This window comes from Microbacterium sp. NPDC058342 (genome assembly GCF_042723935.1).
Lineage (GTDB): Bacteria > Actinomycetota > Actinomycetes > Actinomycetales > Microbacteriaceae > Microbacterium.
This window is the reverse complement of sequence record NZ_JBHXID010000001.1, coordinates 397,158-454,828: the sequence shown is the minus strand read 5'-3', so window position 1 is coordinate 454,828 and position 57,671 is coordinate 397,158. Positions and strand designations below refer to the sequence as shown.

Sequence of the window (57,671 nt, the reverse complement as noted above, 5' to 3'; positions counted from 1 at the left end):
ACTCCCCCGCATATTCGACCGTGATGTCCATCAGCCAACGCACCCCCGCACCGGTTGAGGAGAGGACCTGCCGTCGTCGCGCTTGAGAAGCACCTCGATGCAGGTGCGCTCCGATCGCTCGCCGTCGAGCGTGACGGCCGTCTCCTCCGTGATCTGAGACTGCCCGGGGCCGTCGAGGGTCACCTCGTACCAGAGGTACGAATCGCCTTCCTCGGCCTGCGGGTTCTTCCAGCTGAAGCTGACCCGTCCCCCGTCGTCGGTGCCCTTCAGATCGGTGACCGAGGGCACGATGCCGGAGATCGGATCCTGAGGTGCGACCGTCTCCTCGGCCTTCGGAGTCGCCTTCGGGAGCACGGCGTCGGCGAGCGTGCCGCCGAAGATCACGACGAGCACCACCACGGCCACCCCCGCTGCCGCGACGACCCAGCCCCACCAGGGCATGCCCCGACGGCGCGCATGCTCCGCGGGAGCGGCGGGCACGGTCTGCGGGGCGGGGGCGGATGGCGAGGCGACCGCGACCGTAGGGCGGCCGTCGGGTGCGACCACCTGGGGCCCGCGCAGCAGAGTCGGCTCGTCATCGTCGTCGTCCGGGGCGGCCGACGACGCGGGTGCGCGACGCTGGGTCTCGTCGAGCTCGGACGCTGCCGGCGCAGGCTCGAACCGCGGCGGGTGGGCGAGCGGGGCATCCGGATGCTTGCGCACGGTCGTCGCCGACGGACGCGTCGGCGACTGCGTGTCGGGGTTGATCGAGCGGACCTCGCGGACTCGGGTGAGACCGTCGTCGTCGTCGACCTCGTCGTCGTGCTGCGGGTGCTCGTCGACGATGTCGATCGGCGTCACGGAGTGCGCGAGCTCGATCTGCACCTTCTGCAGGGCCCGTGCGAACGCGACGGCGCTGGGGTAGCGGTCCTCGGGGCGCTTGGCCATCGCACGGGCGAGGGCGTTCTGCAGACTGCCCGGAACGTCGGGACGGTCCAGCGACGGCACGGCCATCCGCTCGATGCGCTCGATCAGATCGGCACTGCTGTTGCGCTCGCCCTTGCGCTCGAACGGCGAGCGGCCCGAGAGCAGCGTGAACACCGTCGCACCCAGGGCGTACACGTCGGTGCGCACGCCGGTGGTGGGGTTCTCGGCGAACGACTCCGGCGGCGACCACGGGATGGACATCCCCGCCGCCTCCCCCTCGGCCCCCGTCGTGGATGCGATGCCGAAGTCGGTGAGCGCCGGCCTGTTGTACGCCGTGACGAGGATGTTCGCGGGCTTGATGTCGCGGTGCAGGACGCCCGCGCGGTGCGCGGTCTCGACCGCGCCACTCACCTGCACGCCGACGCGGAGCGCTTCGGCCACCGAGAACGGCTCCTTGCGCGTGCGCACCTGCAGGTTGGGCCTGGGGCAGTATTCCATGACCAGGTAGGGGCGGCCGTCTTCGGCCACACCCGCCTGGTAGATCGTCACGATGGCGGGGTGCGTGGACAGCAGCGCCATCACGTTCGCCTCGTTGGTGAACTCCTCGGCCGCGCCGGCGCTCAGCCGGTCGGCGAGCAGCACCTTGACGGCGACCTCGCGCTTGGGCAGCTGCTGTTCGTAGAGGAAGACGTCGGCGAACCCGCCCGTGCCCAGCGAGCGGACATAGGTGAAGCCCGGGAGCTCGGGCGGCGGCGACGGGGCGCGCGTCATCCGAACTCCTCGACGGTGACCGTCACCCCATCGCCCACATCGATGACATCGCCGCCGAGCACGAGGGTCTGCTCGCCCGGGTGCAGGCGCACCGGGTCGGCGCCGGGACGCAGCAGAGTGGAGCCGTTGGTGGTGTGCAGGTCGATGACGACGACGGAGTCGCCCTCCGGCCGCACCTCGAGGTGATTGCGGGAGATGTCCGACTCCGGGCTGTCGACGGCGATCAGGTGCGGCATCGTGCTGCCGCTGGCGCGCGTGGCCCGGGGCTTACGGCCGATGATCACCGGTCGGTCCAGCTCGACCAGCTGACCGGTGGAGAGGCGGATGCGGGCCGAGACCCCGCCGGCCTCGCCTGCGAGCACGGGGAGCACCTCGGTGGGGCTCTCCGGGCCGGACGTCGCGGCGCGCAGCCGCCGTGCCTCGGCGAGCGAGATGGTCGCGCCGTCGTGGTCGCCGATGTCCAGGCCCGGGTCGGCCTGCGGCGCGAACGCGTCCGGCGCGGGTGGCGGCGGGACGACGGGTGCGGTCGGCGCGCTGGACGCCGGCGGTACGGGGGCCGCCGGGGGATAGGCGGCGGCCGGCGCGATGGTGGCCGCCAGGTCGGCGGGCGCGAGCGTCTCGGTCGGCGCCTCGGTGCTCTCGCCGGCGCCGCGGATCAGCACGACGTCGTCCGGGGTGATCGTCTCGGACGGCACGTCGTCGCGGGCATCCGGATCCTCGGGCTCCGGCTCGGGCTGCGGCTCGGGCTCCGGCTCGGGTTCGGGTTCGGGTTCGGGTTCGGGTTCGGGTTCGGGTTCGGGCTCCGGCTCCGGCTCGGGCTCGGCGTCCAGCTCGAGCGTCTCGCCCGGCTCCGGATCCTCGACCGAGTCCTCCGCGGCGGTGAGGGCGACTTCCTCCGTCGGCGCCGACCCGTCGGCGTCGAGCGTGGTCGCGGATGCGGTGCCGTCGGCGGCATCCGCTTCCTCCGCCGGCGGCGCGCTGAACTCCTCGCCCACGCGGATGCCCCCTGCGAGCACCACGCCGGAGCGGATCGGGTAGGCGACGGCATCCGCGCGGTCGCCGAAGCCGATCTCGAAGCGCGCCGGGCCGGTGAGGAATCGCTCGCTCCAGGTGGTGATGTCCTCGCCCGAGAAGCTCTCGTCGTACCCGGTCGTCACGGTCACGGCGCCGCGCACGGCGAATCGGGTGCCGCTCGGACCGACCAGCGCGACCGCGAATGAGCCCAGGCCGGTGATGGCCCCGCCCGAGAGCACGTCGATGACCTCGGTCAGCTCGGGCACGCCGCGGCTGAGCATCTGCGACAGCGCGACGACCTTGTCGGCGCCGGCATCCGCGGGAAGGGCGGCGACTCCCGACTCCTCGACGACGACCTGCCACTCACCGGGCCGGTAGACCACGTCACTCATCGCATTCCTCCATCCGCCGCGGCACGCGGTCGCGTGTCGGCAAGGTCATCTGCTTCGTCCGCCTGCACGTGGACGCCGCGCACGGACGCCACGGTCAGCGCGTCGACGATCACCACGGTCACGTTGTCGCGCCCCCCGGCCCGCACTGCCTCTGCAGTCAGGATATCCGCGGCCCGCTGCGGGTCGGGCTCGCCCGCGAGGATCTCGGCGATGCGCTGGTCGGTCAGCTCGGTGGTCAGACCGTCGGAGCAGACCAGCATGCGATCGCCGCGCTCCGCGGGGAACAGCCAGTAGTCGGCGTCGCCGACGCTGCCCGCTCCGATCGCCCGGGTGATGATGTTTCGACGTGAATCGATCATCGCCTGCTGCGGGGTGAGCTCGCCCTCGTCGATCAGCTCCTGCACGTACGAGTGGTCGACCGTGATCTGCTCGAGCTCGCCGTTCGAGAACTGGTACGTGCGCGAGTCGCCGATGTTGAGCACGAGCCAGTAGCCGAGCCCGTCGACCGTGGCGACCGCGACGCCGCTCAGCGTCGTTCCCGCGCCGGTGGCGCCGTGCCCGAGCGCGCCCACGGCCGCCCGCGCGGATGCCAGTGCGTCGCGCACCTGACCGATCGACAGGGCGTCCTGGCCGACCAGGCTCGAGAAGTGCTCGATGACCGTGGCGCTGGCGACCTCGCCCGCGTCGTGCCCGCCCATGCCGTCGGCCACGATGAACAGCGGCGCCGCTGCGAGGTAGGAGTCCTCGTTGAGCCTGCGCCGTGCGCCGACGTCGGTGGATCCGCCGCCGGAGGTCAGGATCGGAGCCGTCACACGTACCCTCCGATCGTCACGATGCGGTCGCCGATCTCGAGGACGTCCCCCAGGCGCACCGGAACCCGCTGGCCGGGCGGGCACGCGATGCGCACGCCGTCGCGCACCAGCGTCGTGCCGTTGGTCGACTGGCGGTCCATGACCCAGCCGCCGTTCACGTCGGAGCCTGCCTCGAAGTGGGTCTTCGACAGGGAACGCGTCTCGTCACGCACGGCGACGTTGCCGGCACCGTCGACCTCTTCGGGATTGCGTCCGAAGACGGTGCGCCCGGAGACCGTCGCGCGCTGGCCGTCGTCCCAGGTGAAGACGAGACGATGACCGGGCACGCTGATGCGGGTGGACTCGATGTCGTCGGCGTCGTACGGATCGGCCTCGGCGACCGGGGCGGTGAACGCCGCCGTCGGCACCGCCGGTTCCGCGGCGGGGGCCTCGAACTCGGCGGTTGCCGGCGAAGAAGCGGGGACCTCTTCCGGGGCGGCCGGCTCAGGCATCGCCGGTTCGGCGACGGCCGGTTCGGCGACGGCCGGTTCGGCGACGGCCGGCTCCACCAGCCGCTCGGCCGGCCTGACCGGCTCCTGCGTCACGCCGGGAACGAACGAGATGAGCGGGTCGTCGGGCAGATCACGTTTGATCCGGGGCGACATGACCGTGTGCTCCGCGAACTCGTCGTCGGCGGGCGCCTGCGCGGCGACGGGCGCCGACGGGGCGACGGGCGCCGGCGGGGCGGCATCCGTCGTCGGCGGCTGCGGCGCCGGCGCTGCGGCCTGCGGCGCCGGCGGGGCGAACGATGCGGGCGGGGCACCGAAACCCGGCATCGACGTCTGGGCGGGCGGGGCACCGAAACCGGGCATCGCGGTCTGCGGCGCCGCCGGTGCCGCGTGACCGGGTGCTGAGGGGGCACCGACGGCTTCGTGCTGACGCGCACGCGCCGCGGGCGCAGGCGACGTGCGCGCGTCGAGCATGATCGCTCCCGCCACCTTGTCGTGCCAGCCCTGGAATCGACCGGAGCCGTCGAACAGCACCGTGAAATAGCCGACGACGATCGCCGCCGCCAGACCCCAGACGATGTTGCGGAGCAGTGCGCGCCCGAAGCCGATCGGTGCGCCGTCGGCGACTCCGGCCAGCCGCAGCCCCTGGGTGCGCATGCCGATCGACCCCTTGCCCGCCTGCATGAGGGTGTAGACGACCAGCCAGGCGAGGCCGAGGATGCTGAACAGCGGGCCGGCGATCACGAGGGCGGTGAGCACGTCACCGCTCGCGGCGGCGACGACCGACATCACGACGACCGGGACGACGACGCTGATCCCGGCGCCGATGGCGGCGTCGATGATGTACGCGACGGCTCGCCTGTTGATCGGCGCGACGTCGCCGGCGGGAAGCATCGTCATGGGGTCTCGCTCTCGGATCGCGTGCTGTTCTTGTCGATGTTGCCAGGTGCGCGGCGTACGCGCGCTGTCGCGGCGTCCTTGAGCTCCTGCATCCGTGCGGCGATGCGCCCGCTTCCGGTGAGCGATCGGATGCTGAGCCGCGCCTTCATGCGCTTCCAGAATCCGGCCTGCTCACCGAGCCCGCCCACGACGGCATCCACCTCTGACCAGAACGCGTCGACTTCTTCCGGCGTCGGATCGTGCGGACCGAACACCTGGCCGTCCGCGCGATCGGCGAGCGCCGTCACCGTCGGAACCGACAGGACGGATGCGACGGTGGCGGCCTCCTCGATCCGGGTGCCGCCCGGTGCGAGACGGGCCCCGTAGTCGATCGCCCGGTCGGTCAGCTCGTCCCACCCTCCGCTGATCCGGTCCGAGGAGCTCTCCGCGCTGCGGCGAGCCCGCCGCTTCGCGGCCTTCCACGCGCCGATGACGATGAACGGAGAGCTGAGGATCAGCAGCACCAGCAGCGAGACGCCGCCGATGGCGAGGATCACACCGATGATTCCGAGGATGTTCGGCGAATCGTCCTCGGGCTCGCGGTCGTCGGGAACCGTCGGCGGCAGGTCGACCGGCTCCTGCGGCGGGGGCGGCGGCTGCAGCACCTGCGGCTTGGGGTCGACCTTCGGCTTGGTGTTCTGGTCGTTGGGAACCTTGTCCTCGGGCGGCGTGGGGTCGAACGGCACCCAGCCGAAGCCTTCGAACGCCACCTCGACCCAGGCGTGCACGTCGTCGCCGGTGGCGGCGAAGACGGGGCCGCCCTGCTGGTCCTTCTTGGGGTAGTAGCCCATCACGACCCGGGCCGGGATGCCGATCTCGTGCGCGGCGAGAGCCATGACGACCGCGTACTGCTCGTCGTCGCCGATCATCTGATCACCGCCCAGCAGTGTGCTGATGCGCTCGGTGGTGTGCCCGGCGCGCGAGAGCACCTCGCCCTCGAGACCGTGACTGAAGAACCCGCCCTCGGCGAAGAACGTCTCCAGCGCCCGCACCTTCTCGATGGGGGTCTCGGCGTCGGTGGTCTCGTCGGCAGCGATGTTGCCGAGGTCTTCGGGGACGTTGGTCACGTCGTAGGGCTTGAGATTGGCGAACTCGACGTCCTTGAGCTGCTCGTCCTCGACCTCGGCGGGGATGATCGCGTCGATCGTGTAGGCATCGCCCTTCTTCAGCCCCGGGGTGACGACCGTCGTGCCGGTCCCCGTGTTGTGGAAGGCGCCACGGCGCAGGTCGTCCGCACGCGGGCCGTCGAAGGCGATGTCGTCCGCCGTGACGACGCCGGGAAGCCAGACGCCCGAGTACTCGTCGATCTCCACGCGGAGCGAGGTGGGGACACCCTCCTCCTCGGGCGCCATGCCGGAGCGCAACGGTGTGAAGGCGCTGGAGGTCTCCGGTCCGCCCTCGGTGACGTTGTACACCACGCCGTCCCAGTCGTCCATCGCCGCGAGGCGGATGCGCGCACCCTCGGGCAGACCCGTGACCGTGAAGAGGGTCTTCTCCTTCTGGTCGCGCACGTTCTTGCGATACGACTGCAGCGGGCTCGGATAGTCCCGGATGTTGAACGGCGGGATGATCGCGTCGCGGAAGATGTGCCGCGGCTCGGTGGGCGCGGCCACGGCGCCGGCGGCGACGCCCACGCCGGTCGCGATCGCCACGACGGCCACACCACCGACCAGTCGTCGCATTCGCATGTGCGCCGCCCGGGACGGATCCGCCTCCGACACGTCGACGGCACTGTGCTGCGGCACCCACCAGGCGCGCAGCGACATCCAGATCACTGCACCGACCGCCAGGACGATGCCCTGCACGAGCGGGAACGCGGGGTCGGGAACACCGAGGGCGATGACGAGGATCAGCGCGGCGAGCACCGGCGCCAGCGCCCACGCCACCCGGCTCAGGCGCAGCGCGAGCGACGTCGCCGTCACACCGGTCACCAGTGCCACGATGAACGGCACCAGCAGGTGCCCGTCGGCGGCCGACACCGGTGCGACGGTCGTGAGCATCTGCTTCCACGACGTGACGGCGCCGATCGCGAGACCCGCGAGCGTGTCGAGGGAGGGGAGGAAGCCGGCGATGGCGGTGTGCGGCAGGGCGAGCGCGCCGCCGAAGACGAAGTAGACGACGATCGTCATGCCGGCGACGATGAGGATGCCCCAGCGCCGCCAGGCGCAGACCGCGGCGATCGCGAGGCCGAGCACCAGACCGCCGAGGGCCGCGAGCAGGAAGCTCGGACCGCCGAACGTCGGCCAGAAGCCGATCAGCGCGACCACCGTCAGCACGGCGACGGCCACGAGATCGAGCACCCAGCGGCGCATCGGGTGCGCGGCGGGGACGGACGCGGAGGCGGTCATGCGAGAACCTTCTGCAGAGCGAGCGGGAGCTGTTCGAGGGCGCCGATGGTCACGACGTCCGCGTCGCCGATCTTGCGCAGCGCGGGCTGCTCGAGTCCGGTCTGCGTCACGACCGCGAGCGCGCGGGCCCCGAACGGAAGGCGCGAGCAGGCGAGCCGCAGGTCCTCGGTCGCCACGGCGGATCCGCACACGAGCACCACGACGCTGGCCAGCGGCATGTGCGCGGCGAGCACGCCTGCGAGCTCGGAGATGCCGCCCTCGCGCGGCTTGGACTGCTCGACCGTCGAGAGCGAGTCGAGCAGCTGCTTGCCGGTGCCGGATGCCAGTTCGCGCCCCTGCACGCGGATGTCGACGCGCTGCGAGTCGCGCAGGGCGCGCAGGCCGATGGACCCGGCCACCGAGACGCCGAGCTCGAAGTCGTCCTCGGAACGGTAGTCGCCGCTGGAGCGCGACAGCCCGATGACGAAGTGCGAACGGCGGGTCTCCTCGAACTGGCGCACCATCATGACGCCCGTGCGAGCGGTCGACTTCCAGTGCACGTGCCGCAGGTCATCACCCGGCTGGTATTCCAGCAGCGCGTGGAACGACACGTCGTCGCGGGACAGGTCGGTGGCGGGCATCCCCTCGAGGTCGCGCAGGAAGCCGAGCGACTGGCCTCCGAACAGCACCGTCCTGGGGTGCACGAACAGGTCGACGGGGTCGTCGCGCCGGTGCGCACGCTCGAAGACGCCGAGCGGATCGCCGCGGACCACGCTCACGGGGCCGACCTTCACGACCCCACGGCGCTGGGTCGGGATCGCGAACAGCTCCTCGGCCTCCTGTCCCGGAGCGAGTCGCTGAATGGAGAACTCACCGCGGCCGGAGCCGACGGGGAGGACGACACGCGACGGCAGGATCGCACGCGATCCGCCGTTCGACAGCGTCAGCGCGCCCACCGCGCGCTCCCCGACGACGACCCGGGTGCGGGCCAGGTCGAGGGCGACGTCGTACTCGGTGCGGCCGATCAGGTACGCCGCGCACACCAGCACGACCGCGGTCAGCACGAGCGCGGCGACCCGCAGCTCGTGCCAGCCCATCAGCGATCCGATGATCCAGAACGCGACGGCCATCGCCATCAGCGTCCATCCGAGCGGGCGGACGACAGAGGCGATGAGCCGCAGCCGGTCGAGCACGCGGCCGGCGACGACCGCGACGATGTCGCGCCATCCGGCCTCGCGCTCTCCCGGCTGGGGAGCGGCGATCGTCCCTGCCGACATCACGCCGCCGTTCGTGCCTGCGGTGCCGCCACGCTCTCGAGCACGCGGCCGATCACCGTGTCGGCCGACGTGCCGGCGAACTCGGCCTCGGCGTCGAGCAGCAGACGGTGCTGCCACACCGGGCGGGCCAGCGCCTTGATGTCATCGGGCAGCACGTAGTGACGACCGTTCGCGGCCGCCCAGACCTTGGCGATGCGGATCATGGCGATCGCTCCGCGGACGGAGACGCCCAGCCGGATCGCGGAGTCCTTGCGGGTGCCCTCGGCCAGCTCGGCCGCGTAGCGCAGCACTGCCGACTCGACGTGCACGGTGGCGGCGAGGTCGGCCATGTCGGCGACGGCGCTGGTCGTGATGACCGGAGACAGGGCGGCGGCGGGGTTGCGCTGCGCGGCCCCCGCCAGGATGCTCTCGGTCACCGCGAGGTCGGGATAGCCGATCGAGGTCTTGATCAGGAAGCGGTCCAGCTGCGCCTCGGGCAGCTTGTACGTTCCCGCCTGCTCGACGGGGTTCTGCGTGGCGATGACCAGGAACGGCCGTCCTGCCTCGTGGGTGACGCCGTCGACCGTGACGCGCGACTCCTCCATGACCTCGAGCAGAGCCGACTGCGTCTTGGGCGAGGCGCGGTTGATCTCGTCGGCGAGCACGATCGAGGCGAAGATCGGTCCCTTGTGGAACTCGAACTTGTGCGTCTGCTGGTCGTAGATCGTGACACCGGTCACGTCGGACGGGAGCAGGTCGGGGGTGAACTGGATGCGCGAGCTGGTGCCCTGCACGGTTGCGGCGAGCGCCTTGGCGAGGCTGGTCTTGCCGGTGCCCGGAGCGTCCTCGAGGAGCACGTGGCCCTCGGCCAGCATGGCCGCGATCACGAGTCCGACGACGTCGGGCTTGCCCTGCAGCGCCTTGTCGACGTTCTCCACCAGGCGCTGGAAGGTGCCCTGGAACCAGGTGGCCTGTTCGGGGGTCATGCTCATGTCAGTTTCATTCCTCTTCGTTGTTCGATGTCTCGGGGGTGCGCCGGCTACGGTCTCGCCCAGAAGCGCTTCTCGGTGTCCACGTTGTCGCCCCAGTTCAGGACGTTCACCCACACGTCGACGTCGTCACGGCCCTTGTAGCAGCCGAGCTGCTTGGAACCCTGTCCATCGAAGTTCACGGAGTAGGTGTAGACATTGCCCGACGGATCCGAGATGGCACCGTCGGCACTGGAGTAGCACTGGACGCTCATGTTGCCCAGATTCGCATCCGACCAGTTGACGATGTAGCGCCGGCATCCGTTGACGCAGCTGCCCGCCGCGTCGCCCTGCGTGACCCAGATCTTCGGCTGGGGCGGTGCGCTCGTCGTGGCCTTGTAGGTGGGCGACTCCGCGGATCCGCCCTCGGATGCCACCACCCGCACCTTGATGGTGTGCGTCTGGTTGTAGCCGTTGCCCTTGTCGACCGACCCGGACAGCGCGGACCTCTTGACCCACGACCCGCCGTCGACGCTCGTGTACACGGTGATCGGACGCCCGTTGCCCGACCCCGAGGCGTTCCAGGTGAGCTTGATCGACGTGTCGCCCGACTTCGACGCCGAACCGGTGGGTGCGTGCGGGGCACCGAACGGGACGACGCTCCCGGACGTGCCCGCGGCCCCCGGATTCGATTGCGCGCCCGCGACCACCGAGTAGGCGCGCACCTTCACCGTGTAGGTGGTGCCGTTGCGCGCGGCGATGGCCGACTTGCCGTCCCAGTTCGTCCAGCCGCCACCGGTGATCAGATACTGGTAGCGCAGCTCCTCGACCCGCGCGCCGTTGCCCTCGGGGGCGTTGAAGGTGACGTGGATGGCGTTGTCGGCCGGCCGTGCCGTCACGCCGGTCGGCGCGGCGGGCGGTCCCACGGCGCGGTACGCGGCGGACTGCGGACTGGGCGCACCCCAGCCGGCCTTGTTCTCCGCCCGCACCGAGTACGTGTAATCGGTGGTGTTCGTCGGAACGGGAACGGTCTGCGAGGTCTGGCTGCCTGTGACCGGCACGGTCTTGAAGACGGCGCCACCGCGGTAGACGGTGAGCTCGTACTGCCGGATCGCGTCGCCGTTCTGAGGAGCCGGGTCCCAGCTCACGGTCATCTGCGCCTCGCTGCCCACGGCGGGAGCGTTGTTCACGGTCGGCGCGGCGACCGCACCCGGAGGCCCTGCCGGGATCTCGGGCAGCGAGGAGTTGCTCCACTCCGACGGCTCCGGTGCCTTGTTGTGGGCGCGGACCCGCACGGTATAGCTCGTGCCGTTCTCCAGCCCCTCCCACACGAGCGAGTTGCCGGTGACGTTCGTCTTCTGGCCGATGCCGGAGGGCGGGGTGGGCGAGATCTCCAGAGTGAACGAGTCCACCGGCGAACCGCTCGACGGCGGCGTGGTCCAGGCCACCTTCAGCGACTGGTCGCCGAACTCGAGGGTCGGCGGGATCGGCGTGTCGGGGCGCGTGTCCGGCCGAGCCGGCGCCGACACCGGTGACGCCGGGCCCTCGCCGACGCGGTTGCGCGCCGTCACCTGGAAGGTGTACTCGACGTTGTTCGTGAGCCCGTCCAGCGTGCAGGTCGTCGACGAGCACGTCTTGGAGTAGGGCCGGCCGCCCACCGAGGAGACCGTGTACTCGGTGATCTCCGCGCCGTTGTTCGACGGCGACGCCCACGCCAGCACGACGGTGCGATCCTCCACGGCCGAGACGGTGGGCTTGCCCGGGGCATCCGGAACGCCCTGCACGGTCACGGTCACGCGGCCGTCGACCTCGCGGTCGGGGTCCTTCGTCGCATCCTGGATGCGGTAGCGCACCACCATGACGCCCACGAAGCTCTTGCCCGGCGTGATGTCGACCTCGTCTCCGACGACCTTCGCGGCTCCCTCACCGCTCTCGACCTGCGCGGAGGTGACCTTGAGCGGGTCGCCTTCGGCCTTGAACGGGTTGATGTCGTTCTGCAGCACCGGCACCCGGATGGTCTTGCCCTGATCGGCCTGGTCGATCGTGTCTGGACTCGCGACGGGAAGCTCGCGGGTGGATGCCGTCACGGCGATCTCGACGCTGCCCTCGACCGGCTCGGTGGTGCCGTCGGTGACCTCGATGCCCACCGAGACCGTGGTGCCCTTCGGCGTGTTCGACGACGCCTCGGCCATGAGCTTGGTGCCGTCGATGCGCGCCGACACACCCTCGCCGGGCTCGTCCGTGATCGAGAACTCCAGCCTGTCGGCGTCCTCGGCGTCCGGGTCCGTCGTCAGCGCGGCAAGATCCAGCGCGACCGCTTTCTCGCCCGGTGCGACCTGCATCTGCGCGTTGACGAACTCCGGCTGCTGGTTGTCGGGAGGAAGCACCGTGATCGGGATGGTCAGCACCGACTTGCGCCCCTCGGGGTCGTCGGGTCCGTCGCCGTCGGTGACCTCGAAGGTCAGAGCGTCCTCGCCGAAGTACCTGTCCTTCGAGGTGTAGACCAGCGTGGTCAGATCCTTGATGAGCGAATCGCCGTTCGAGTTCACGGCGCTGACCTTGGCCGCCTCGGTGATGCGCACGTCGCCGCCGCCCGCGACCGTGACGTACTCCGCCAGCGGAAGCTCCCTGGTCTCGCCGCTCTGCACCTCGAGCGGCTTCGTCGAGGTGAGCGTGGGCCGCAGCTCGCTGAGCGCCGGGACGAAGATGAACGCGGAGGCCGCGAGCTCGTCCTGATCGGTCACGGTGTAGCGGATCAACTGACGCTCATCCGTGACCGTGACCCGTGCGGTGCCGTCCTCGAGCAGGCGGGCGCCCGGCTCCACCTCGACCGTGAGTCCCTCGACGGTGCCGTCGGGATCCTCGTCGTTGCGGAGGATGTCGAGGTCGACACTCAGGCTGTCCTTGACATCCGTGACCTGGACCCGGTCGTCGCGCGCGACCGGCGTCATCAGGGGAACGTCCTCGTCAACCGTCACTGAGACCGGAGCCGTCGCCTTCGCACCCTTGGCATCGCGGACCGTGTACTGCAGCGAGGTCTCGAGCTCCCGATCGGGCACATCGATGACGAGCCGGTCTCCAGCGACCTCGGCCGTCACCCCCTGCTCATCCGATGGCAGGATGCCGCCCGTCACGATGCCGATCCGGTCGCCCTCGGGGTCGGAGTCGTTGGCGAGCACCGGCACGGCCACCGACCGTCCCGGGCGGACGACGACCGAGTCCCGGACGGCGTACGGCGCCTGGTTCAGCGCCTCCGGCGGGGCGATGCCGACGCGCACCGTGCCCACGCCCTCCTGCCCGAGGCGGTCGCGCACCCGGTAGCTGAAGGTGTCCACGCCGGCCGAGCCCTTGAAGGCCTCGAACGTCAGGAAGTTCGGTCCCACCTCGGAGATGCGTCCCTGGGTCGGTGCGCGATCGAGCCCGACCAGCTCCACCGAGTCGCCGTCCGCGTCGAGGCCGTCCAGCGGCACCGGGATGTTCACGCTCGTGCCCGCGAGCGCGCGCGCCGTCAGGTCCTGCGGGTGCGGCGCCGCGTTCGTCTTGTCGTTGAGCGGGAGGATCTGCACGGTCACGAGACCGCCGTCCTTCTGCCCCCTCGAGTCGACGGCCTCATAGGTCAGGTAGACGGTCTGCGCCTTGGCACCGGCGCGGAAGCGCACGGCATCCTGCGACACGAACGCCTCACCGGACTCGGGATCGGGCGACTCCGCCAGCTCCGGCACGACGTGCATGACGTCTCCGCTGGGATGCACGTCGTTGTCGAGCACCGGGATGGTGACGACGTCACCGGCACGCACGACCGCCTCGTCATCGTTCGCGACCGGTGGCAGCAGCTTCGAGGGAGCATCGATCGGGATGACGATCACGTCGCCCTCGGCGGACTTCGAGCCGTTCGAGATGCGGTAGCTGATGCGCACCTGTTCGTCGAAGGCGCCCTCGTCGCTGATCCGCAGCGTCTCGTGGTTGAGCACCGAGACCGAGATCCCGCTCTGCGGGGGAACCGTCACCGACTGCACCACGAGCACCCCGCCCGAGGGGTCGGTGTCGTTGGAGAGCACGCCGATCAGCGCCTCGCTGCCCTTCGGCAGAAGCGCCACATCGCGCACGGCGACCGGGGGCAGCTCGCTCTCGCGGGTGTCGAGGACGTCCACGCGCACCAGGCCCTCGGCCTGCTTGGGTCCGGAGTTGACCAGATACTGCACGTAGTAGGTGCCAGCGGTGCCCGCCTTGAAGGTGAAGCGCTTGTTCGAATAGTCGGGGACGATGACGGTGCCGTCGACGGGCTCGACGCGCGCCAGGCGGAGCTGCTCCTGGCCGGAGCTCGTGTCGTTGACCGTCGGGAAGACGGTGATCGTCTCGCCGACCCGGGTGATCACGTGGTCGGCGTTGGTCAGCGGGTTCGTCGTGCCGGCCGGCTTCACGTCGAGCTGGATCCTGCCCTTGGCGAGCTCGCCGAGCGCATCCGCGATGACGATGTCGATGCTCTTGCGGCCCTGCAGACTGGCGATCGCCTTGTAGGTGATCTGACCGTCGGTGGTGAACTCGACCTCGTCTCCGGGAGCGGCCACGACCGACTTCAGGTAGACGTCGTCGCCCTCGGGGTCGATCCAGTCCGGCAGCACGTTGTACGAGACCGTGCCTCCCACCTCGACGGCCAGCTTGGTGGTGCGCTTCGGCTTGGGCGCCGTGTTCGTCTTCTCGTCGTACACGGTGACCGTGACGACGGCGGTGTCCTTGCCCGTGCGCCCGTCGTCCACCTCGTACTCGAAGGTCGCCGCCCCCTTCGCGTCCTCCGGCACGCTGATCTGCAGCGCGGACCCGTTGAGGATCGGCTGGACGGTGCCGACCCCCGGCTGCTTGCCCGCGAGCGAGGCGGCCAGCACGTCGCCGTCCGGGTCGTTGTCGTTGTCGGTCACCGGCAGCAGCGTGCTGCCGCCGGGGCGCACGCCGAACCTGTCGTTCTCGGCCGTGGGGTTCGTGTTCTTCTCCGTGCGCTTGGGGAGCGAGGTGACCACCGTCTCCTCGGTGTTCTCCTCCTCGTCCTCGCTCTCGCCCTCCGGCGGGACCAGCACACTCCAGTCGTCCACGCGCTGCAGGCTCTTGTTGGCCATCCAGGCTGCGCCGCCCATGACGTCGTTGAGCACGATGATGTCGCGGTTGACGCGGAACGCCACCCGGGCGCTCTCGCGCCCGCCGGGGATCTCGCTCTCGACGTCGAGGGAGTCACCGGAGCAGTCGCGCACGAACTGCGCGGACCCCGCCCACGCCGCGTAGGTGCAGCCGCGCAGCTGCACGGGCTGCGCGGGGTTCCCGGTTCCCGACACTGCGGTGGCCGACGGCTCTCCCCCGCCGATCGGAACGCGCAGCAATGCGGACGCCGTGGCCACGGCGACCGCATCGGATGCCTCGGACGCCTGCTGCAGCACGGCATCCGACGCACCGTCGATGTCGGTGCGGAACCCGCCAGGCGTCGTGACGACGCCGGCGGCAGGGTCGAGCACGACCGGAGTGGAGCCGACGACGGTGATCGACGGCGGCTCGGCCAGATCGATCTCTCCCACCGACGACGTCTGGGGATCCAGCGGGAGCCCCTCGGGGTCGGTCGGGATCGTGACGACCTCTCCGCGCTCCCCCGAGAGCGCGTAGACGGTGCCGTCGCGGCCGACGGTCACGTCGGCACCCTCGCCGAGCTCGGCGACCGGGTCCACGCCCTTGATGTCGAACCCCGACAGACCCTTCGCCGACGTCACCCAGAGCTCGCCGGACTTGCGGTTGAGCACCGCGGTCGTCCTGCGCCCGAGAGCGACCTTCGCCTCGGATGGGATCGGCGCGCTGTCGGTCATCGCCATCCGCGCCGGGTCGACCGCCGTGAGAGTGTCGTTGCCGTCGTCCTCGATCAGCACGGTCTCGGCATCCTGGAGGATGTCGTAGCTGTCGCTGGTGGCGCGCAGTCCGCCGTCGATGACCGTGGATTCGTGGTTGAAGTGCCCCACCAGCAGGCTCGAGGTGTTCGTCAGCCAGACGCCGGCGTCGTTCAGCTCGACCTTCGCGGTGGGAAGGCCGTCATAGGCGACCGCCATGCCGGTGATGAGCACGGCACCGGCGACCACGCCCGCTGCGGACGCCACCGTCTTGGGGCGCGCGCGCACCCACGACAGAGCTCTCATAGCTGCGGATTCCCCCCTCGGCCTCTTCCCACGGAATCAGGTCGTCGAACAGCGGTCGCGACACGCGTGTGCCGCTCCATCATAACTTCGTGCCCGCACGCGCCGACAGGCGGCGGGATGGGCAGAGATCCCCATCCCGCCCACGGTCGGCCATCACCAGTTCGTTCCGTGGATGGTCGCGTTGACGCCCTGGATCTGCACCGTCACCGGCTTGCCGGCCTCACCAGGGCACACATACGACCCGAGATCCGCACTGCCTCCCGCAGGAATGTACTTCGCGTTGGCCTGATTGTTGCCGAACCAGGCGCCGCTCTTGTAGGCATCCACCACGTAGTTGCCCGCCGGGAAGTTGCCCGAGGTGGTCACGCGCACGTTCTGGCAGTTGCTGGGCCCGTACGTCGCCGGACCTCCCCTGCTCACCCACACCTCAGGAAGCGGCTGGGCTCCGGTGCCGCTGTTGCCGGTGACCGACTTCGTCTGCCCCTGGCTGTCCCTCACGGTCACGGTGAACGACACCGGAGTGCTCCAGTTGTAGCCGAGCGCGACGTTGCCGCCGCCGGCTCCGACCGAACCGGAGTGACCGCGGTTGTCCCGCCAGGAGACCGTGACGTCGCGGCCGTTGCGCGCGGTGGCGCCGACGTGCCAGGTGATCGTCTGCCCGTTCACGCTCGCCGACACGCTGGGCACGTTGGGCGGCCCGAACGGCGCGACGGCGTTCGACCCGGCCGACGCCGGGCTGGACTTGGAGCCGATGCCCGCGACGGTCGACACGGCTCGGACGTGGATCGTGTACGTGCCGTTGTTCGCGACTCCGCTGCGGATGACCTTGTCTCCCGGCATCGCGTTCCAGCTGCCGTTGGCGCCGATCCGGTACTGGTAGCTCACCTCACCCGCGGTGGCGCCGTTGCGCGGGCCCGGTGTGTACGACACCGTGACGGTGTTGTTCCCCGGCGTGGCCTGCACGTTCGTGGGCGCGCCGGGGGCGAGCACGCCGCGGCGAGCCGCGGACTCCGGGCTCCACTCGCCGTCGCCGGCCTTGTTGATCGCCCTGATCCGGAAGGTGTAGCTCGACTCCGACGGGGGCACGGTCACGGCCTGCGTGGTGGTGCCCGCCGCCGGGCGCAGCGTCTGGACGACGGAGCCGCCCTGGCGGACCTCGAGGATGTAGCCCGAGATCTCCGCGCCGTTCTTGTCGGGCGCCGACCAGCGCACCTGCATCTGAGCACGCGTGCCGACCGGATCGAGCTCGGCGGTGGTCGGCTGCGCGGGAGCCTTCGGAGGACCGGCCGGGATCTCGCGAGCCGAATACAGGCTCCACTCCGACGGCTCGGGCGCCTTGTTGTGGGCGCGGATGCGCACCTGGTACGAGGTGCCGTTCTCCAGGCCCTTCCAGGTCATGCTGTTGCCGGTGATGCCGGCCAGCTCCGAGGGGCCCGCCGGCGGCGCCGGGGTGATCTGCAGCGTGTACGACTCCACCGGGGAGCCGGGAGTGCTCGGTGTGGTCCACGCGACGTCGAGCTCCCGGTCGCCGAACACCAGCGTCGGGGCGCTGGGGGTGTCGGGACGGGCATCCGGACGCGCCACCTCGCTGGGCGGCGACGGCTTGGAGTCGCCCACGCGGTTGGTCGCGGTGACCTGGAAGACGTACTCGACGTTGTTGTTGAGCCCATCCAGCGTGCAGGTGGTCGAGGCGCACTGGCGCGAGTACGCGCTGCCCTTCACCGAACGCACCGTGTACCCGGTGATCTCGGCGCCGTTGTTCACGGGCGCCGCCCACGAGAGCACCACGGTGCGGTCCTCGACGCTCACCACGGTCGGCGTGCCGGGGGCGTCCGGTACCCCCTGCACCGTCAGCGTGATCCGTCCGTCGACCTCGCGGTCCGGGTCCTTCGTCGCATCCTGGATGCGGTATCGCACCACGACGGTGCCCACGAAGTCCGCGCCCGACGTCACGACGACCTCGTCGCCGTCCATCCGTACGTCGGCCCTGCCGGTCTCGAGCGACGCGGAGACGATGCTCAGCGGCGTCTCGGGGAACGGGTTGATGTCGTTCTTCAGCACCGGCACGGTCACCGGCTCGCCCTGATCGACCTCGTCGTACACGTCGGGGTTGGCGACGGCGACGTCTCGCGTGGAGGCGGTCACGAGCACGGTCACCTGACCTGTCACGGGCTCGGCCTCGCCGTCGGTGACGGTCACCTCGACACGCGCCGTGGTGCCCTTTCGGGCGTCGGTCGACGCCTCGACCGAGAGCGTCCCCCCGTCGACCCGCGCGGTGACCCCCTCACCGGAGGTGCCGGCGAGCCGGAAGCTCAGCTCGTCGTCGGGGTCCGGGTCGGATGCCAGTGCCGCCAGGTCGAGCGTCGTCGCATCCTCGCCGGGTGCGACGCGCATCTCCGCGTCGGTGAACGTGGGCGGCTGGTTGTCGGGCGGCAGCACGGTGATCGGGATCGTCAGTGTGGCCTTGCGCCCCTTCGGGTCTTCGACCGTCTCGCCGTCGGTGACCTCGAAGGTCAGTGCGTCCTTGCCGAAGAAGCCCTTCGCCGAGGTGTAGACCAGCGTGGTCTCATCCTGGATGAGGTTGTCGCCGTTGCTGTGTGGGGCGAGCACCTTCGCCGCTTCGGTGATGATGGCGCGACCGCCTCCGAACACGGTGACGTACTCCGCCAGCGGCAGCGTCTTGGTCTCGCCGCTCTTGACGACGACGGGCTCGACGCTGTCGAGGATCGGGCGCATGTCCGCCAGCGAGGGCACGAAGATGAAGGCGGATGCCTCCTGCTCGTCGCGGTCGGTGATCGTGTAGCGCACGAGGTGCGCCTTCTCGCCGATCGTCACGCGCACCGTGCGGTCGGGACGCACTGTGCCGCCTTCACCCGCCTCGATCGTCAGAGCCTGCGCGGTGCCGTCGGGGTCCTCATCGTTCGCCAGCACCTCGACGTCGACGGAGTCGCTGTCCTTGACGTCCGTCACCAGCACGCGATCGTCTCGCGCGACCGGGGCGCGCAGCGGCACGTCGGGGTCGACCGTCACCTGCACGACCGCGTTCGCCGTCGCACCGAGCTCGTCGACGATCGTGTACCTCAGCGAGGTCTCGAGTTCGCGATCGGGCACGCTCACCAGCACCCTGTCACCCGAGACGCGCGCGCTCAGGCCGTCGACGTCGGGCAGCTCGATGTCGTCGACGAGCACGATCTCGCCGCCCTCCGGGTCGGAGTCGTTGACGAGCACCGGCACGGCGATCTCACGGCCCGGCCGCACCACCACGGAGTCCTTCACCGCGTACGGCGCCTGGTTGACCGTCTCGCGCGGGGCGATGCCGACGCGGATGCTGCCGGTCGCCTCCTTGCCGAGCCAGTCGCGCACGCGGTAGGTGAACGTGTCGACGCCGACCGCGTCGTCGAAGGCCTCATAGGTGAGGAAGTTCTGCGACGTCTCGACGACGCGTCCCTTCTGGGGGCTGGAGCCGATTCCAAGCAGCTCGACGGAGTCGCCGTCGGGGTCGATGCCGTCCAGCGGGATCGCGATGTGCTGGGAGGCGCCGCTGAGCGTGCGCACGGTGAGGTCACGCGGCAGTGGAGCCGCGTTCTTCTCCTCGTTGACGGGCAGGACCTGGATGCGGATGTAGGCGGCGGCCTTCTGCCCCATCGAGTCGATGATCTCGTAGGTGGCGTTCACGGTCTTGGCCTTCGGGCCGGCCCGGAAGCGAACCGTGTCCTGGGAGACGAAGATCTCGCCGTCGTCCGGGTCGACCAGCGGCTCGACGAGCGTCGGCACGACATGGATCGCGTCACCGCTCGGATGCGAGTCGTTGGCCAGCACGGGGATCGTGACGACGTCGCCGGCCCGCACGATGACCTCGTCGTCCACCGCCACGGGCGACAGGATCCGCTCGGGGGCGGGGATCGGCAGGACGACCACCTCTCCCTCGGCCGAGCGGATGCCGTTGGAGATCCGGTAAGTGATCCGTGCGGGCTTGTCGAGGCCGCCCTGGTCGCCGATGCGCAGCGTCTGATGCTCGAGGACCGACACCGAGATGCCTCGGCTGTCCTCGTCGATGGTGGCCGACTGCATCACGAGTACGCCACCGGCGGGATCGGAGTCGTTGGCGAGCGCGTCGAGCAGCACCTCGCCGCCGACGGGCAGCAGTGCGACGTCGCGGACGGCCACCGGCGGCAGTTCGCTGTCGGAGGTGTCGATCACGTCGACGCGCACCAGACCGGGCACCGCGTTGGGGCCGGCTGCCACGAGGTACTGCACGTAGTAGACACCGACCGCGTCCGCCTGGAACGTGAACTGCTTGTTCACGTGATCCGTGTCGATCTGCGCGCCCTCGACGTCGGCGACGGATGCGAGCCGCAGCTGCTCGCGGCCGGAGCTGGCGTCGTTGGTGAGCGGCGAGACGGTCACCGGCTCGCCCGGACGGGTCACGACGTGGTCGGCGTTGGTCTTGGGCACGGTGGTGCCGGCCTGCTGGACGTCGAGCCGGATGACGCCGGTCGCCGTCTCGCCCAGCCCGTCGGAGACCGTGACCTGCACGTCCTTGCGACCGGGGAGGCTCGCGACGGCGCGATAGGTGATCTGCCCGCCCGTGGTGAACTCCACCTCGTCGCCGGGGGCGGCGATCACCTCGCGCAGGTAGATGTCGTCACCGTCCGGATCCAGCCAGTCGGGCAGCACGTTGTACGAGATCGTGCCGCCGGCCTCGACGGCGAGCCGGGTCATGCGCTTGGGCTTGGGCGCCGCGTTCACGCTCCAGTCATGCACCGACACCGACACGATCGCGGTGTCGCTTCCACGGCGGCCGTCGTCGGCGCGGTACTCGAAGGACGCCGAGCCCTGGGCATCCTCGGGCACGCTGATCTGCAGCGCCGCGCCCTCGAGCACCGGCTGCACCTCGCCGATGGAGGGCTGCTTGCCGGTGAGCGAGGCCACGAGCACGTCGCCGTCGGGATCGTTGTCGTTGTCGAGCACGGGGAGCATCGTGGTGGAGCCCGGACGCACGCCGAGCCCCGGGTCGTCCTCCGCCGTGGGCGGCGTGTTCTCCTTCTTGCGCTCGGGGAGAGTCGTCTCGACCGTCTCCTCGGTGGTCTCCTCGTCGTCCTCGGTCTCGCCCTCGGGCGGAACGATGACGCTCCAGTCATCGACCCTCTGCAGGCTCTCGTTGGCCATCCAGGCCGCCCCGCTGAAGATGTCGTTGAGCACGATCACGTCGCGGTTGACCCGGAAGGTGAGCGCCGTCGCGGTCTCGGCTCCGGGGATCGTCTCCGAGACGTCGGCGGACTCGCCCGCGCAGTCGCGCAGGAACTTCGCGGAGCCGGCCCACGCGCCGTAGGTGCAGCCGCGCAGCCACACCGGTGCGGCCGCGGCGCCCGTGCCGCCCACGGAGGTGCGCACCGGCTCTCCGCCGTCCAGCGGCACCCGCACCAGTTCGCTCTCGGTGGCGACGGCGACGGCGTCCGTCGTCTCGGAGGGCTGCTGCAGAACAGCGCCCCCGACGCCACCGAGCTCGACCCGCAGCCCCTCGGGAGCGATGAGGGTGCCCGCGGAATCGAGGACGACGGGTGTGTCGCCCACCGCCGTGATCGTGGGACTCTCGGCGTCGTCGATCTCGCCGATGGAGGTGGTCTTCTCCTCTTGGACCAGGCCCTGCACATCGGTGGTGATCGAGAGGATCTCGCCGCGCTCTGTGGAGACGCCGTGCACCGTGCCGTCGCGGCCGACTGTGACTGCGGCGTTCTTGCCGAGCTCGGCGAGCGGCTCGGCACCGCGGGGCTCGAATCCGGCGATGCCCTGGAAGGGCACCACCCAGAGCCGGCCGGAGCCGCGGTCCATCACCGCGACCGTGCGGCCGCCGAGCGCGACCTGCGAGTCCCCGGGAACGGTCGTGGTGTCGGCGAGCGCGACGCGTGCGGGGTCGACCGCCGTGACGGTGGAGTTGCCGGAGTCGACGACCACGACCGCCGAACCGTCCTGCTGCACGTCGAAGGTGTCGCCCGGGGTGCGCAGCCCGCCGTCGAGCACGGTGGACTCGTGGTTGAAGTGGCCGACCAGCAGGCTGGAGCTGTTCGTCAGCCACACACCGGCGTCGTTCAGGTCGACCTTCGTCGTGGGCAGGCCGTCATAGGCCACGGCCATGGTGGTGAGGGTCACGGCGCCGATCACGACGCCGGCGGCGGCTGCCAGGGTCTTCGGACGCGATCGCGCCCACGTCAACGCCTTCATGGCACATTCCCCCCAAGGAACACTTGCTGGCGGCGGCGGTGCGCCGACCTCGTCGCATCATCGCGTGCGCACGGAGCGACACGGACGATCCTCATCGTATCGGGCGTGGCGTGCCGTCGCATGGGCAGACGTATCCATGAGGGCAGGCGGCCTGTGGCCCTGCAGCCTGCGCCTGCGCGCTGTCAGCCCAGGATCATCAGACCCAGGGTCGCCAGGCCGGCCACCGAGATCACGCACGCCGCCCCGACCGACACGATGGCGATCAGCCCCGCTCGCCTGCCTCTGCGCACGACCGACGCCGTGACCGTGTCCGTGTCCCGCGTGGCCGCCGCGCCGCCGACCGCCGGCGGTCGCGAGGGCACCAGCGGCGCGGGGCGCGGCTTGTAGATCGCCGGAGCGCGCTCCGGCACGTCGCGGCGCGGCGGCGCCTTGACGGTGTCGAGAGTCGCGGGGTCGACGTCGGGTGCGGCGCCCGCATCCGCATCCGTCGTCTCACCATCCGAACCCGCGTCGGTGCGCCGCGTCCGGTCGATGACCACCGTGCTCTCGTCGACGGCGGTCCGGCGCATGACGACCGTGCGCTCATCCAGCCCGGTCCGGCGCATGACGACCGTGCGCTCATCCAGCCCGGTCCGGTCGATGACGACCGTGCGCTCATCGACCGCATCGTCCGCATCCGTCGGTCCGGCCGCCTCGTCTCCGGGCATGTCCCCGCGAGCTGCGGCCCGCGCGCGCCGTGCCCGCCGCGACAGCACCACCGTCTCGTCGACGGCCGCGTCGTCGTCCATGTCAGCTGCTCCTCCGCACCGGCACCGTCGTACCCTCGAGCATCGAGTCCGTGCGCGATGCGGACAGGAGCCGACTGTCGGTCGCACCATCGCTCTGCGCCGCCGCACCTCCGGACACGACGTCGATCACCACCACAGAGATGTTGTCCCGGCCGCCCGACTCCTTCGCCCGGCGCACCAGCGCCTCGGCGGCCGTCTCCGGCCGGCCGCACATCGTCAGCGTCGCCCGGATGCTCTCGTCGCTGATCTCCCCGCTGAGTCCATCCGAGCAGATCAGCAGGCGCTCACCGTCGACGACGGGGACCAGCCAGCTGTCGGCGACGCTCTCGGCGGCCCCGACCGCACGCGTGATCACGTTCCGCTGCGGGAAATCGGCCAGATCCTCGGGGCGCAGCTCACCGGCATCCACCAGCTCCTGTCCGAGGGAATGATCGATCGTGAGCTGATCGAGAGCCGAACCCCGGTGCCGGTACACCCGGGAGTCGCCGACGTTGAAGACCAGCCAGTGCGGCGCACGGTCGTGCTCGACGAGCGCGACCGCCGCCACGGTGCTCCCCGCACCCCGAGCATGCTGCGCGGCGATCGACGACACGGTCTCGTTCGCAGTCGCGAGGGCGGCCCCCACCTCGGCTACCGAGACCGCGGAGCCGACGAGAGGCGCGAACGCCTCGACCACGGCGGCGCTCGCCCTGTCGCCCGCATCGTGGCCGCCCATGCCGTCGGCGACGAGGAAGACCGGGAACTCCGCCAGCACGGAGTCCTCGTTGATCGCCCGTTTCAGGCCGACGTCGGTGAGCGCGGCGACGTTGAGGACGACGTCCGCGGTCACGACCCGGACTCCACGGCGACGTGCATCCCGACCTCGCCGAGGATGAAGCGTCCCGCCCCGATCACGCTCTCGCCGGGATCGAGCAGCGTCTCGGCGCCGTCATCGGCCACGACCACCACGCCGTTGGTCGAGTGCAGGTCGGTCAGACGCCACTCCTCACCGTGCACGACCAGGCGCGCGTGCGTCTTGGACAGGGTGCGGGTCCGGTCCGGGATGGACAGCCGCTGCTCGCCCTGCTCGCCCTCGGGGCTGCGTCCGATCACGACGCTCGTCGAAGACAGCGCGAACCGGCGTCCGTCGTCGAGCACGAGGACCCGGCGCGCGCCGCGCCGTCGCGGCACCACGACGGTCGCCTCGACATCGTCCTGCTCCGGTTCCGCACCGGCGCTCGGAACCGGGGGAACGGATGCGGCGGAGGCATCCGGTCGGACGACGGGTGCAGGACGGATGTGCGGCGCTTGCGCCGAAGGGCCGCTCGCGGCCCGATCGGCCCTGGACGCGGGTGCCGCGAAGATCGAGGGTGCGGAGAGCGAGGCGAGGTCCACCGTGTCGAGATCGGCCGCATCGGATTCGAGCGCTCCCGTCGGCGCCTGCGGGGGGACCGGCGCCGCGGGCGGCGCGGGCCGCTCCTCGCGAGGCGGCGAGGGCTCGGGATCGATCGGCGCAGCACCGGCGGAGGGCGAGGGCACCGGCGGCGCGCTCGGCTCATGCGATGGCATGCCGGGCACGGAGACGATCAGCTGATCGTCGGCACGCGACCGCGCCGGCACCGGTGGCGTCGCCTCCGGCGGGGTCGATCGCGGCGGAAGGATGGGTGCCGCCAGATAGCCCTCCTGACCACTGTGCAGGGTGGGCGTGGGCGCGACGGGAGCGTGTCCGGCGGGAGGCGACGACTCGCGCCGGGCGACGGGCCACAGCTCCGCCAGCCGGTCGCCTTCCGGATACGGCGGCACTCCCCTCGCCAGCAGGGTCGCCCACACCGGCGGAAGCAGCACCGCCAACACGGTCGTTCCCGCACCGCGACCGAACCGCTCGTTGATCCGGTGCGCGGCGACGGCCTTGAGGTACAGACCGTACAGCTGCACGACGGGAATGAGGAGGAACACGACGTTCCATGCCGGCTTTCCGCCGAGCGACAGGATCGTCGCCTCGTTGAGGATCGGCACCCAGCCCTTCCAACCCGGCGCACCGAGTCGGGGGAAGAGCTTCGACAGCGCGATCGCGTACCAGACGTACAGGGCGGCGCCCACGATCACGCCGACGACCATGACGGGGAGCATCCACAGCATCACCGTGTCGACGACCGTCTCTGCCAGCCGCGGCTGTGCGAGCGGGTTCATGCGTTCTCCTGCCTGTTCGTGCCGGCCACTGCGAGCGTATCGAGCGCCCGCCGCCGCAGCGACAGCGCGCGCCCGCGGTGCGCGCGAATCCGCAGCAGCGACGAGCGCAGGCTGAGCCGCGCACGCAGCCGCTGCCGCCGCGGCGCGCCGGATGCCAGTTCGGCTCGCTCCCGGTCGACGATGTCCCAGGCCGTGTCGGCGTCGGCATCCGTCGGCGGATGTGGAGAGAAGACGGCCTGGTCGACGATGCCGGCGAGCTCCACCGCCGCCGGCCGATCGGCGACGCGCGCGCTCTGGACCCGGGTTCCCGTCTGTCCCAGAGGGATCCCGCTGTCGACGTAGATGTCGGCGAGCTCCTCCCACGCGCCGACCAGACGCGCCTCCGCATCGTCGGCCGTGAGGCGTCCGCGACGGCGCAGCTGCTTCGCGACGAGGACGACGACGAGCGGGAGCACGAGCAGCACGAGGGCGAGCAGGCTGATCCCCGCGACGCGCAGCACCGGAAGGAGCGCGTCGAGCAGTGCGGAGTCCTGCTGTTGAAGCGGTGCCGCATCGGACTGCGAGTCGTTCTGGGCCGGAGGCGGATCGAGCGCATCGCTGCGCGGCTGCTCGGGAACGGTCGGATGCTCCGGCAGCTGCTCGCCCTCGGTGATCGTGCTCGGCAGCAGGGCGAACTGGGGAGTGACGTCCACCGCCACCCAGTCGCCGCCCGCCGCGCGGACCTCGACCCAGGCGCCCATGCCGGCCCCCGTGCAGACGTCCGTGCACGGCACCGCACCGGGCACCTCCTGCGCCTCGGGGAGGCGGAACCCGATGACGACCCGGGACTCGAACCCCCAGTGGCGCGCGAGCAGCGCAGCGGCGGCGGCGAACTGCTCGTCGTCGCCGACCGCCGCGACGAGCTGCTCGGGCGGCGCGTCCGCCCCGACCCGCGCCTGCTGCTCGCGCAGGGATGTGAAGAGCTCTTCGATCCGCGCAGCGGAATGGCCCGCGTAGCTCGGCGCGAACGAGTAGCCGCCGGCCGCCTTCAGCGCCGTGATCCACCCCGACGCCGCGTCGTCGTCCAGCAGCGAATGGCTGAGGTATCCGCGCGAGCGCAGACGGTCGACGAGCTCCAGAAACCCGGCGCCGGTGCGAGGCTGCTCCTGGAGATCTGCCCACTCCGCGAGCGCGGGGTGGGCCTCGGGGTCGAGAGTCGCCTCACCGCTGCGCGCGCCGGTGAACTCCGTCTCGTCTGTCGCCGTCGCCTGCGAGACGACGGTGTAGCGGTCTCCGGGCACGAGCCCGGGCGTGCCGTCGGCCGTCTCCGCGATCGTGATCGCCGTCGCACCGTCGTCGTCGATGTGGAACCCGTCCGCGAGAGCGTCGGCGCGGTCGCCGGCGAACACCGGCGCCGCCGCGAGGACGCCCGGGGCGGGGAGCCAGATGCCGGCATACGCGTCGCCGATCGTGATCTCGAGCCGGGCGCGGCCGTCTCCGGGCGCCGCCACGCGCGGCAGGCGGGTGAACCGCGTGCTGTCGGAGATGTGGAAGTCCTGCCCGTCATAGGAGTCGAGGGTGACCATGCGGATGCGATCGATCCCGCCCGGGTCGCCGTCGATCCGCAGAACGGTCTCGCCGAGCCGCTCCCCGCTGAACCACGACCGGTAGGCGGAAAGCGGGCTGGGCTGCGCGCGTACGACGACCATCGGCTCGACGTCGTCCCTGAGCACCGAGCGCGCCGACCAGCTCGACGCGGCGGGCACGACCGCCACACCGGCGGCGAGTGCGACCACGACCAGGAGCCCGGCGAGCACGCGGCGGCGGACGGCCGGCCAGACCGGGGCGCCCCGCCGGGCGACGCTCTGCACCGTCACCGCGCGCAGGGCGGCGGCGCGCTGCAGGCGCGAGCGGCCGATCAGCCACGTGAGCGACACGGCGAACACGCCGACGCCGACGGCGAGCTCACGGGCAGCCGGGATCGACACATCGCCGAGTCGCGCCGAGGCGCCGGCTCCGGAGACGCCGAAGGCGATGCCGAAGACCGACATCGCGATGACCACGAGGACCGCTGCCACCGCTCGCCGCCCCGGGTGCAGTGCGAGCATCGACGCGGCGAATCCGCCGAACAGGGTGACCACGAGCAGCGGAACGAGCACGGCCTGGTACTCGCCGAGCGGCGGCGCGAGGGTGAGGATCTGCTTCCAGCCGGTGACGACGCCCAGAACGGCGTCACGCAGGGCGCCGGGGAACGCGGGCAGGGATCGGAGTCCTGCGGGTACGGCCAGCGGAACGGCGAGCACGAGGTAGGCGCCCACCGCGCCCAGGCCGCCGAGCACCGCTCCCCACTGCCGCGCGCGGGCCAGCAGACCGAGCGCCACCCCGGCCGTTCCGCCGATCATGCCGGTCACGATCGCGCGCGGCGACTCGTACACCGGCCAGGCGGCGGCCGTCGCGAGCGCGACCCCTGCGACCAGGTACCCGAGCGTCCACAGGGTGAGCACCGGCGACCCCACCGCGCGGCGCGCGCCCGGTTCCTTCGCGCTCACCGCAGGGCTCCTCTCGCGAGCATCTGCGGCAGGTCCGCCAGCGCACCCAGCGTCAGGACCGAGAGCTCTCGGGCGTTTCGCAGGGTGGGCTCGGCGCCGAGCTCGCTGCGCACCGCGACCGCCTCGACGGCGGCGGGAAGCCGCACGGCGGCGTGCCGCAGCCGGTCGACCGGCACCCGCGAGCCGGTGAGGAGGAACGCGATCGAGAGATCGGGATAGGCCTGCGCCGTCAGCGCCGTGACCGCCTCGAGCCGCATCACGTCGTCGGCGAGGTCGACGGTCGACGTGCCGTCGAGCAGCGCGCGCGGCGTCAGCGTGGAAAGCGTCCTGATCGACTGCGTCGCCGCGCTGCCCTGCTCGGGAACGCGGCCGCCGACCGCGAAGAGCACATCCCGCCCCTCCCAGACGCCCTGCAGAGCCAGGGATGCCGCGGCGCTGACGGTGTTCTCGAACTCGTCGTCGCTCTCGTAGGAGTCGGATGCGAGATCGAGGACCACCGCGATCCTGGCGTGGCGGGACTCCTCGTACTGCCGGACCATCAGCCGGCCCGTCTTGGCCGTCGACTTCCAGTGGACGTGGCGCTGCGAGTCGCCGACGACGTACTCCCGGACCGCATGGAAGGAGAGATCGGCGTCGACGAGGGCGGTGCTGGGCGTGCCCTCCAGATCGCGGATGAGGCCTGCGGCCGTGCTCGGGATGCGCACGGTCACCGGATGCACGTGGATGCGCTGCACCTCCGGCCAGCTGAGTTCGCGATGCAGCAGCCCGATCGGATCGCCGCGGGCGATCGTCATGGGCCCGACGTCGATGACTCCGCGCCGATGTGCGGCGATCACGAGCTCCTCGCGGTGGTGCGCGCCCGGGCGCAGCAGCGGTACGTGCGCTTCGACGAGTCCCGCTCCGACCGGGACGTCGACGACGCCCGGGAGCGACAGCCGAGTGCCGTCGTTGCGCACGTCGAGCGTCGCCGCGATCTGGGACCCCGCGACGACCCGGTCCCGGTCCAGCACAAGCCCGATGCGATAGTCGTGGGCGCCGAGCACGAACGGGATGCACAGGATGAGCAGCGCGAGCGCGATCGCCGCGACCGCCCAGCCCTCCACCCACCCGAACACGGAGCCCGCCGCCGCCCCGAGCAGCAGCGCGAACACCACGAACGCGCCGGCGGCGCTGACCGTCTCCCGCGCCCACATCGCCGCGCCGCGCACGGCACGGCCGAGGATGCGCACCACCCGGTGCACGCCGGACACCGCCTCGCGGACGGGGCCGCGCCGTGTGGTCGCGTATCGCGTGACCGTGGAGGTCCTCGTCGACGTGCTCGTGTCGGCCGACGCCCTCGTGATCCGCGAATCGGTGCTGAGGCTCACGCAGTGCCGTTCTCGCGCGGGGGCTCGACGTCGAGCAGGATCTGCCCGATGACGGCGACGGCGGTGACGCCGTCGAACTCGGCCTCCGGTTCGAGCACCAGGCGGTGCGCGAGCGCGACCACCGCGAGCTCGCGCACGTCGTCGGGGGTCACGTACGTCCGGCCGTTCTTCGCCGCCCAGGTCATCACGAGTCGCGAGAGCGCGAGCGCGCCGCGCACGCTGACGCCGAGACGCACCTCCGAGGCCCTCCGGGTGGCGTCGACGATGCGCATGATGTAGTCGGACACCAGCGGGTTGACGTAGACGGTCCTGGCCAGCTCGCCCATCGTGAGCAGCGTGTCGGTGCCGGCGATCCCCTTGAGCTCCTTCTTCGTCTCGGGCGCGGCCTGCAGGATGCGCATCGTCGCCGCATCGTCGGGATACCCGATCGAGGTCTTGATCATGAAGCGGTCCAGCTGCGCCTCCGGCAGGCGATAGGTGCCGCCCTGCTCGATCGGGTTCTGCGTCGCCAGCACGAGGAACGGCGATCCGACCGGCCGCGTGACGCCGTCGACCGTGACCGTTCCCTCTTCCATCACCTCGAGCAGGGCGGACTGCGTCTTCGGACTCGCACGGTTGATCTCATCGGCGAGCACGATGTTCGCGAAGACGGGTCCCGCATGGAACTCGAACTCCCCCGCCTTCTGGTCGTAGACGGTGATGCCGGTCACGTCCCCGGGAAGCAGGTCGGGCGTGAACTGGATGCGCGTGCTCGTCCCCGTGACGGTCTGCGCGATCGAGCGGGCCAGCGCCGTCTTCCCCGTGCCGGGGAAGTCCTCCAGCAGCACATGCCCGCCGGTGACGGCGGTCGCCAGCACCAGCTCGATCACGTGCCGCTTGCCGAGGATCGCCTGCTCGACGTTGCCGGTCAGGATCGAGAACGTGTCGGCGAACCAGGAAGCCTGTTCAGGGGCGATGGTCATGGGGCATCCTCTCGAAGGGCAGGCGCGGCCTTCGCGCCACCCGGGGTCACAGACATCCGGTCATCCTCTGCGTGATCGGCGACAGGGTCGCATACGCACCCGTCCACGAGACCGTGACGTCGAACGATCCGACGGTGTCCGGGGCCGGCGCCGCGTTCACCGTGTACGAGCCGCGGGCCGCGGCCGAGACGCTCACGGCGCTGGACGAGTCGATGATCGACATGCAGTTCGCGAACCTCACCTCGACGACGGTGGGCGCCGTGGTGGCCGTGATGTCGACCGCACCGGAGCATCGGTCGGTCTGGCTCGCGTGGCAGGCGCGGGCGCGGACCTGCCCGGGCGAGGCGTCGGGATTCAGTGCGAACTCGCCGCGCCACGACCCGTACATGTCGTACCGGGCCGCGAATCCGGGCTCGACGTCGATCGCCGGCGCCGAGGCGAGGGGGTACGAATAGCGGTCGCCCTGCCGGGTCGGCGTGGTCGCCACGGTGTAGGTGGTGTCGCCGCCCGGACCGTCGACGAAGGTGAAGGTGAAGACGCGGGTGGTGCTCGACTCCGCGACACCGTAGCCGTTCGACGCGCAGGCCTTCACGTTGTAGACCTGATACGCCTCGAGGCCCTGCAGGGACGGCGAGGCGGACTGCACCTCGGCGCCCGAGACCGCGAGTCGTCCGTCGCCGTCGGCACGGCACACGGCCTGCCCGGACCGCCAGGCCAGGTAGACCACATCGAGCGCCTGGGCGCTGCCGTTCGCCTTCGCGACGATGCCGGACACGTTCACGGCGCTGTTCGACACCGCCGTCGCCTGGGCTCGGCCCGGGTCGAAGTACGGCGCACCCGCGACCGTCACCGAGAGCCGGTGCGTGCCCCCCTCGTTGCCGCCGCCGGTGGGCGGCTGGAACTGGCTGATCGGCACGAGCGTCAGTGTCTGCGCGCCCGGCGACAGGGCGATCTCGGCGGTGGTGGTCGCGCCGGTGCGGTCGATGACGTCGCCCGTCTCGGCGACGCGGAACGCCCTCGCATCGGCGGCAGCGCTGATCGACAGGGCCACCACGCCGCGGCCGCGGTCGCTTCCGTTCGGACGGTACACCGGCTCCGCCGTGGCGTCCGTGATCGCCGGCGCCGCATACGCCCAGCTGGTGTGCGGCGATGTCCTGGCCGAGGTGCCGACGGCATTCACGGCCGCGGCGGTGAACGCGTGCGGCTCTCCGTTCGCGAGACCGCTCACCGTGCAGCGGAAGACGCCTCCCGCCGGGCGGCAGGTGGCGTTCGCGGAACCGCCGTCCTGGAAGACGGTGACGCCGGTCACGGCCGGATGCGCCCTGGCGGCCTCACCCAGCGCCACCTCGAGCTCGACGCCGGAGCGGCTGAAGCCCGCGGTGGTGACGCTCGCAGGGGCCTGCGGGAAGCCCTGCAGGTCGAGCGTCAGCGTGCCGGACCCGGTTCGATCCTGTGCATCCGCCACGGTGAACGGCACGACGCACCGGCCACCCGGCGCCTGCCCGCCACCCGGCCACGTCGCCGTGATCGCACGGTCGCCGGCGGCGGACAGCGTGGCGACGTCGCACCGCGCACCGGAGCCGAGCGACACGAGCCGAAGCCCCGCACCGGGTCTGCCGTCGAACGGGTCGTACTCGCCAGCGACGTCGACGACCTCGATCGAGCAGCTTCCGCTCGTGACGACGCACTGCCGGGTGAGAGTCGCGCCGCGCGGCGCATCGGGCGGCGCGGCACCCACGACCAGACGCAGCGTCGCCGAGGGCTCGCCGTAGGAGGGCACGGTCACGGTGACCGCCTCCTGCATTCCGGAGCGCGCGTCCGCGCGGGCTTGCACGGTCAGTGTTCGCCCCTTCTGGGTGACGATGAACGCGGAGCCGGTGTGTGCGACGCGATATTCCAGGGAGCCCCGGTCGCCTTCGCGGCCGCCCTCCCAGGAGGCCATGCCCGCGTACAGGTCGATGTCGGTCGACGCGCCGGGGGCGACGGTGTGCGAGATCGACGAGAGCACGAGCTGCGGCGCGGCCGGGCGGATGCCGATCGGCACATCGACGTGGGACCAGGTGCGCTGCCCCTCGAGGCGCACCGGCACGAGACAGGTGTCCGACCAGGGCGCCTCGCGTCCCGCGTCGTACACGGCCGTCGCTCCGCTGCCGCGAGCGCACGTCGCCGCGGCGCGCTGCGCCACGAACTCACGGTCGCCGATCTCGACGTCGTCGGATGCCGGCAGGTCGAGGAAGTCGCGCACATCGAAGCTCTTCGACGTGTCCTCGTCGACGACCACGGGCTCCGCTCCCGGCTTCAGCTGCACGCGCATGTCTTCGAAGGCAGGGATGTGCAGGAAGCCGTAGCCGACGATGTCACGGCCCGCCGGCGAGGTTCCGGTGAGCTGGAACGGGACGAGGTCGCCGTGTTCGGGTGCGTCGCCGACGATGCGGCTGCCGCTCACCGAGTAGCCGTCGGGCTCACCCCACAGGCTGAGCGTCAGCGCCGAGGCATCGCCGGACGCCCACCGCACGTGCCCGGTGACGACGTCGATCCCGCCCGCGGCGATCTCCGCACGATCGCGCGCGGTGAGCACGGTGTCGGATACGACGGGCTGGTCGGCGACGGCGCCGTCGACGACCGAGACGACGATCAGACCCTGCGAGGTGCTGCCCGTGCGCGTGGAGCGCAGCGTGTAGAAGTACGAGTTGGTGCCGACCGCATCGCCGGCGCGCAGCACCACACGGCCGTCCTCCAGAGAGGTGTCGCGGTCGATGAGCGCATCGAGTCGCTCGTAGAGCGGGTTGCCGGGAACCGCCGGGGCGTTGGGCACGAGGTCGACGATCTCCAGTTCGCCCTGGGCCGGATCGGAGTCGTTCCCCCGCGGGTCGAGGACCACGGGAGTGGTCGCGCCGGCGTCCACCCGCACGTAGTCGCTGTAGGCCACCGGGGCGGCATCGCTCACGCTCGCGTCGAGCACGCCGATGCGCACGGCGCCGGATCCCTCCTCACCCTGCGCGTCGCGCACCGTGTAGCGGAACGCCACCTGACCGCCGTCGACGCCTCCGGCCGGTGCGCGGTAGACGATCGCATCTCCTGCGGCCGAGATGGTGGCGCTGCCGTCGCCCTTGGCGGGCTGCTGCACCGCGGCGAGCGTCACCCGGTCGCCGTCGGCGTCCATGCCGGTGCTGGGTACGGCCAGCGTGACCGTCTGGCCGCTCAGCACGCGGGCGGTCAGCGCGGCCGGGTTCGGCGCCCTGTTCGTCCCCGGCGGCACCACGGTGACGATCACCGTTCCCGTGTCGGAGAGCTCGGGGCTGCGCTCGAGCGACACCGAGTACGTGAGCCGGTAGGTGCCGGGGCTGCTCGGTGCCAGGTAGCGCAGTCCGTCGTCGTCGGCGAAGACGAGTTCGTCGGGCTCTCCCGATCCCGTGACCTCCGGCGACACGATGAGGGGCTCGCCGCGCAGCGCGACGTCGTTCGCCGTCACGTCCACGCGCGCGAGCGCGCCGGCGCGCACGGTGACGGCGTCCGGGAAGACGATCGGTCGCGTGACCGTCGACGGCGCAGCGAGGAACACGGTCACCGTACCCTGCACGGCGGCGCCCGACCCGTCCGCCACCGTCACCTTCGCGGTGCCGATGACGCCGGGCTCGCCGTCCTCGGTGGTGCCGCTCACCCGCAGCCTCTCGCTCCCCACGACATCCACCGCGAGCTGCGGCGTCGAACTGACCGCGTCGGCGAGGATCAGCACACGGCCGCTCGTGTTCTGCACGGCGCGCAGCACGTCGACGGTCGTGTCCTCGCCGTCGCGCACGAACGCCGTCACCGGCGCCATCGCGAGCGCGGCGGCTCCGTCGACGGCGGTGATCCGGATCACCGCCGACTGCTCGGCCTGCGTCGAGACGTCCTGCGCGGTGTAGGTCACGACGTACTGTCCGGGTTCGGCGACCGTCACCTCCACCTCACCGGATGCGGTGTTGGGGAGCACCGTCATCCCGTCGGCCGTGGCTGCCGTCTGCACCGCGTCGATCAGGCGGTACGAACCGGATCCGCCGAAGAGGTGGTCGGCGACGCGGATCGCCTGCGGCTCGCCGATGCGCGCGGTGAGAGCCACAGGCATCGCCCGCAGCGACGGGCTGCTGCTGACGCGCACGTCGAGCGTCTTCTCGGCGACGGCCCCGCGGGCATCCGCGACCGCGATCGTCACGGCGATGACGGCATCCTTCGCGTTCGGATCCGTGTGACGGATCGCGACATGACCGTCGGCCATGGGGACGACCATGACGGGAGCGGCCGAATCGGCCTCGTACGCGTCGCTGAGCACGAACGCGTCGCCCTCGGGGTCGACCCAACCCGACAGCACCGGCACGACGGTGCTCCCGCCCGGCAGAAGCTCCGGCGAAGGCCATTCCTGCCGGCACGCGTCCACTCCGCACCAGACCGGTGCCGTGTTCACGCCGGCGTCGATCACGGTCAGGGTGACCGTCGCCGGTTTCGAGACCGCCGCGCCGTCGGTGACCGCGTAGGTGAAGCTGGTGCGTCCCGCCTTCGCACCCACGTCGACCACCAGGGTCTGGCCGTCGGCGACGAGCGACAGCTCCCCGAAGGAGGGGTCGGCGAGGCCGCCCTCGATCGAGGACGGCTCGATCGTCAGCACGTCCTTGCGGTTGGGGTCGTGGTCGTTCAGGAGCACGGACAGCACCACCTGCTCGCCGCTGCGCACGCCGAAGACGTCGTCCACCGCGACCGGCGGCAGCTGCTCGGCGACGTCCTCGACGACGACGGTGCCCTCCTGCTGCTCCGTCTCGTCCTCCACATCCCACTGCTCGAGCGGGATGAGGCGGCCGTCGGGTGCGGTCCAGATCAGCCCGGTGGTGACCTCGGTGAGCACCGCGCGGTCGCCGTTGCCGCGGAACGCGGGGCGGATGTCTGCGGATTCCAGCGCCTCACCGGGAACGTCGAGCGCGGTCGCACGACCGTCGGTCCACAGCGTGCCCGCATCGGCGTTCAGCCACGCGGCGTACCGCGACGACCCGACGACGACCGGCGCCGCGGGCTCGCCCTCCGCATCGGCGATGCGCTGCGCCTCGCCGCTGCTCAGTGCCACCGAGACCAGACCGGCGGAGTCGGCGATCAGCAGGTCGTCGCCGGCCGACGCACCGCTCTGCATCACCGCGTCGTCGGCGACGTCGACCTCGATCGGCTCATCGCGGCCCGCGATCCACAGCCTGCCCTCGCCGGGCTCGAGCAGCGCCCAGCGCTCGCCGACGACCGTCATCCCCAGCTCGGCGTCTCCCGGCGCGGCCGACGGCACCTGCACGGGGTCGCCGACGAAGCGGTGCTCCTCGATGTCGAAGACGCGCACGGCGCGCTCCTCGGACGAGTACAGGGCGAGCACTCCGTCGGGCGACAGGCCGACCGCATCGGCGACGTAGGTCGGCGGGTCCTGGCCCTCGGCGACCTCGACGTCGGCGAAAGGATCGACGAGGGCGGTCGCCGCTCCCCGCTCCAGGGTCGAGACGGAGACCTGTCCGGTGTCGGTGCGGTACGCCACGTGCCGGCCCGCCGAGACGATCTGCCGGGTGCCGGCGGGCGTGGGCTCCGAGGCGGCGGGGGCGCCGTCCTCACCCGCATCCGAGAGGAGATCGTCGGGGTCAGCCGGGTCGAGATCCCAGCGCTGGCGACTGCCCTGGCTGTAGAGCGCCGCCGAGGACCCGCTCTGCCACACGGCCTCCGGCGAGTCGACATCGCGAACGGTGTCGATCTCGGCGAGTTCGGTGTTGACGCGCGCGTACTGCCCCGACTCGCGCAGCACCCACACCGTGGAATCCGACCGCGGCACCTCCTGCGACTGGTACCCCTGCGCGGTGACGGCGAGCACGATCACGACGAGCACGGCGACCGCGCCGGAGACGGCCGCGATCACCCTTCCTCGTGTGCGCACCGGCGTCGTGCTCGGCGCTCGGCCCCCGGCCGCCATCAGATCGCCCCGGTCGCGAGCAGCACCGCGACACCGATCACGGCGATCGCCGCGGCACCGACGAGTGCGCCGATCACGCCGGCGACCCACGGCGAGCGCCGCGGTGCAGCCACGGGCGGATCGTCGCGCTGCCGAAGACTGGTCCGCTGCTTCTCCGCGCGCGCGGCGCGGCGCGAGTCCGGCGCGACCGTCGTGATGACCGGCCCTCGGGACGCCGAATCCGAGAAGCTCACCGGAGCGGCCGCCGCCCACTCCGCGGATGCCGCCTCGAACGCCGTCGGCGCGACGCCGAGCTCGTACTGCGCCATCCGCAGCTGGTCGGCGAACGCGGCCATCGAGGGGAACCGGCGCGCGGGATCGCGGTGCATCGCCGTCGCGAGGATCGTGTCGATGCGCTGCGGCACCCCGACCGCGGCGAGCGGCGTGTAGCGCGCGCGGATGATGCGCTGTCGCAGCTGGTCCCGGCTGTTCGACGCGCGGTCGTCGCGCTCGAAGGGGCTGCGTCCGGCGAGCAGCGTGTAGAGCGTCGCCGCCAGGCTCCACACCTCGCTCGCGACCGATCCCGTGACGCGTTCCTGCAGCACCTCGGGCGAGCTCCACGGCACCGACATCGCGAAGACGTCGTCGTCGCCGGCGTCGACGACGGCGGCGGCGATGCCGAAGTCGGCGAGCACGGGAGTGCCGAGGGAGTTGATCAGCACGTTGGAGGGCTTGATGTCGCGATGCAGGAGCCCGGCGCGGTGCACGGTCTCCAGTGCGCCCGCGATGCGCACTCCCGTGTCGAGCACCTCATCCAGCGGGAGCGGACCCTTCCGGTAGCGCGCGCTCATCGTGTCGGGGCAGTACTCCATGGCGAAGTACGGGCGTCCGTCGGCCGAGATGGAGGCCTGATAGATGGTGACGATCGACGGGTGCGCGCTGAGCCGGGCGGAGATGTCCGCCTCGACGTTGAACATGCGCAGCACGTCGGGGCTCACGGCATCCGCCAGCAGCACCTTGACGGCCGCGACCCGGCGCGGCATGTCCTGCTCGTAGAGGAACACATCGGCGAAGCCGCCCGTTCCCAGCGGTCGCACGTAGCTGTACCCGGCCAGCACCGGGGGCTGCGACGTGATCCGCCTCGACACGAGCGGTCTCCCTCCCGGGGCCGCCCGCGGCGCACGCGGGCGCGATGGCGCAGGAAGGCTCCCCCGCGACGATCATATCCGCTGCGACGCGCGGCGCAGACGCGCGTCTCAGGCCCGCCAGCATCCTTCGACGTGGTCGTCGACCATGCCGGCGGACTGCATGAGCGCGTACATCGTCGTCGGCCCGACGAAGCGGAATCCGCGAGCGCGCAGCGCCCTGCTCAGCGCGGTGGACTCCGGTGTCACCGCGGGCACGTCGGCCAGGGTTCCCGGGCGCGGGCGGGCGGATGCCACGGGGGCGAACGACCACATCAGCGCGTCGAGCTCCCCCTCGGCCATGTCGCGCACCAGCGCGGCGTTCGAGACGGCCGCCTCGATCTTGGCCCTGTTGCGGATGATCCCGGCATCCGCCATCAGCCGCTCCACGTCGTCGCCGTCGAACGCGGCGACGGTCGCCGGATCGAAGCCGGCGAAGACCTCGCGGAACCGCGGGCGCTTGCGTAGGATCGTGATCCAGCTCAGCCCCGCCTGGAACCCCTCCAGCGACATCTTCTCGAACAGCGCGCGGTCGCCGCGCAGCGGCGTGCCCCACTCCTCGTCGTGATAGCGGCGATACTCGGCGTCGTCGCCGACCCAGGCGCAGCGGGCTCGGGCGTCCGGTCCGGTCAACAGGGATGCCATGGCATCACGCTATCGACGACGGGGAGCTACGCGCGCTCGGCGCGGCGACGGAACTCCTTCTCGGAGATCGGCGCCTCACCGGATGCGGCGAGCGCGGCGTAGTGGGCGCGGGCCTCGTCCTGACGCTGCTGCTCGATGCCGCTCGCGATGGGGGCGCGCACGTGCTCGGGCTCATAGCCGAACGCGCCGACGAGCTCGAGCGCGTGGGGGCGCAGACGCGCGCACAGCCGGTCGATGTAGCTGGAGACCGCCGCCGCACGCTGCGTCGACAGGCGTCCGTTGATGAGGTGCCAGGCGAGGTGCTTCTCGACGAGGGACAGCCCGAACAGGTCGCGGAGCCAGGTGAGCACCTGCCGGGTGCTCTCGTCGTCGATCGCGTTGACGGCGTCGGTGAACGCCTCCCACTGCAGCAGCTCGCCGTGGGCACGGGCGGCCTCGATGAGCTCGGCCTGGTTCTCGTTGAACAGCTTCTCACCGAGGACCTTGTCCCTGCCCGCGGGGCGCAGCCGACCGGCGATGTCGGCGACCATCTGCTGCACGCGCTCGGTGAGCAGCTCATGCTGCTGCTCGGCGCGCAGACCCAGCTCGACCGAGCGGGCGGTCGATCCCAGGTCGGCCACCGCCTGGCCGAGGGCGCGCAGACCTGCACCGTGGAAGACCTTGCCGGCGGTCTGTCCGACCGCGTACTTGGCCAGTGCCGCCGCATCCTTGCCCTTGAACTGCCGGGCGTAGTCGGTGAGCAGCCGCTTGCCGACCAGCTGCAGCAGCACGTTGTTGTCGCCCTCGAAGGTGACGTAGACGTCGAGGTCCTGCCGCAGGCCGACCAGGCGGTTCTCGAACATGAACCCGGCCCCGCCGCACGCCTCGCGCGCCTCCTGCAGGGTGTCGAGGGCGTGCCAGGTCGACAGCGGCTTGAGTGCGGCGGCGAGGGTCTCGAGGTCCTCACGGTCGTCGGGGGTGTCGGTGCGGCCCGAGAAGACGCCGTCGAACTTCTGCAGGAACTCGTCGTGCGCGAAGATCTGCGCGTAGGTGGTCGCCAGGCGCGGCAGCAGACGGCGCTGGTGCTTGCCGTAGTCGAGCAGCACGGTCTCCTGCCCGTTCGCGCCGTCGAACTGACGACGCTGGGAGCCGTAGGTGATCGCGATGTGCAGGCCGAGAGCGGATGCCCAGGACGCGGCGCCGTCGAGGGATACCCGGCCCTGCACCAGCGTGCCGAGCATGGTGAAGAAGCGACGCCCGGGACTGTCGATCGGGCTGGTGTAGGTGCCGTCGGCGGCGACGTCGCCGTACTTGTTGAGCAGGTTGGTGCGCGGAACGCGCACGTGATCGAAACTGAGCCGGCCGTTGTCGATGCCGTTCAGCCCGCCCTTGAGTCCGTCGTCCTCGCGGCCGATGCCGGGCAGGTCGTTCCCGTCCTCGTCGCGCAGCGGCACGTAGAAGCAGTGCACGCCGTGGTTCACGCCGTTCGTGATCAGCTGCGCGAACACGGTCGCGGCGATGCCGTGCAGGGCGGCGTTGCCGAGGTACTCCTTGGTCGCCGCGCGGAACGGCGTGTCGATCACGAACTCCTCGGTCTCGGGGTCGTACGTCGCGGTGGTGCCGACGGCCGCGACGTCGGACCCGTGCCCGATCTCGGTCATCGCGAAGGCGCCGGGTATGGAGAGGTCCATGATGCCGGGCAGCCATCGTCTGTGGTGCTCGTCGGTGCCCAGCTGCAGCACGGCGCCGCCGAACAGTCCCCACTGCACGCCGGACTTGATCTGCAGGCTCGGGTCGGCCGCGACGAGCTCCTCGAAGCCGGCGATGTTGCCGCCGTTGTCGTCGGCGCCGCCGTACTGCTTCGGGAACGCGCGGTGCACGGCACCGTTCTCGACCAGCAGGTGCAGCTGCGTGAGGACGCGCTCGCGGTGCCGGTCCTTGCCGAGGCTGTCGTCGCGCCAGAAGGCGGGATCCTTGATCATCTCGCGGGCGTCGCGGCGGGTCTGCGCCCATGTTCCCATGAGCAGCCGGTGGACCCGCTGCACGTCGATGCCTGCTTCACGTGCGGATGCGGCGGCGGGGCGGACGGCGGCGTCGACCATGACTGTTCCTCTCGTGCGGGAGCGGGGATGATTCGATGGTAGATCTGCGACAACGCGCCCCGAACTCCGCTGTGGAACTCCACCAAAGGGGTCGCCGGTCGAACTCCGTCTGCGTTGTCGCCACCCCACAGCACGACGCCGGCGGTCGCCCGGTACGAACGGACCGCCGCCCCGCAGCCGGAGCTGCGGGGCGGCGGGAGCATCCGCTCAGCCGAGCGGTGCCCGGCATCCGTCAGGCGCGGCGAGCGCCGATCCGGCGGACCACGGTGAGCGCGCCACCCGCCGCGAGCAGGCCGAGCGCGGACCACAGCGCCGCCGCCGGTGCGCCGCCACCGGTGGTGGCGAGGCCGTCGTCGTCGGTGCTCGGCGCCGGAGTCGGCTCCTCGGGAGCGGCCGTCACGGTGAACGCGGTGCTGAGCTCGACCGTGCCGCACGTGACCGTCACCTCGTAGTCGCCCACGAACGCGGCGTCCTGCCCGGTGCCCGAGAACACCGCCGTCGCGGTGCCGTTCTGGTCGGCGACGGCCTCGACGACGATCGGGTCGACGTTCTGGCCGCTCAGCGGCGTCGCCTCGAAGCGCACGTCCTCACCGGCCCGGCAGAACGTGATGGTCGCCTCGATCCCTCCGTCCTCTGCGGTGAACTCGTCCGCCCGGATGCTGTCGTCGCTCAGTTCGAGCTGAGCCGGAACGCGCGTGACCTCGACCTCGACGACGTTCTCGCCGCGGAGCCCACGGCTGTCGGCGATGGAGTAGTTCACCGAGCTGACACCGTCGAAGCCCGGAACCGCGACGAACGCGATCTCGCCGGTGTCGGGGTCGACGGTGTACGTGCCCTCGCCCGGGACGGTCAGCTCGGTGACGAGTTCGCCGGCCGGTCCGACCAGGCGGACGGAGGTCGGGTCGATCGTCGCGCCGTCGCGTGCTTCCGCGTCGGCGACCGGGTCGAGGCGCACCGGGTCGGTCGCTTCGGTCGTGCCGCGGAGCGGCTCGCCCACCGGCGGACGCGCCACGAGCAGGTCGAGGCTCGCCTCGGCGGACTTGCCATCGGTGTCTTCCACGGCCCAGGTGACCGGCGGCGTGTCGCCACCGGGGAAGTCGGGGTCCGGGGTGAACACGATCGTGGAGCCGACGACCTCGTAGGTGCCGGCGTCGGTGGTGAGGGTCTTCACGGGATCGCCCGCGTCGTCACGCAGGGTGAGCGTGCTCCAGTCGGGGTCGGCGAGGTCGGTGACGACCTCATCGGTCAGGTCGATCGTGGTGGGCTCGTTCGGCATGACCGTGCGCTCGACGTCGTTCGCCGCCGGGTCGCACAGCACGTCGTAGGTCGCGTGGAAGTCGCGGAACTCCCAGGCCTTCGGGCCGTCGTGGTAGGTCTCGATCGAGATGGCGAAGTCGATGTCGCCGTTCTGGACGGCGGCCAGCGGAACCTCGCCGGTGAGCTCGATCGGAACGACGGCGCCGACCGGCGTCGACGTGCCGCTGCGGCCGAAGGACTGGCTGTCCGCTTCCACGCCGGCGTTGTACAGCGTCGCGTTTCCCAGGGTCCAGACGCCGCGCGTCGGGCCCAGGTTCTCGATCTCGGCGGTGGCATGGATGCGCACCGTGTCGGCCACGCACTGCGGCGCGGGGATCGCGTCCACGGTTCCCATCACCTGCGGCAGCAGATGGTCGTTGCTGCGGATGTAGTAGCCCCACGGGTTCGTCTGCCCGTCGCCGGCCGCGGGCGTCTGCCAGGTGTTGCCGTCCCAGAGGTCCTGGGGGTTGCCGAGGTCGACCGGCGATCCATCGACCGCGGTGTCGGTCATGATCGGAATCGGGCCGTATCCGTCATTCCAGTCCGCGGCGTAATCGCCGGATCGGTACCCCTGGTTCAGCTGGTGGGTGATCTCGAGATCGCCCGACTCGAGATTGTCGGCCGCGTACGCCACCGGTGCGGCGAAGACGCTTCCGAGCGCCATCGCACCGATGACCGCTGTCGCCCCGATGCGGGCGTGCGATCGACTTCGTCGATTGGTCATAGTCATTTTCCTCCTCCATCAAGGCGCGGAAACGACCGTGATGCTCCCCCGGAGCGTGAAGACGCAGCCGCCGCGCACAGCTGGCGCTCAGCCTAGGAGAGGCGCCGCGACCTGCACGGCATGTGGCCCTCACTCACCCCGGTATTCACCCCTCCCTGAAGGCGTTCGTCAGCGCGGAGCGACACCCGCGGGTCAGTGCGCCGCAATCACCTCGAGCACGGCCTCTCCGTAGGCATCCCGCTTCTTCTCGCCGATTCCGGTGATGCCGGCCAGGCCGCCCATGGTCGTGGGCCGCGTCTCGGCGAGGGCACGCAGGGTCGCATCTCCGAACACGATGTACGCGGGTTTGCCGATCTCGCGCGCGGTCTCGGCCCGCCAGGCGCGCAGCGCCTCGAACAGCGAGCGGTCGCCCGAGGCGACGGACTCCGAGGCCGCGCTCGCCTTGCGGGCCCGCCCTGCGCTGGTCCGCCCGATGGTGTCCTTGCGCAACGGCACGGGGGTGTCGCCTCGCAGCACCCCGGTGGCGGCCTCACCCGGTGCGAGCGTGCCGTACTCGCCCTGCGCGACGAGGATGCCGCGGGCGAGCAGCTGCCGCACGACGCTGCGCCAGTCCTGCTCGGAGAGATCGGCGCCGATGCCGTACGTGGCGATCTGCTCGTGACGCATCTTGCGGATGCGGTCGTTCGAGGATCCGCGGAGGATGTCGATGAGGTGCCCGGCGCCGAACGCCTGGTTGCGCTCGCGCTTGAGTCGCACGATCGTGGAGAGCAGCTTCTGCGCGGGCACGAGGCCGTCGAAGGTGTCGGGCCTCTCCAGGCAGGTGTCGCAGTTGCCGCACGGCGCGCTCTCCTGACCGAAGTAGCCGAGCAGGTTCTGCCTGCGGCACTCCACGGTCTCGCACAGCGCGAGCATGGCATCCAGATGCTGACCCATCCGCATCTTGAAGGTGCGATCGCCCGGGCTCTGGTCGATGAGTCGTCGTTGCTGCACCACGTCGCCGAGTCCGTACGCCATCCACGCGACCGACGCCTCGCCGTCGCGTCCGGCGCGGCCCGTCTCCTGGTAGTACCCCTCGACGGACTTCGGCAGGTCGATGTGCGCGACGAAGCGCACGTCGGGTTTGTCGATTCCCATGCCGAAGGCGATCGTGGCCACCATCACCACACCGTCCTCGCGCAGGAACCGCGACTGGTTGGCCGCGCGCACCTCGGCCGGCAGCCCCGCGTGGTACGGCAGCGCGTCGAGGCCCTGACCGGCGAGGTAGTCGGCGGTCTGCTCCACCGACTTGCGGCTCAGGGCGTAGACGATGCCGGCCGCGCCTTCGGCCTGCGAGCGGATGAAGTCCACCAGCTGCCGGCGCGGGTCGACCTTTGGCACGATGCGGTACTGGATGTTGGGCCTGTCGAAGCTCGCGACGAAGTGCTCCGCACCCTCCAGCTGCAGGCGCTCGGTGAGCTCGGCGTGGGTGGCGCGGGTGGCGGTCGCCGTGAGGGCCATCCGCGGGACACCGGGGAACCGCTCGGCGAGATCGCCGAGCGCCAGGTAGTCGGGCCGGAAGTCGTGACCCCATTGCGACACGCAGTGGGCCTCGTCGATCGCGATCACGCTGAGGACGCCGCGCTGAAGCAGACGGGTCGTCTGCACGGAGGAGAGCCGCTCCGGCGCGACGTAGATGAGGTCGAGCTCGCCGTCGACGTATGCCCGCTCCACCTGCCTGCGCTCGTCGGGCGACTGTGTGGAGTTGAGATAGGCGGCGCGCACGCCGTTGGCGCGCAGCGCATCGACCTGGTCGTGCATGAGGGCGATGAGCGGGCTGATCACCAGCCCGGTTCCCTCGCGCACGAGAGCGGGCACCTGATAGGTGATCGACTTGCCGCCGCCGGTGGGCATCAGCACGACGGCATCCCCGCCGGCGATGACCTGATCGACGATCGCCGCCTGGTCGCCGCGGAACCCGTCGTACCCGAACACGATGCGCAGCGCCTCGGCCGCGGTCGGGAATCGCGCGGGAGCCGCCTTCGCCTGCTCCCGCCGGTGCTCGCCGCCCGGACGCGTCGCGGCGGACCCGGACGGGGGCGTCGACGGGGCCGTGCCCCAGTCCAGCGGCGGCTCGTAGCCGTCCTCCGGCGGGACCCAGTCCATCTCCTCGGGCTCGCCCCACGGCTCGTCCGGGTACGGGACGCCCTCGTACGGTTCGGACGGATGCTGCGGCATCCCTCCAGCGTAACGACCGGCGCCGACGCCGGTCTCTCCCTCCACAGGCCCGAGACGCGTAGGTTGGACGCAATCGAAGGAGGAGAGATGCCCGAGATCACGGTCACCCGCAACGACGACGCCTCGCGCTACGAGATCCACTCGGACGGCACGCTCGCCGGTTTCGCGGAGTTCCGCCGGCGACCCGGCGAGTTCCGGTTCACGCACACCGAGATCGACCACGCTTTCGAGGGACGCGGCCTGGCGCGACAGCTCGCGGCCGAGGCGCTGGCGGATGCCGCCGCGACCGGTGACGCGATCGCCGCGTACTGCCCCTACATCGCTTCGTACCTCGAGAAGCATCCGCTGGACGGCGTCGAGATCCGCCTGCCGTCCGAGGGCTGACGCCGCACGCCGCCGGCCCCTGGCACGACGGCGGGCCGTCCCGAAGGACCGGCCCGCCGTCGTGCGACGGGACTACCGCGCGTCGACCGTCACGATCGTGCGCACGTCGGAGTCGCCGTACTGCACGACGCCCAGGTAGGCCGACCCGGCCTCGAGACCGTTCCACGACAGGTCGTAGGAGGTGGCCCGACCGCGAGTGACCTCCAGCGGGTTCGGGGTCGCCGTCAACGATCCCCGATCCGCCCCCGGAGCCACGTCGGCGTGGGTCATGTCCCACGTCATCGGGTTCGGCGCCGCGTAGATGTTCGCCACCACCATGTACGTGCCCGCGGTGGGCCCGGTGATGGTCACCTGCTCGTCCGCCGACGCCGTCGCCGACTGCCACTTCTCGTAGTAGCGCAGGTCGGTGGGAGAGACCACGCGATAGACGGTGAGGTCGAGGTCGCTGCCCTCGTCATCCGACGAGTCCAGGTCGAAACGGCTCAGCGTCGTGCCCTCGGGCACCTCGACGATCCAGGAGACGTCCTTGTTCTCGTCGCCGGAGTCCTGATCGCCCGAGTGACCGTCGACGGGGTTCGCCTCGTCGACGAGCAGCTCCAGCGGCGTCAGCCCGCTGACGTTCAGCGGCAGCTCGCCGTTCACGCCGGGGATGATCTCGATCGAGCTCGATCCGTCGGCTCCGGTCGCCGAGATCTCGGCCGGAGCGTCGGCGGTGACCGGGAAGACCGCCAGGGGCGAGCGGACGTCGCCGCGCTTGCCCTTCGCCTTCCACGTGAGCGAGCCCGTGGCCCACTTCTCGACCGGTGCGGTGGCGTTGTCGAACGTGACCGTGAAGCTCTTCGACTCGCCGGCCTTCGAGAAGCGCAGGGTCGACGGCTCGACCGTGACATCCACGCCCGGGATCAACGCCTCGGCGCGGTAGACGCCCCGTGCGGTCGACGTGACCGTGCGCGTGACGGTCTGCGCGCTGGCGAGCGTGCCGATCGAGATCGACGCGACGTTGAGGTCGCTGCCGTCGATCGGGTCCACCCCGGCGAAGGTTCCGGGCAGCACGCCCTCGATGTAGGACGCCCAGTCCTGCACGCCGTTGAGGTACAGCAGGCCCGGATCGAAGTAGCGCTCGGCGTCGACCTGGCCGGCACCCTGCGCGAACACGTCGGTGCTCTTCGTCCCATCGGCGTTCACCGTGTCGTAGGCCGTGGTCATCAGCGCCGACTTGATCTCGGCCGGAGTCGCATCCGGTCGCTCGCCGAGGTACAGCGCGGCGAGACCCGCGACGTGCGGCGACGCCATGGACGTGCCCGACAGGATGCCGAAGGTCGGCTCGGCCTTGCTCGCGTTGTTCGTCGCCGCGAGGATCGCGACGCCGGGGGCGGCGACATCCGGCTTGATGATGTCGGAGCCGGCGGCCTTCATGGGGCCGCGACTCGAGAATCCGGCGATCTGCGGCACGGGCGTGACGACGCCGGTCGTGTTCTCGCCGACGAGCGTCACCGGCCGGTCGACGCCGCCACGCACGTAATCCAGCACGGCCGCGCGGTGCGCGGCGGCGAGGTGCACGGTCGGAACCGCGTGGAAGTCGTTGTCGAGCGAGTCCGCACCACCGGGGACGTTCACGAGGATCATCCCGATGCCGCCGGCCGCCTTCACGACATCGGACTTCTCGGCGCGGGCGTTCTCGCCACGGTCGCACACCACGATGTGGTCCTCGACCGCGGCCGGGTCGAGGGACCCGGGGAGGCACAGCTGCGCGCCGTCACCGGCAGCCGCATCGCCCGAGTAGATCGCCGGTCCGTTGACCTGGCTGCCGAAGGGCACGCTCACCGATGCGCCCGCCTTCTCGAACCCCGGGAAGCGCACGGTGCCCTCCCAGGTCGGGATGGTGGATGCCGCGACCGTGGTGTACCAGGGCGAGGCGTGGTCGGCGGTGACCGGGTCGGGCCCGCTGTTGCCTGCGCTGACCGCGACGAAGATGCCGGCGGCCGCCGCATTGAGGAAGGCGAGGTCGTCGGGCTCGACGACCCCCGTGGCGGCGCCGCCTCCGATGGAGTAGTTGATCACGTCGACGCCGTCCTCGACGGCCGCGTCGATCGCCGACACCAGGTCGCTGAGCGCGCAGATGTCGTCTTCGGTGACGGCCGGATCCGGCCCTTCGTAGCAGGCCTTGTACGCGGCGACCTTGGCGGCCGGCGCGACGCCCGAGACGGTGCCGAAGTCGACGCCCGAGACGGAGGCCTCCACGCCGAAGTTCCCCGCCGCGGTGCTCGCGGTGTGCGAGCCGTGCCCGGCGCCGTCGCGCGGCGAGAGGAAGTCGTACTGGAAGTCGAAGCCCGCGGCGGCGGCGCCGCTGGAGAAGTACTGCGCGCCGACGATCTTGGTGGAGTAGTCGTGCTTGTTCCACTCCTGACCCGTGACGATCGGGCTCTTGAAGGTGTTGCCGTCGGCCTTGTCGTAGTAGACGTAGGAGCCGTCGGTGTAGGGCCGGCCCTGGGACTTGTGGTGCTTGGCCTTCTTCAGCTTGTCTCCGGCGAACGAGGGGTTCTCCGGCGCGATGCCCGTGTCGACCACGCCGACCACCACGCCCCTGCCCGCGGTGCGGACGCCGCCGGTCTTCTGCCAGACGCCGCGAAGGCCCCTGTCGTCATCGCCGAGACCGAGGAAGTCCGTGGAGGACTGCGCCTGCGGGTGGCGGATGCTGTCGGGATACACCCCGAGGACGTCCTTCGAGGCACGCAGCCTGTCGACCTGCTCGCCGCTGAGGTCGGCCGAGAACCCGTTCAGCGTGACCTGGTAGTCCGCGTCGGGGGTGAGGCCCTTCTCCTTGGCGAGCTTGCGCTGCTCGTTCTTGAGGTGCGCGATGTACTTCTGCGAGTCGGCGGAGTGGGCATCGAGCTTCTCGCCCTTCGCGGGCTTGGTGGCCCGGAGCCCCTTCGTGTCGCCGTCGTACGTCGCGAGCGGGTCCGCCTTGAGCACGACGATGTAGTGCCCGGGCGCGCCCTCGACCGGGGTGGGAGTCCTCACCCCCTCGGCGGCGAAGCCGGTGGTGGCCGTGGATCCGATGAACAACGCGGCCAGGGATACGGCCGCTGTCACTCTGAGGGGTGTTCGTCTCATGAGTCGCTCCTGTTCTCCGGATGCCGCTGCGCTGCGACATCCGCCGTTCAAACTAGTCCGGCCCGGCGACACGACGCCAGCGATCCTCCGCGAGCCGGATATTCTCCGGTGCGAGCGGCCGCAGCTCCCTCCGATCGCCGATAGCCTTGATCGGTGCCCTCCGCCGCCGCCCTGAGCACGCGCACACTGCTCGTCTGCGCGGCGATCGGCGTCGCCACCGGCATCCTGGGCGGCATCGCCGGCGTGATCACGCTCGGAGTGCTGGCCGTCACCCCGTACCTCTACGGGCTCGTGCTCGGTGTGCACGTGCTCCCGGGCATCATCGCGCAGGAGGTGCTGAGGCGTCCGCTGGTCGCCCTCATCACGCACGTCATCGCCGCGCTCATCTCCAGCGCCTTCAATCCGACGTTCGCGATGCGCTTCATCGGCACGGCCCTGCTGTTCGGCGCCATCCAGGAGGGCGTGGCGGCGCTCACCCGCTATCGAGCCTGGGGCCGCTGGCGGTTCTTCGTCTCGGCGGTGGTCATCGGCGTCCTGGTCGCGGTGGTCGTCGGCCTCGTCGTGGACCTCGGCACGTTCGCCCCGTGGGTGCAGCTGGTGTACCTGACGATCTCAGTGCTGGGTCCGGTCGCCTGGACGGGCGTCGGCATCGCCGTCGGCAATGCGCTCCGCCGGGCGGGCATCGCCCCGCGGTCGTCGCATCACAGCGCCGGCCACGACTCCAGGTAAGGGTAGGCTAAGTTGGTAGGCACCGACCCGCCGACAGAGGACAGCCCGTGCGCACGACCGTGCCTCTCCTGCGCGTGCAGGACCTCAGCGTCACGCACGCGGATGCTGCGCATCCCTCTCCGCAGGAAGTGTCCTTCGACGTCTCCGCCGGCGAAGTGGTGCTCGTCCTCGGTCCGAGCGGTTCGGGAAAGTCCACGCTCACCCTCGCCCTGAACGGGCTGATCCCGCAGTCGATCGACGCCGCCATGCAGGGCTCGGTGCAGGTCGCCGGGCTCGACACGCGCACCACCCCCGTCTCCCGGCTCAGCACCGAGATCTCGATGGTGTTCCAGGATCCGGACTCGCAGCTGGTCACCGGCACGGTGCTCGATGAGGTGGCCTTCGCCCTCGAGAACCTGCTGCTGCCGGCATCCGAGGTGCGAGGGCGGGCCGAGCACGCGCTGAGAAAGGTGGGGCTGTGGCGTCGCCGGCACGAGAACCCCGACGCCCTCTCGGGTGGGGGGCGCCAGCGCCTCGCGATCGCGTGTGCGATCGCCATGCGATCGCGCGTGATCGTCCTCGACGAACCCACCGCCAACCTCGACCCGGCCGGCGTGGACGATGTGTACGGCGCGCTCGCCGAGCTCGCCGCCGACGCCGACCGCGCGCTCGTGCTGGTGGAGCACGACGTGGATGCCGCGCTGCGCTTCGCGACCCGCGTCATCGTGCTGGATCGCGAAGGACGGATGCTGCTGGACGGCCCGGCGCCGCAGACGATCCACGAGCACGCCGACGAGCTGCTCGCGCTCGGGGTCTGGCTGCCCGCTGAGCTCCTGCCGGCGCGGGACGATCCGGCGGCCGGCGACGCCGCGACGGCATCCGCACGGACGACGGATGAGCACCCCGCCGCGATCACCGTGCGCGGACTGCACGTCGCCAGGAGCGGGACCACGCTGCTGGAGGTCCCTTCCCTCGACATCGACGCGGGATCGTTCACCGCGATCGTCGGTCCGAACGGCGCGGGGAAGACCACCCTGCTGCAGGCGCTCGGCGGCGTGGTGCCGCCGCCGCGCGGCAGCGTGACGGTCGGCGGTCTCGACGCCGGACGGGCGTCACCGCGTCAGCTGAGCGCACACGTCGGCTTCGTGTTCCAGAACCCCGAGCACCAGTTCATCGCCGCGACCGTGCGCGACGAGCTCGCCCACGGCCTGCGCCTGCAGCGCCTGGACCCCGTCGAGATCGACGCCAGGGTGGACGACATGCTCGACCGGTTCGGGCTGAGGCACCGGGCCGGCGTGCATCCGTTCCTGCTCTCGGGTGGCGAGAAGCGGCGACTGTCGGTCGGAACGGCCCTGATCACCCGGCCCGCCGTCGTCGCTCTCGACGAGCCCACCTTCGGCCAGGACCGGGCACGGGCCGTGGAACTGCTCGACCTGCTGCGGGAGCTGCAGCGGCAGGGCACCACGATCGTGGTCGTCACGCACGATCTGCGCCTGGTGGAGGAGTACGCCACCCACACCGTGCTGCTGCACGATGGCCGGATGCTCGCCGCGGGGCGCACCGGCGAGGTGCTGCCGCCGACGCGGCCCGCTCACGGCGGGCCGCCGAGCCCCGCACCCGCCACGACCGGGACGACACCGGTCGACCCCTATTCCGAGGCACCGGCATCCCCTCGCTTCTGGCTGCACCATCTCAACCCGCTCGCCAAGATCGCGGCGGTGGTCCCCGCCATGGCCCTGCTCGTCGCGACCCGCGACCTCGTCACCCCCGCGGTGCTCCTCGCTCTTTCGTACGCCATGCTCCTCAGCGGGGCATGGCTCACCCGTCGCACGGTGGCGCTGCTGCTGGCCGGGATGCCGCTGGGCATCGCCGTGCTCACGGTCGGCTTCGCCGTCTGGATCGACCCCGCCGAGGTCGCCGCGACGCCCGTGGTGCTGAGCCTCGGCAGCGGGACGCTGCATCAGGGCGCCCTGACGATCGGGCTGGCGACCGCCCTGCGCCTGGCCGCCATCGTCGGCCTGGCCCTGATCGGCGGGCTCACCACCGCCGGGCCCGACCTCGTCCGCGCGTCGGTGCAGCAGCTGCACGTGCCCTACCGCATCGGCTACACGGCACTGGCCGCCTACCGGTTCGTGCCGCGCTTCGGGTACGAGCTCGCCGTCATCCGGGCCGCGCACCGGGTGCGGGGTCATGGCGGCGGCGGTCGCTTCGGCGGCCGCGGACCGATCGCCCGGCTCGTGCGCGGCTGGGGGTACATCGTGCCGCTGCTGGCGTCGGGCATCCGCCATGCCGAGCGGGTCGCCCTGTCGATGGATGCCCGCGCCTTCGGCGCGCATCCGACCCGCACCGAGCGTCATCTGCTGCGGTGGCGCATCCGCGACACCGTCTTCACGGTCGCGACGCTCGCCGCCTTCGCCCTCGTGTTCACCGTCACCTTTCCCTGGCAGCCGTCCTGAGAGGATCCGCCATGCCCATCAGCAAGATCGTCAAGCCCGTCTCGCCCGAGCTCATCCACCTGACCGTGCTGCGCACACAGCGACTGTCGGGAAGGTGGATGCGGGTGACCCTCGGCGGGGGCGAGGTCGACCGCTTCACACCCATGGGCTACGACCAGTGGTTCCGGCTGTTCCTGCCGATCGGCGGCGAGGCCGGTCTGGAGCGCGTGCCGGAGAAGGCGAACAAGGTCTTCGGGTACCTGAGGTTCTTGCGCATCCCCGACGGCGAGCGCCCGGTCATGCGCAACTACACCGTGCGCGCGCACCGCGCGGCGACCGCGGACGCCGGTGCCGAGATCGACGTCGACTTCGTGCTGCACGGCTCGGCGGGCGCCGGTGCTGAGCGAGCGCCAGCGAGACGACCTGACGCCACGGCGGGTCCCGCCTCCCGCTGGGCGGAGACCTGCAGACCGGGTGAGCACGTGCTGGTGATCGATGAGGGGCTCTGCTTCAACCCCGCGCGCGGAGAGGATCGCGTCGTGCTCGTCGGCGACGAGACGGCGCTGCCCGCGATCGCCGGCATCTGCGCGTCGCTGCCCGCGTCGGCCTCCGGGCGGGTCGTCATCGAGGTCGCGTCGCAGGACGACGCGCTCGCGTTCCCGCATCCCGCCGGTGTCGAGGTGCAGTGGGTGGTGCGAACGGAGGCGGATGCTCCGGGCGTCGGAGCGCTTCAGGCCCTGCGCGGGCTCGAGCTGCCGGACGCGCCGTTCCACGCCTACATCGCGGGCGAGCAGGCGCTCGCATCCGGCGCCCGCCGCCTGCTCGTCGGCGAGCGCGGCGTCGAGAAGGACCGGGTGAGCTTCACCGGCTACTGGAAGCTCGGCGCCGCGTCCCCGGCGTCGAAGACCGCTCGCGAAGCGGCCGCGAGGCCGGTCGCCTGAGCGGGCGCCGGGCCGAAGCAGGAGCGAGGCCGCCCGGATGCGGCATCCGGACGGCCTCGAGCGGACCCAGCGTCAGCGCTTTCCGGCGATCTGACGGCCGACGAGGTCGCGCATGATCTCGTTGGTGCCGCCGTAGATGCGGTGCACGCGGGCGTCGGTGAACGCCTTCGCGATCGGGTACTCCATGATGTAGCCGTAGCCGCCGTGCAGCTGCACACCCGTGTCGAGCACCTCCCACTCGCGCTCGGTCGTCCAGAACTTCACCTTCGCGGCGTCCTCGGCGCTGAGCTTGCCGTCCTTGTAGGCCAGCAGCGCGCGGTCGACGTACGCCCACATGACCTCCGTGGTGGTGACCATGTCGGCCAGACGGAACCGGGTGTTCTGGAAGTCGGCGATGCGCTCGCCGAACGCCTCGCGATCCTTCGTGTAGGCGATGGTCCAGTCCGTCGCGGCCTGGGCGGCGGCTGCCGCCGCGACGCCGATCGACAGGCGCTCGAGCGGCAGGTTCATCATCAGCTGGATGAAGCCCTGGCCCTCCTTGCCGCTGATGAGGTTCTCGTCGGGGACGAAGACGTCGGTGAAACTCAGCTCGGCCGTGTCCCAGCCGTGGAAGCCCATCTTGCTGAGCTTCTTGCCCTGATCGAACCCTTCCATGCCCTTCTCGACGATGAGCAGGCTGAACGCGTCGGGGCGGTTGCCCTCGCCCGTCTTGACGAAGGTGACCACGATGTCGGCCGTCGTGCCGGAGGAGATGAAGGTCTTCGCGCCGTTGAGGATGTACCCGCCGTCGACCTTCTTCGCGTTTGTCTTGATGCCGCGCAGGTCGGAGCCGGCACCCGGATCGGTCATGGCGAGAGCGCCGAGCACCTCGCCGGTGGCCATGCGCGGCAGCCACTTCTCCTTCTGCTCCTGCGTGCCCATGTGCACGAGGTAGGGGACGGCGAGGTCGTCCTGGATGCCGAAGGCACCCGCCAGCGAGCCCGCCCCGGCCGCGATGACCTCCTCCATCACGATGGTGCGGAAGCGGTAGTCCTGCAGCATTCCGGCGCCGCCGAACTCCTCCGGAACCGACAGGCCGATCAGCCCGGCCTCGCCCGCTGCGAGCATGGTCTCGCGGTCGATCTCGCCGGCCGCCTCCCACTTCTCGATGTTCTCGTTCGTGGCGTGGCGCTTGACGAAGTCCTTGACGAGATCGCGGAAGGCCTCGTGATCCTCTTCGTAGATGTCGCGTTCCATGACGTCCTCCTGAAAGTCCTGAAAGTCGTGTGCGTCGTCGCACCGGCGAGTCTACGTCCCGGCCACCGCCCACGACAGCGGATTGTGGGAATGCGTCTCACAACGCATGGGACTGCGTTTCGGGTTTTGTGGGAAGCGACAGTCGGCCGCTCAGCGGCTCAGGGCGCGTAGTTCGGAGCATCCGGCAGACCGAAGAACTCCTCCAGGGTGTGGAAGCCGCCCTCGTGGTAGGCCTTCGCCAGTTCCTCGCCGATGTAGCGCAGATGCCACGGCTCCGGCATGTAGCCGGTCGTTCCGGTGGCACCCTTCTCGTAGCGCACGATGAAGCCAAACTCCCACGCGTGCGCCGCGACCCACTCGCCCTGCGCCGTGCCGCCGAACTGGCCGATCCCGCCGCAACCGGGCGAGCAGGCGACCACGTCGAGGGCCAGACCGGTCTGGTGCTCGCTGTGACCGGGGCGCGCAGACCCCGCATCCGCCCCGGCCTGTCCTTCGGCCCGCACGAACCGCGAGTACGTCACCTGCTGCAGTCCGTACGAGCGATAGGCGTTGTTGACGCCCAGCGCCCCCACGCCGGCGGTGCGGGCCGCGCCCGCCATCCGCTCCAGCGCCTCTGCGGCAGCGGGACGCATGCTGACCGAGCGCGAGGTGCCCTGCAGGCTCGACGCGGTCACCGAGGCGGGCGCATAGTCGACCGGGTGGAGGGGTCGCAGCTTGTTGACCACGACCCAAGCGCGCCGCGGGTCGTCGAGCGCGACGCACGGCGCGTTCCCGGCCGCGATAGCCGCACGGAACGCCTCGCCCCCGCCGAACGCCGCGATCACGGCGGCGTCGTCGTCCGAGCGCAGCGCCGACGTCACCGCGTCGGTCGCACATGGATCGGCAGCCACCGTCTGCGCGACGACGACGTCCGGCAGCGACATGACCGCGGCGGGTGCGGGCAGCTCATCCTCGGCGGGCACCGACGCCAGCACGCCGCCGAGCGTCGCCAGCGATGCGACTGCGGTGAACAGCACGCCGATCGGAAGGGCGATCCGCACGGCGAGCGGTGCACGCGACGCATGCCGGGACTGCGTGGCGCTCATACCTCCATTGTGACGCACCCCATCCGAGCACCGCACGGGTGCGGGCAGCGTCTCAGGCGCGGGCAGTGTCTCAGGCGCGGGGCGCCGCGGCGACGATCCGCTCCGCGGCGCGCACCATGGCGACGTCGACGAAGGTTCCGTCCTCGAGCACGAACGCGCCCGTGCCGTCGGCCGCGGCCGACGCGACCCGGTCCAGGATGTGCCGCGCACGATCGACCTCCGCCGGCGCTGGTGTGAAGACGCTGCGGATGACCGGGATCTGCCGGGGATGGATCGCGGTGCGTCCGGCGTATCCGAGCGTCTTGCCCGTCCGGCAGCTCCGCTCCAGCCCGTCCAGGTCGGCGACGTCGGCCCAGACGGCCATGAGCGGTGCCGGCAGCCCTGCCGCGGCGGCGGCGTTCACGAGCCGTGCGCGCGAGTACGCGAGCCCCGGTTCTCCGATCGGGCCTGCGGGGACGCCCAGCTCCGACCGGAGATCGGCCTCGCCGGCGGCGATCGAGGCCACTCCGGAACCGGCGATCTCGAACGCCCGCTCGACGGCCAGCGCGCTCTCGAGCAGTGCGTGCACGCCGCGTCCCGGCGCCGCCGCCCGCACGGTGCGCACCTGCTCGGCCGACTGCGTCTTCGGCAGCCGGATGCCGAACTCGTCCGGCAGCTCCAGCACGGCGGCGATGTCGGCGTCGTGCCAGCGGGATCCCGGCGCGTTCACGCGCACCTGAACGGCGGGTCGCGCTTCGGCGTCGCGGGCGCTCCACTGCTCGGCGAACGCGGACAGCGTCGCCCTGGCCTCGTCCTTGCGGGTGGCCGTCACGGCATCCTCGAGGTCGAGGACCACGGCGTCGGCACCCGCGTCCAATGCGCTGCCGAAGCGCTGCGGCCGATCCGCCGGGGCGTAGAGGGCGACGAGGACGGGACGGTCCGTCATGCCACCGATCCTTCCGTGCGCAGACGTGCGATCGCGTCGTCGTCGAACCCGAGCTCGGTCAGCACGGCGTCGGTGTCGGCGCCGTGCGCCCGGCCGGTGAACGCGATGCTCGAGTCGTCGCGCGAGAGCCGGAACAGCGGCCCCTGCATGGCGATCTCACCCAGATCCTCATCGTGGATGCGGTGGATCGTGCCGAGGGCGTTGAACTGCGGATCCGCGACGATGTCGCCGGGCTCGTACACGGGCGCGACGGCGGCCTGCGCCTCTTCGAACGCTGCGATCACCTCGTCGCGCGAGTGCCGTGCGATCCAGGCGCCGACGGCCTCGTCGATCTCGTCGGCGTGCTCCGCCCGCGTCGCGCCGGTGGCGAACCAGGGCTCATCGGCCAGATCCGCGCGCCCGACCAGCGTGACCACCCGTTCTGCGATCGACAGCGCGCTCGCCGACACCGCCACCCACGACCCGTCGGCGGCGCGGTAGGCGTTGCGCGGAGAGTTGTTCGTCGAGCGGTTGCCCATCCGCGGCTGAGCGGTCTGCAGCTGATCCCACCGGGTGATCTGCGGACCGAGCATCGCCAGGATCGGCTCGATGATCGCGACGTCGACGACCTGGCCCCGGCCCGACGCGCTGCGCGCGTGCAGGGCGACCATGACGGCGTAGGCGGTGGCGAGCGAGGCGATGCCGTCGGCCAGCCCGAACGGCGGCAGCGTGGGAGGGCCGTCGGGTTCCCCGGTGGATGCCGCGAACCCGCTCATGGCCTCGGCCAGCGTGCCGAAGCCGGGACGGCTGCGGTACGGGCCGATCTGCCCGAAACCGGTCACGCGCGCGAGCACGAGACCGGGATTCTGCGCCGAGAGCTGCTCATAGCCCAGCCCCCAGCGCTCGAGCGTGCCGGGGCGGAAGTTCTCGATCACCACGTCGGCGGTGCGCGCCAGGCGCAGGAACGCCTCGCGCCCCCCGTCGGTGTGCAGGTCGATCGCGACCGTGCGCTTGTTGCGGCCGAGCGTCTTCCACCAGAGGTTCTGCCCGTCCCTGCTCGGGCCGTGACCGCGGGCGGGATCGGGGCGGGTCGGATGCTCGACCTTGATCACCTCGGCTCCCATGTCGCCGAGATGCATGGCGGCCATCGGGCCCGCGAACAGCGTGGAGGCGTCCACGACCCGAAGTCCGTTCAGCGGCGTCGTCATGCCGTCTCCTCCCAGCAGACCCGGAAGCCGATGGACGGCGATGCGTCCTGCCCGAGCCCCGGCAGCAGGAACTTCAGCGCGAACTCCGGCTCGCGCACGCCGCCGTCGACGTACCAGTCCGAGCCGACGCTCTCATGCGCGCTGCCGCCCTTGAGCATCACGAAGCGGGTGCGACCGTCGGAGTGCTCCGACTCGGTCCAGTTCCACACCTCGGGGGCGCGCCGCTCGAAGCCGGGAAGAGCCGCGGCGAGCTGCCACTCGTCCTCGCTCGGAAGGCGGCCTCCCGCCCACGAGGCGTACTCGCGAGCGCGCGCGAAGGTCACGCCGGTGGCCGGCCTGTCGGGATCACGCGATGCCGCCTGCTCGCCGATCGCGTCGAGGAAGAGCGCGTACTCGGCTTCGCTGACCTCGATGCTCGCCACGCGCACGGGGTGGCTCAGCTCGGCCACGCGCTCCAGCGTGCGCTGGTCGTGCAGGCGCGGGGGCAGCGGCTTCCACTCGTCCACATAGGGGGCTCCGTCGTACATGCCCGTCTCGCGTGCTCGGTGCCGCACGGTCAGCACGTGCTCGCCCGCCGGGACGGTCACCGTGCGGCCGCTGAGGCGGGTGCGGATGTCGTCCGGCGCGAGCCGCATCCGCGCGGGGGCGGGGGCGAGCCTGCGCGCGCGTCGATGCGGGAAGGACGCGTCGGCGACGGGCGCCTCCCCGGCCAGCGCGGCCCGCACGTCCGAGAGCTCCGAGGGGGCGGCCCCGCTGCTGCGGAGCGCCGCCGCGATGCCGCGCGCGGGGACGAGGATCTCCTGCGCGGTATCGCCCGCGTGGATCGGATGCCAGCCGTCCCCCTCCAGCCGGTGCACGACGTCGGCGTCCGAGGTGTTGGCCAGCAGCAGCAGCGTCGACCCGTCGCATGCGAAGGTCGAGCCGAACACCGGCGCGCTGTGCACGGCCAGCGGCGTCCACTCGCCCTCGACGAGCCAGCGGTGCAGACCGCGCTGCACGGGGAGTATGCGGCGCAGGGTCGCGGAATCGCGCTCGTTCCAGCCCACCCAGACGCCGAACACGACCTCCCAGACCATCATCCCGACACCGTTCAGCCAGGCCGAGCGCAGTTCCTCCGCGTGGTCACGGTGCCAGCGTCTGATGTGATGCTGCATGTGGCGGCGCTCGAACCAGTGCGCCCGCAGCACACCGGGAACCTCCGAGTCGGCGAACCACTGCGCCCAGGAGAGGGTGTGATCGGCGATGCGCTCGGTCGCGAGCTTCGACTCCCCCTCCAGGCCGATGCCGGGGCGGGCGGCATCCAGCACCGCCACCATCTCGGGATCGGCCTTCTTGAGCGTGTCGAGGAAGATGCCGTCGGCGCCGAGGCGCCGCACGGTGGCGGCCAGCTCGGCGGCGTCGTCCCCGGACCGGCGCGTGCCGGTGTCCCAGGGGTTGTAGTCGACGAAGACGGCGACGCCCAGCTCGTGCAGAACGGCCGCGGCCTCGACGA

Annotated in this window: 32 protein-coding genes (2 of these 32 cut by a window edge); 4 read left to right on the top strand and 28 right to left on the bottom strand. The window is 71.3% G+C overall.

What is annotated here, in order from left to right:
* The 22 genes from ACFWHT_RS01980 to recQ all read right to left on the bottom strand — a co-directional run.
* Positions 1 to 34, bottom strand: the 5' end (the start) of a protein-coding gene (locus tag ACFWHT_RS01980; protein ID WP_378827859.1) for a hypothetical protein. Its footprint begins 680 nt before the window's first position; only the first 34 of its 714 coding nucleotides appear in the window; its start codon is at positions 32 to 34; its stop codon lies beyond the left edge, outside the window.
* Positions 31 to 1,677, bottom strand: coding sequence for a serine/threonine-protein kinase (locus ACFWHT_RS01975; RefSeq protein WP_378824975.1), 1,647 nt, complete (start codon positions 1,675 to 1,677; stop codon positions 31 to 33). Before ACFWHT_RS01975 ends, ACFWHT_RS01980 begins: the two co-directional genes overlap by 4 nt.
* Complete coding sequence (locus ACFWHT_RS01970; RefSeq protein WP_378824973.1) at positions 1,674 to 3,083, bottom strand: FHA domain-containing protein; 1,410 nt, start codon at positions 3,081 to 3,083, stop codon at positions 1,674 to 1,676. The genes ACFWHT_RS01975 and ACFWHT_RS01970 overlap by 4 nt, the downstream gene beginning before the upstream one ends.
* Positions 3,080 to 3,895 carry a PP2C family protein-serine/threonine phosphatase gene (locus tag ACFWHT_RS01965; RefSeq protein WP_378824971.1) on the bottom strand — a complete coding sequence of 272 codons (816 nt, stop codon included), beginning with the start codon at positions 3,893 to 3,895 and terminating at the stop codon, positions 3,080 to 3,082. The genes ACFWHT_RS01970 and ACFWHT_RS01965 overlap by 4 nt, the downstream gene beginning before the upstream one ends.
* Positions 3,892 to 5,283, bottom strand: coding sequence for an RDD family protein (locus ACFWHT_RS01960; RefSeq protein WP_378824969.1), 1,392 nt, complete (start codon positions 5,281 to 5,283; stop codon positions 3,892 to 3,894). Before ACFWHT_RS01960 ends, ACFWHT_RS01965 begins: the two co-directional genes overlap by 4 nt.
* On the bottom strand, positions 5,280 to 7,670 hold the full coding sequence (locus ACFWHT_RS01955) for a transglutaminaseTgpA domain-containing protein (RefSeq protein WP_378824968.1): 2,391 nt from the start codon (positions 7,668 to 7,670) through the stop codon (positions 5,280 to 5,282). Before ACFWHT_RS01955 ends, ACFWHT_RS01960 begins: the two co-directional genes overlap by 4 nt.
* Positions 7,667 to 8,926: a DUF58 domain-containing protein gene (locus tag ACFWHT_RS01950; RefSeq protein WP_378824966.1), complete on the bottom strand. Its 1,260-nt coding sequence runs from the start codon at positions 8,924 to 8,926 to the stop codon at positions 7,667 to 7,669. The genes ACFWHT_RS01955 and ACFWHT_RS01950 overlap by 4 nt, the downstream gene beginning before the upstream one ends.
* Entirely contained in the window at positions 8,926 to 9,897 is a 972-nt protein-coding gene (locus ACFWHT_RS01945; RefSeq protein ID WP_378824964.1) for an AAA family ATPase, read from the bottom strand. Before ACFWHT_RS01945 ends, ACFWHT_RS01950 begins: the two co-directional genes overlap by 1 nt.
* Before the next feature lie 47 nt (positions 9,898 to 9,944).
* Complete coding sequence (locus ACFWHT_RS01940) at positions 9,945 to 16,040, bottom strand: Ig-like domain-containing protein (protein ID WP_378824963.1); 6,096 nt, start codon at positions 16,038 to 16,040, stop codon at positions 9,945 to 9,947.
* Between the two features lie 153 nt (positions 16,041 to 16,193).
* Positions 16,194 to 22,262, bottom strand: a complete 6,069-nt coding sequence (locus ACFWHT_RS01935; protein ID WP_378824961.1) for an Ig-like domain-containing protein — start codon at positions 22,260 to 22,262, stop codon at positions 16,194 to 16,196.
* A 182-nt stretch (positions 22,263 to 22,444) separates the two neighbouring features.
* The gene (locus ACFWHT_RS01930) at positions 22,445 to 23,050 is read right to left on the bottom strand and encodes a hypothetical protein (protein WP_378824959.1); all 606 of its coding nucleotides are present in this window, start codon (positions 23,048 to 23,050) and stop codon (positions 22,445 to 22,447) included.
* A gap of 1 nt (position 23,051) precedes the next feature.
* Complete coding sequence (locus ACFWHT_RS01925; RefSeq protein WP_378824957.1) at positions 23,052 to 23,879, bottom strand: PP2C family protein-serine/threonine phosphatase; 828 nt, start codon at positions 23,877 to 23,879, stop codon at positions 23,052 to 23,054.
* Positions 23,876 to 25,219, bottom strand: coding sequence for a DUF5684 domain-containing protein (locus tag ACFWHT_RS01920; protein ID WP_378824955.1), 1,344 nt, complete (start codon positions 25,217 to 25,219; stop codon positions 23,876 to 23,878). The genes ACFWHT_RS01925 and ACFWHT_RS01920 overlap by 4 nt, the downstream gene beginning before the upstream one ends.
* Complete coding sequence (locus ACFWHT_RS01915) at positions 25,216 to 27,747, bottom strand: transglutaminase domain-containing protein (RefSeq protein ID WP_378824953.1); 2,532 nt, start codon at positions 27,745 to 27,747, stop codon at positions 25,216 to 25,218. The genes ACFWHT_RS01920 and ACFWHT_RS01915 overlap by 4 nt, the downstream gene beginning before the upstream one ends.
* Positions 27,744 to 29,114 (bottom strand): DUF58 domain-containing protein, encoded by a 1,371-nt coding sequence (locus ACFWHT_RS01910; RefSeq protein WP_378824951.1) that lies wholly within the window; start codon positions 29,112 to 29,114, stop codon positions 27,744 to 27,746. The genes ACFWHT_RS01915 and ACFWHT_RS01910 overlap by 4 nt, the downstream gene beginning before the upstream one ends.
* Entirely contained in the window at positions 29,111 to 30,076 is a 966-nt protein-coding gene (locus tag ACFWHT_RS01905) for an AAA family ATPase (protein ID WP_378824949.1), read from the bottom strand. Before ACFWHT_RS01905 ends, ACFWHT_RS01910 begins: the two co-directional genes overlap by 4 nt.
* Before the next feature lie 46 nt (positions 30,077 to 30,122).
* Positions 30,123 to 35,987, bottom strand: coding sequence for an Ig-like domain-containing protein (locus ACFWHT_RS01900; protein ID WP_378824947.1), 5,865 nt, complete (start codon positions 35,985 to 35,987; stop codon positions 30,123 to 30,125).
* Positions 35,988 to 36,040: 53 nt separating this feature from the next.
* Positions 36,041 to 37,168, bottom strand: a complete 1,128-nt coding sequence (locus ACFWHT_RS01895; protein ID WP_378824945.1) for a serine/threonine-protein kinase — start codon at positions 37,166 to 37,168, stop codon at positions 36,041 to 36,043.
* Between the two features lie 108 nt (positions 37,169 to 37,276).
* A complete protein-coding gene (locus ACFWHT_RS01890) occupies positions 37,277 to 37,849 on the bottom strand; it encodes a DNA-3-methyladenine glycosylase I (protein WP_378824943.1) in 573 nt (190 codons plus the stop codon).
* Positions 37,850 to 37,875: 26 nt separating this feature from the next.
* Positions 37,876 to 39,930 carry an acyl-CoA dehydrogenase gene (locus ACFWHT_RS01885; protein ID WP_378824942.1) on the bottom strand — a complete coding sequence of 685 codons (2,055 nt, stop codon included), beginning with the start codon at positions 39,928 to 39,930 and terminating at the stop codon, positions 37,876 to 37,878.
* Between the two features lie 232 nt (positions 39,931 to 40,162).
* Entirely contained in the window at positions 40,163 to 41,950 is a 1,788-nt protein-coding gene (locus tag ACFWHT_RS01880) for a hypothetical protein (protein WP_378824940.1), read from the bottom strand.
* A 192-nt stretch (positions 41,951 to 42,142) separates the two neighbouring features.
* Positions 42,143 to 44,164 carry a DNA helicase RecQ gene (recQ, locus tag ACFWHT_RS01875; protein ID WP_378824938.1) on the bottom strand — a complete coding sequence of 674 codons (2,022 nt, stop codon included), beginning with the start codon at positions 44,162 to 44,164 and terminating at the stop codon, positions 42,143 to 42,145.
* An 87-nt stretch (positions 44,165 to 44,251) separates the two neighbouring features.
* Between recQ and ACFWHT_RS01870 the strand changes: the two genes are divergently transcribed.
* Entirely contained in the window at positions 44,252 to 44,548 is a 297-nt protein-coding gene (locus tag ACFWHT_RS01870; RefSeq protein ID WP_378824937.1) for a GNAT family N-acetyltransferase, read from the top strand.
* Between the two features lie 72 nt (positions 44,549 to 44,620).
* On the opposite strand, the gene ACFWHT_RS01865 is transcribed toward ACFWHT_RS01870, so the two are convergent.
* Positions 44,621 to 47,662, bottom strand: coding sequence for a S8 family serine peptidase (locus ACFWHT_RS01865; protein ID WP_378824935.1), 3,042 nt, complete (start codon positions 47,660 to 47,662; stop codon positions 44,621 to 44,623).
* A 153-nt stretch (positions 47,663 to 47,815) separates the two neighbouring features.
* On the opposite strand from ACFWHT_RS01865, the gene ACFWHT_RS01860 reads away from it, so the two are divergent.
* From ACFWHT_RS01860 to ACFWHT_RS01850, 3 genes are read left to right on the top strand one after another with little or no spacing between them, the layout of a single operon-like run.
* Positions 47,816 to 48,391 (top strand): ECF transporter S component, encoded by a 576-nt coding sequence (locus ACFWHT_RS01860; RefSeq protein WP_378824933.1) that lies wholly within the window; start codon positions 47,816 to 47,818, stop codon positions 48,389 to 48,391.
* A 47-nt stretch (positions 48,392 to 48,438) separates the two neighbouring features.
* Positions 48,439 to 50,826, top strand: coding sequence for an ATP-binding cassette domain-containing protein (locus tag ACFWHT_RS01855; RefSeq protein ID WP_378824931.1), 2,388 nt, complete (start codon positions 48,439 to 48,441; stop codon positions 50,824 to 50,826).
* An 11-nt stretch (positions 50,827 to 50,837) separates the two neighbouring features.
* The gene (locus ACFWHT_RS01850) at positions 50,838 to 51,746 is read left to right on the top strand and encodes a siderophore-interacting protein (protein ID WP_378824928.1); all 909 of its coding nucleotides are present in this window, start codon (positions 50,838 to 50,840) and stop codon (positions 51,744 to 51,746) included.
* 72 nt (positions 51,747 to 51,818) lie between these two features.
* Here the strand turns inward: ACFWHT_RS01850 and ACFWHT_RS01845 are convergent, their stop codons facing one another.
* The 5 genes from ACFWHT_RS01845 to ACFWHT_RS01825 form a co-directional block, all read right to left on the bottom strand.
* On the bottom strand, positions 51,819 to 52,982 hold the full coding sequence (locus tag ACFWHT_RS01845) for an acyl-CoA dehydrogenase family protein (protein ID WP_378824926.1): 1,164 nt from the start codon (positions 52,980 to 52,982) through the stop codon (positions 51,819 to 51,821).
* A 158-nt stretch (positions 52,983 to 53,140) separates the two neighbouring features.
* A complete protein-coding gene (locus ACFWHT_RS01840) occupies positions 53,141 to 54,067 on the bottom strand; it encodes a M15 family metallopeptidase (RefSeq protein ID WP_378824924.1) in 927 nt (308 codons plus the stop codon).
* 70 nt (positions 54,068 to 54,137) lie between these two features.
* Positions 54,138 to 54,992, bottom strand: coding sequence for an HpcH/HpaI aldolase/citrate lyase family protein (locus tag ACFWHT_RS01835; RefSeq protein WP_378824923.1), 855 nt, complete (start codon positions 54,990 to 54,992; stop codon positions 54,138 to 54,140).
* A complete protein-coding gene (locus tag ACFWHT_RS01830; protein ID WP_378824921.1) occupies positions 54,989 to 56,179 on the bottom strand; it encodes a CaiB/BaiF CoA transferase family protein in 1,191 nt (396 codons plus the stop codon). Before ACFWHT_RS01830 ends, ACFWHT_RS01835 begins: the two co-directional genes overlap by 4 nt.
* Positions 56,176 to 57,671: the 3' portion of an SUMF1/EgtB/PvdO family nonheme iron enzyme gene (locus ACFWHT_RS01825; protein WP_378824919.1), read on the bottom strand. The gene runs 460 nt beyond the window's last position; the window shows 1,496 of its 1,956 coding nt (coding positions 461-1,956); the start codon falls outside the window, past its right edge — the gene reads right to left on this strand; it ends in the stop codon at positions 56,176 to 56,178. Before ACFWHT_RS01825 ends, ACFWHT_RS01830 begins: the two co-directional genes overlap by 4 nt.

Excerpts from the sequence above, each read along its gene's own strand:
- ACFWHT_RS01975 (WP_378824975.1), bottom strand. The coding sequence starts at position 1,677 with ATGACGCGCGCCCCGTCGCCGCCGCCCGAGCTCCCGGGCTTCACCTAT.
- ACFWHT_RS01970 (WP_378824973.1), bottom strand. The coding sequence starts at position 3,083 with ATGAGTGACGTGGTCTACCGGCCCGGTGAGTGGCAGGTCGTCGTCGAG.
- ACFWHT_RS01960 (WP_378824969.1), bottom strand. The coding sequence starts at position 5,283 with ATGACGATGCTTCCCGCCGGCGACGTCGCGCCGATCAACAGGCGAGCC.
- ACFWHT_RS01955 (WP_378824968.1), bottom strand. The coding sequence starts at position 7,670 with ATGACCGCCTCCGCGTCCGTCCCCGCCGCGCACCCGATGCGCCGCTGG.
- ACFWHT_RS01950 (WP_378824966.1), bottom strand. The coding sequence starts at position 8,926 with ATGTCGGCAGGGACGATCGCCGCTCCCCAGCCGGGAGAGCGCGAGGCC.
- ACFWHT_RS01945 (WP_378824964.1), bottom strand. The coding sequence starts at position 9,897 with ATGAGCATGACCCCCGAACAGGCCACCTGGTTCCAGGGCACCTTCCAG.
- ACFWHT_RS01940 (WP_378824963.1), bottom strand. The coding sequence starts at position 16,040 with ATGAGAGCTCTGTCGTGGGTGCGCGCGCGCCCCAAGACGGTGGCGTCC.
- ACFWHT_RS01935 (WP_378824961.1), bottom strand. The coding sequence starts at position 22,262 with ATGAAGGCGTTGACGTGGGCGCGATCGCGTCCGAAGACCCTGGCAGCC.
- ACFWHT_RS01930 (WP_378824959.1), bottom strand. The coding sequence starts at position 23,050 with ATGGACGACGACGCGGCCGTCGACGAGACGGTGGTGCTGTCGCGGCGG.
- ACFWHT_RS01920 (WP_378824955.1), bottom strand. The coding sequence starts at position 25,219 with ATGAACCCGCTCGCACAGCCGCGGCTGGCAGAGACGGTCGTCGACACG.
- ACFWHT_RS01905 (WP_378824949.1), bottom strand. The coding sequence starts at position 30,076 with ATGACCATCGCCCCTGAACAGGCTTCCTGGTTCGCCGACACGTTCTCG.
- ACFWHT_RS01890 (WP_378824943.1), bottom strand. The coding sequence starts at position 37,849 with ATGGCATCCCTGTTGACCGGACCGGACGCCCGAGCCCGCTGCGCCTGG.
- ACFWHT_RS01885 (WP_378824942.1), bottom strand. The coding sequence starts at position 39,930 with ATGGTCGACGCCGCCGTCCGCCCCGCCGCCGCATCCGCACGTGAAGCA.
- ACFWHT_RS01880 (WP_378824940.1), bottom strand. The coding sequence starts at position 41,950 with ATGACCAATCGACGAAGTCGATCGCACGCCCGCATCGGGGCGACAGCG.
- recQ (WP_378824938.1), bottom strand. The coding sequence starts at position 44,164 with ATGCCGCAGCATCCGTCCGAACCGTACGAGGGCGTCCCGTACCCGGAC.
- ACFWHT_RS01870 (WP_378824937.1), top strand. The coding sequence starts at position 44,252 with ATGCCCGAGATCACGGTCACCCGCAACGACGACGCCTCGCGCTACGAG.
- ACFWHT_RS01865 (WP_378824935.1), bottom strand. The coding sequence starts at position 47,662 with ATGAGACGAACACCCCTCAGAGTGACAGCGGCCGTATCCCTGGCCGCG.
- ACFWHT_RS01850 (WP_378824928.1), top strand. The coding sequence starts at position 50,838 with ATGCCCATCAGCAAGATCGTCAAGCCCGTCTCGCCCGAGCTCATCCAC.
- ACFWHT_RS01845 (WP_378824926.1), bottom strand. The coding sequence starts at position 52,982 with ATGGAACGCGACATCTACGAAGAGGATCACGAGGCCTTCCGCGATCTC.
- ACFWHT_RS01840 (WP_378824924.1), bottom strand. The coding sequence starts at position 54,067 with ATGAGCGCCACGCAGTCCCGGCATGCGTCGCGTGCACCGCTCGCCGTG.
- ACFWHT_RS01835 (WP_378824923.1), bottom strand. The coding sequence starts at position 54,992 with ATGACGGACCGTCCCGTCCTCGTCGCCCTCTACGCCCCGGCGGATCGG.
- ACFWHT_RS01830 (WP_378824921.1), bottom strand. The coding sequence starts at position 56,179 with ATGACGACGCCGCTGAACGGACTTCGGGTCGTGGACGCCTCCACGCTG.